Genomic DNA, 51,072 nt, shown 5'->3' with positions numbered 1-51,072 from the left:
CCGGTTGACGTGGGTCCTAGACAAGCCACACCTCAACCGGAGGTTCTCCCCACGTCAACCAGAACCTTCCGCTACCAACGTCCTGGCCAAATACAACTAGGTCCGTTCTCCCGTCCCGGAAGGTGAAGGCATGTGCCAGCTGTGTGGTTCCGAACCGCGGGAAAGCTCCGCGGTCTCGAGGCGGACGTTGTTCGCCGCGGCGGCCGGGCTGGCCGTGACGCCGATGATGCTCGGGACGCCCGCGGAAGCCGCGACCCACGCGGACGCCGAGGCCGACCTGATCCTCCACAATGGACACGTCGTGACCGCGGCGCTGCACGGGCGCACCACGCAGGCGATCGCGATCCGCGGGGGCCGGGTGCTCGCGGCCGGCCCGTCGGACCGGATCCGGCGCCTGGGCGGGCGGCACACGCGGACCGTGGACCTCAAAGGTCGCGCGGTGGTGCCGGGGCTGATCGACAGCCACCTGCACCAGTTCACCTCGGCGCTCGACCGGCCCAACGTGTCGCTGCTGGAAGCGCGCAGCATCGCCGACGTCGTCGCGGCCATCGGCACCCGGGTCGCCGCGAGCGCAGCCGGCGCGTGGGTGCAGGCGCGGTCGGGCTGGCACGAGAGCCTGCTCGCCGAAGGCCGGCTGCCCGCGCGGGCCGAGCTCGACCCGGTGTCGCCCGAGAACCCGGTGTTCATCCCGCGCGGCGGCCACGTCGCCACCGTGAACAGCAAAGCGCTGGAACTCGCCGGCATCACGCGTGACACCCCCGATCCGACGGGCGGCGTCATCGTCCGCGACGCGAACGGCGAGCCCACGGGCGTGCTGCTGGAACGCGCGCGTTCGCTCGTGACGCCCGTGTTGCCGGCCCCGCCGTCCGCCGACCAGCAGCGCCGGCAGTTGCGCGACCAGATGGCCGAGCACAACGCGCTGGGCATCACCGGCGTCACCGAGCCGGGGCTGGACCCTTCGCAGATCGAGATCTACACACGCCTGTGGCACGACGGCGAGATGACCACGCGCGCGCACCTGCTGTGGCGGATTGCCGCGCTCGCGGACGTCGACGCGGCCGTGGCGGCCTTCAAGCCGCGCACCGGCGACGACATGCTCCGCTTCGACGGCCTCAAGTACCTCTCCGACGGCGGCGTCGAAGGCGGCTTCCTGCGCGACCCGTACCAGCTGGTGCCCGGCGAGCAGACCAGCCCGGACTACCACGGCGTGCAGCTGCTTCCGCCCGGCGGCCGGGACGAGCTGACCGAGATGTACCGCCGCGCCGCGCGCCACGGCTTCCAGGTGCAGACCCATGTCGTCGGCGACGCGGCGATGGACTTCATCGTCGACGTCCTCGCCACCGTGCACCGCGACACGTCGCTCGCGCACCTGCGCTGGGTCCTGATGCACCTGTTCCTGCCCAGCGGCCCGAACCTCGCGCACATGCGGAAGATGGGCCTGCTCGCGAGCGTGCAGGACCACCCCGTGCTGCTCGGCGCCAACCAGGTCACGTGGTGGGGCGCCGAACGCGGCTCCCGCGCCGTGCCCATCCGCGACATCCTCGACGCGGGCCTGCTCGCCGGCGGCGGCACCGACGCCCCGGTGGTCCCGCCCAGCCCCCTGTGGTCACTCGGCTGGATGGTCACCCGCGAGACCCTCAAGGGCGACGTCCTCGGGCCCGAACAGGCCATCACCGCCCGCGAGGCCCTGCACCTCTACACCCTCGGCAGCGCGCAGACGCAGTTCGCCGAGCACACCCTCGGCACTCTCGACCCCGGCAAACTCGCCGACCTCGTCGTCCTCGACGCCGACCCCCTGACCACCGACCCCGGCGCGATCAAGGACCTGGGCGTGACCATGACCGTCGTCGGCGGGCGGGTGGTGCACGAAACCTGAGGACCACGTGACAGCGCGGGCCCGGCCGACCGGCCGAGCCCGCGCGGAGAACTCAGCGCCAGCCGAGCTCGGGAGCCACGTGCGTCAGGATGCTCTCCAGCACGTGGGCGTTGTACTCCACCCCGAGCTGGTTCGGGATCGTCAGCAGCAGGGTGTCGGCGGCCTCGACGGCCTCGTCCTCCTTGAGCTGCCGCACGAGCTCGTCGGGCTCGGCCGCGTAGGAGCGGCCGAAGATCGCGCGCGTGTTCTCGTCGATCATGCCGACCTGGTCGCGCGAGTTGCGGTCGCGGCCGAAGTAGGCGCGGTCGAGGTCGTTGGTGAGGGCGAAGATGCTGCGGCTGACCGACACGCGTGGTTCGCGCTCGTGGCCGGCCTCCTTCCACGCCTCGCGGTAGGCCTCGATCTGCTTGCGCTGCTGGACGTGCAGGGGCTCGCCCGTCTCGTCGTCCTTGAGGGTGGAGCTCTGCAGGTTCATGCCGAGCTTCGCGGCCCACACGCCGGTCGCGTTGGAGCCGGAGCCCCACCAGATGCGCTCGCGCAGGCCGGGCGAGTGCGGTTCGACGCGCAGCAGGCCGGGCGGGTTGGCGAACATCGGGCGCGGGTTCGGCTGGGCGAAGCCTTCGCCCTCGATGACCTTCAGGAAGACCTCGGCGTGCTGGCGGGCCATGTCCGCGTCGGTCTCGCCCTCGGCGGGGGCGAAGCCGAAGTAGCGCCAGCCGTCGATCACCTGCTCGGGGGATCCCCGGCTGATGCCGAGCTGAAGCCTGCCGCTGGAGATGAGGTCGGCCGCGCCGGCGTCCTCCGCCATGTACAGCGGGTTCTCGTAACGCATGTCGATCACGCCGGTGCCGATCTCGACCTTCGAGGTGCGGGCGCCGATGGCCGAGAGCAGCGGAAACGGGCTGCCGGCCTGCCGCGCGAAGTGGTGCACGCGGAAGTAGGCGCCGTCCACACCGAGCTCCTCGGCCGCCACCGCCAGGTCGATGGACTGGTGCAGGAAGTCCTTCGCCGACCGGGTCTCGGAGTGCGGGGTGTCCGACCAGTGGCCGAACGAGAGGAAACCAATCTTCTTCACGCCCGTGGAAGCGTACGCGGGCCTCGATTGATTCCCGCACGCGGTGCGGCTCACGTCCTCGCCGCGGGTCGCCCCGGCCGGTAACCTGAACCCGGAACGCACACTGGGGGTGTCCGTCGTAGATCCGCTCTCCTCCGCACTGGTGGCCACGCTGGGTGCCACCTTCTCCGCGCTCTACCAGTGGGCGGTCGAGCGCGGCGCCGACAAGCTCACGGCCGGCCGCCGGGCGCGCGCCCTCGGCGATCCCCACCGGCAGCTGGTCGCGGCCGAAGAGGACCTGGCCGAGCTGCGGCGGGTCGAGTTCCCGGCCGTGCCCGACGGCGACTGGCAGGCCGCGCTCGACGCGGTGGCGGTCGCCCTCGACGCCGCCGACGTGGGCGGGCTCGTGCGCACCAACCCCGCCGTGCTCGTCGACGAAGACCGCCTGCGGGCCCGCGTCCGCGCCGCCGGCGGCCCCGCGCTCGACGCCGCCGCCCTGGGCTCCGACGGCACCGCGGCGTTCCACCGCCTGATCGACGAGTGCTGCCGGCGCGTCGCCCGCCGCGCGCGGGCCGTCGACGAGGTGATGCGCGCCGTGCAGGCCGGGATGGCCGGCGACGTGCTGAAGATCCGCCGCGCCGTCGCCGACCTGCAGGGCCAGGAGGACCGGCGCACCCGCGACCGCGCCGAAGCCTTCGAGCAGCACTACCTGTCCTACCTCGCGACGGACTACGCCACGTTCGAGCTGTTCCAGGTCGGCCACGGGCGCGCCCCCGTGCGCCACTCGTTCTCGCAGTACTACGCGGCGCCGTCGGTCACCCGCCAGGGCGGGACGGCCGCGGGCTCGGCGCTGACCGGCGCGGGCACTAACACCGCCCACGCGCTGGCCGCCGAACGCCGGGTCCTGCTGGTCGGCGGCGCGGGGGCGGGGAAGACGACGCTGCTGCAGTGGCTGGCCTACACGGCGGCCACCGCCGAGTTCACCGGCGACGGCGAAAGCGAAGACCCCTGGCGCGGCGTCGTGCCGTTTTTCGTGCCGCTGCGCGAGTTCGCCGACCGCGGCCTACCGCAGCCCGAAGACCTCGTGCGCGTCACGGCCCCTGCGCTGGCCGGCGAGAAACCCGCCCGGTGGGTCAGCGAGCTGCTGCGGTCCGGCCGCGCGATGGTGCTCGTCGACGGCGTGGACGAGGTCCTGCAGCCGCGCCGGGAGGAGGTGCGCCGCTGGCTCGAAGGCCTGCTGCGCGGTTACCCCGAAGCGCGCTACGTCGTGAGTACCCGCCCCGCCGTCGTCGACCCGGGGTGGCCGATCGCCGGCGAGCCCTTCCCCGCGTATGAGCTGCTTCCGCTGAGCGGGCGGGGCATGCGGGAGCTCATCGGCAACTGGTTCAGCGCCGCCCGGGCGATGGAGCACGACGAGCTGCAGCGCTCCTGGCTCGCCGGCTGCGAGCAACGCCTCGGAGACGCGCTCGCGACCCGCCCGGACGTGCGCGGGCTGGTCTCGAGCCCGCTGCTGTGCTCCCTGCTGTGCGCGCTCTACCGGCGGGAGAACATGTACCTCCCGCAGAGCCGCAAGGACCTGCTCGACAAGGCGCTGAAGCTGCTGCTCGGCGAGTGGGACACCCGGCGCGGGGTGCAGGTCGAGGACGAGCTGAAGATGTCGGACAAGGAGAAGATCATCCTCCGGAGCGGTTCGCCGCGCCGATGGTCCGCAACGCCGAGCTGCTCGTACACCCCGAAGACGCGCGCAAGCGCTTCGGCCGCGCCATGTCCGGGCTGCGCTCGCAGGGCATCGAGCCCGACCTGGTGCTGCGGCACCTGCTGGAGCGCAGCGGCGTGCTGCGGCAGAACCACGTCGACGGGCGGATCGCGTTCGTGCACCGCACGTTCCGCGACTTCCTCGCGGCGGGCGAGTTCGTGAAGTCCGGCGAGCTCGGCTACCTCGTGGAGCACGCGCACGACGACGCGCTCAACGAGGTCGTGTTCATGGTCGCCGCCCAGGCCCGCGCCCGGGAGGCCGGCGACCTGCTGGCCCGGCTGTTGGAACGGGCGCGCAAGCGAGGCAACCGCGAAGTGGCCGACCGGCTGTCGCTGCTGGCCGCGGCGGCGATGAGCTAGGTCGACGTGATCGAGCCCGAGCAGGTGCGCACCGACGTGCTGGCCGCCGTGCGCGGGCTCATCCCGCCGGCCGGGTTCGACCAGGCGGAGCTACTGGCCAAGGCCGGCTCGTTCGTGATCGACCTGCTCCCCGGGCCGGCCGAGATCACCCGGCACGCGAGCACCGACGCGGATCTGGTGGCCGCGCGGGTGATCCGCACGCTCGCGCTGATCGGCGGCGAGGAGTCGTTCGAGAAGATCCAGGCGTTCAGCCGCACGCACCGGGGCTCGGTGATCGACGAGCTGCTGCGGGCATGGCGCCACAACGAGTACTCCGAGGAGTACGCCGCCACCTTGCTGTCCACTGTGGACTTCGGCGACTTCGTGCTGGAGGTGCACCGCTGGGACGTGCTGCGCCGGCTGCGCCACCTGCACACGCTCACGGCCATCCAGCTCGTCGGCGACGTGACGCTCGACGACCCGGCCCTCGGGCTGCACCCGCTCACCCGGCTGCCCGCCCTGCGCCACCTCGAGATCAAGTCCAACGACGTCGTGCACGACCTCGAAGGGCTCGTCGCGTGCCGCGCGCTGCGTTCGCTGTGGATCACCGGGTTCGGCAGCGCGCTGACCGACCTGTCGGCGCTGTCGCGCATGCACCTCACCGACCTGCGGCTGCACGCCGGCACCCTCGACGCGATCAAGGCGCTGGCGTCGGTCGAGGGCACTTACCTGCCGCGGTTGTCGGTGCGCCACCGCAAGCTCGTCGACGGCCTGGACGTGCTGCCCGAGGGCCTGCGCGTCGGCGAGCTCGTGGTCGACATGGGCGCGGACCAACGTGACCTGACCGGCATCACCCGCCTCGCCGGCGTGCACACCGTCGCCGCGGCCGGCATTCCCTCCGTCGCGGAGGTCGACGAGCTGGCCGCGCTGCCGGAGCTGCGCGCCCTCGTCCTCACCGCCGCGACCCCGGCGCGGGACCTCGTGCGCCTTCGCCGGCTCGGCGCGCTGCGCATCGAGCTGTCGGGCCTCGCCCCGGCCGACGAGCGGGCGGCGCACGAAGCGCTGCCGGAAGCCGACCTCGTGCTGCACCTCGACCGGGCGGCGAGCATCACCGAACGCTGAAGGTCGCGCTGTGTCACCATCGAACGGTGGAAGCACCCTCGTCCTGGTCCACAGAGGACGTCGCCGCGCCCGATGCGTTCGGGTACTGGTCCGACGTCATCTGCGACACCCTCGTGCAGGTCGCGGCCCGCGCGACCGGCGAGGCGCCGTTCACGGGCCGGCTCTCGCACGCCACCGTCGACGGCGTCGGGCTGTCGACGGTCGCGTCCGGCCCGCAGGAAGTGGCGCGCACGAAGCGGCTGATCGCCCGCGACCCGGACGAGTACCTGCTGGTCAACGTGCAAACGGGCGGGCGCTCCCTGGCGCAGCAGGACGGCCGGACGGCCACGCTGGAGCCGGGCACGATGACGGTGCTGGACAGCACGCGGCCCTACCGGCTGGAGTTCGCCGGCGCGTTCTCCCAGGTCATCCTGCGGGTGCCGCGGACGCTGCTGCCCGCCCGGGTCGCGGCGGGCGGCACGGCCGTCGAGCTGGACGGGCGCGGGCCCGGCGGGCTCGTCGCCGAGTTCCTGGCCGGCCTGGCCCGGCAGCAGCGCGAAGAACCGGAGGTGGCCGCCGCCTTGCTGCCGCACGCGATCGGCCTGCTGGAAACGGCCCTCGGCTGGGCCGCCCGCGGCACCACCCCGACGTCGGCTTCGCTGTCGCGGCAACGGATCCACCGGTTCGTCCGGCAGCACCTGGCCGACCCGGCGCTCGACGCCGGCGCAGTGGCCGCGGGGTGCGGACTCTCGCGCCGGTCGGTGTTCCGGGCGCTGGCCGACGACGGCGAGCCGCTCACCGCGTTGATCCGCCGCCTGCGCGTGGCCCGCGCCCGGCGGCTGCTGCGGGACCGGCCGGACCTGCCGCTGGCCGCGATCGCCGCGCAGTCCGGCTTCGGCGGCGCGGCCCAGCTGCACCGGGCGTTCCGCGCCGTCGAGGGCACGACACCGGGGACCTACCGGGCGAACCGGCCCTGAGGCTCAGCCCATCAGCTCGCGCACGATCTCCAGGAACCGGGGCGGCGGCGGGGGCTGCGGGCTCTCGACGAACGCGCCGGCCGCCACGTCGTAGCGCGGGCCGGATGCCGGGTCGTACACGTGGTAGCCGTCTTCGCGCAGCTGGGCGACGTTGCGCTGCACCGCGGCCTTCGCCCACATCTCCCCCGTCATCACCGGGAAGAACGCGACGGGGTGCGTGGTCGCCAGCACGGTCGTGGCCAGCATGTTCGGCGCGGCACCGGCGGCGACCGTCGAGAGCGTGTGCGCGCTGGCCGGGAGGATCACCGTGAGGTCGTGCCCGGCCGCGAGCGTCGCGTGGTTCTCGGCCGGCCACGTCGCCGCGTCCTCGCCGGTCACCACGCGGTCGGCGAACAGGCCGACGGTGTGCGCGGGCAGGAAAGTCGCGGCGGTGTGCGTCATGAGCACGGTGATCGGGCCGCGCAGGACCGTCCGCAGCGCGCCGAGGTACATCGGCAGCGTCGCGACCGCGGCCGAACCGGTCGCCCCGACGAGCAGGCGGCCTTCGAAAGTGTTGTCCATGCGACCACCATGGCCCATCGGCGCGGTTCGGGCGTGACCGAGTGTGCCCGGACGAGTGACGCCTCGCGCCAGTCAGCCCTCCCGTGCCGGCGATCCCGGCAGGGGCTTGCGCGCCGACTCCCGCATGAAGAACACGCAGATGCCGCCGATCACGCCGGCGATCATCAGGTAGTACGCCGGCCAGTTGAGGTCTCCCGTGCCCGAGACGAGCGCGCTCATCACCGTCGCCGTGGTGCCGCCGAACAGGGACACCGAAAGGTTGAACGCGATCGACAGCCCGCCGGCGCGGACGTTCGTCGGGAACAGCGCCGGCAGCGTCGACGGCAGGATCGCCGAGAACAGCACCAGCACGAGTCCCATCACCAGCAGGCCGAAGAACGTCGAGGTGCTGCCGCCCGCGCGGACCAGCAGCACGGCGGGCAGCGACAGCACCACGAGCCCGAGGCAGCCGGCCAGGATCACCGGCCGCCGGCCCACCTTGTCCGAGAGCCGCCCGACGAACGTGATCACCACCATCAGCAGCACGAGCACCACGATCTGCAGGATCTCCGACGCCGTCTTGCCGACGCCGGTGTGCTGCTCGGGCAGCGTTTCCGTCAGGTAGGTCGGCATGTAGCTGGTGAGCATGTAGTTCGCGACGTTCCACGTCAGCACGAGCCCGGCGCACAGCAGCATCGCGGGCCAGTACTTCGTGAACACCGCGCGCAGCTCGCCACCCAGCGACTGCACGCGCTCGTTCTGCTTCTCGTTCTCCTGCAGCTGCGCGAACGCGGGCGACTCCTCCAGCCGTTGCCGCAGGTACAGCCCGACGGCGCCGAGCGGCAGCGCGAGCAGGAACGGGATGCGCCACCCCCACGTGAGCAACGCCTGGTCGGACAGGACCGCGCTGAGCACGGTCGCGATCGTGGCGCCGAACGCGTAACCGGTCAGCGTGCCGAACTCCAGCCAGCTGCCGAAGAACCCGCGCCGGCGGTCCGGCGCGTACTCGGCGATGAACGTCATGGCGTTGCCGTACTCGCCACCGGTCGAGATGCCCTGCACCAGCCGGGCGAGCAGAACGAGCAGGGGCGCGGCGAGGCCGATGGCGCCGTAGCTCGGGATCACGCCGAGGGCGAACGTGCCCAGCGCCATGAGGATGACCGTGAGCGAGAGGACCTTCTTCCGCCCGATCCGGTCCCCCAGCGGCCCGAAGATCAGCCCGCCGAACGGGCGGATCAGGAACGAGACCGCGAACACCCCGAACGTCGCGATCTGCCCGGCCGAAGCCGGCAGGTCCGTGAAGAACACCTTCTGGATGGTCGTCGCCAGGTACCCGTAGACGCCGAAGTCGTACCACTCGGTGATGTTGCCGATCGCGGCCGCGCCGACCGCCCGGTTGATCACCGCGGGCTCGACGACCTGGACGTCGCCGGCCTTGCCCTCCACCATGGATCCACCTTCCGGCCGCCCTCCGTTCAGCGGCCGCGTACGAGTGTCTCCCGGATCGGCGAGGTCTGCCGGTTCACGGCGCATTGCCCTGGTGGGACACGGGTTTCCCACGGTTTCGGCCCGCCGGCACGAGGCGAGAAACGGCACGACGACGACCAGGGCGTGTCCGACAACATCGTGGTCCAGACCATCGGGCGCTACGGCTCAGTCGGCGATGTGGCCGACGACCTGGGGGATTTCGAACAGGTTGCCGGTGTCCCCGGTGTGCAGGAACGCCACGTTGCTGCCGGCGGGGATCCGCCCGCCGCGGGCGTGGTCGAGCAATCCCGCGAGCCCCTTGCCGGTGTAGACGGGGCCGACGAAGACGCCCTCCGCTCGGGCCAGCTCGCGGATGGCCGCGGTGCTTTCGGGGGACGCGACGGCGTACTCCTCGCCGATGAAGCGCTGGTCGATGTCGATCTCGGCGCGGATCGTCGCGTCGTCGGGAACGGGCGCGCCCAAGGTGGCCAGAACCGCCTTGGTCCGTTCGACGATCACGCCGGGGTTCACCCGGTCTTCGTCGTTGACCCTCTGGATGGAGATCGACCGGAACTTCACCGGGTGGCCGAGGCTCAGCTTGGCGGCCAGCATCCCCGGCAACGCGGTCCCGGTACCGATCGTGTGGTAGACGAAGTCGAGCTCGACCCCCGCGGCGCCGGACTGTTCGAGCATCTCCCGGAAGGTCAAGGCGTGCGCGATGAAGCCGTCGGGGTGTGCCCCGCCGGTTCCGACGACGAGAACCTTGTGCCCCTGCGCCTCGAGTTCGGCCTTGCGCACCGCGATGGCGTCGGTGATCCGCGCGGCCTCCTTCGGCGAGTGCCATTCGTTGCCGGTGACGTTGATGACGTGGGTTTCAACTCCCATCGTCTTGTTGAGCAGGTAGTTGCCGCGGAACTCGCGCAGTTCACCCTGCCGGGACACGTTCCGCGTCAGGACCAGGATCGGCGTGATTTTTGCGCTCAGGCAGGCGGCGGCGAACTGAAGCCCCGAGTTGGTCAGGTACGCGCCCTGGGTGATCACGTGCGTCACCCCGTCTTCGAGGGCGCGCCCGAGAATGAACTCGGCCAGGCGCAGCTTGCTTCCGCTGATCGCGCTGGGGCCGGCCAGGTCCTCGCGTTTCAGGAAGAAGTTGATGCCGTACGCCGCGGACAGGTTGGGCAAGGCGTGGAACGGAGTGGGGTAGAACCCGACGCGGCGTCGGGGGAGCTTGTCGATGGTGGTGTCGAAGTGCGTGAAATCCATGCGTCCAGCGTCAACCACGACTGGGGATTAGCACAAACGATGATATCTGTTCGGCCGATAAGCTACTCTTATTTTCATGTCTTGGCTGTTCGATCCGCGGCATCTGGTGACCCTGGCGACCGTCGTGCGGCTCGGCTCGTTCGCGGCGGCCGCCGACGAGCTGGGCTACACCCAGTCCGCGGTCTCGCAGCAGGTCGCGGAACTGGAACGACGGATCGGTGCGCGAGTCGTGGTCCGGCGTCCCGTCCGGGCGACCGAGGCCGGGAAAGTCCTGCTCGATACCGAGGCCGCCATCAGCGCGTCGATGAGCCACGCTGCCACCGAACTCGCGGCGCTGGCGGAGGGAACGGTCGGCGAGGTGCGGCTCGGCGCGTTCATCTCCGCGGCCGCCTCGATCGTCCCTCCCGCGCTCGCCCGCCTGCGTGCGAGCCGTCCGGCGGTGCACATCACGCTCCGCGAACTCGAGCAGCGCGAAACGCACGCGCTGCTGTTCCGGGGTGAGATCGACCTGGCCATCACCTTCGACTACGAGCACGCGCCCGAGCCGGCGCCGGCCGGGCTCAGGCAGGAGCACCTCGTGGACGATCCGATCATGGTCGTCCTTCCCGCCGGTCATCCCCTGGCCGGAGCCGACCGGGTCACCCCGGCCGACCTGCCGTCGGACGCGTGGATCAACACCGCGGTCGACTTCCGCGACCTGGCAACGTCACCCGTCGCCGGCGCCCGGGGAAGCGGACACCGGCTGGACTTCGACGGCATGGACTTCCGGACCGCGCTCAATCTCGTGGCGGCAGGCCTCGGCGTCGCGCTGCTGCCGCGGTTGTTGCTGCTGGACGCTCCCCCTAGCGTGGTGGCACTCCCGATGCGGCAGCCCACCCTCGTCCGTCGCCTCTACACCTGCCGGCTCGACACCCGGGGAGTGACCGCGCCGATCAGACGGCTCGAGGCGTACTTGCGGGAAGCCGCAACCGAACTCTGAACAGGTGGCCGTCGTCCACGGCGGTCGTCCTGCACGCCCGGCCAGCGGTCAGCGCACGCGTGCCGGACGCAGCCACTCCACGTCCAGGATCCACCGCTTCCCGCACTGGCGCAGCCGGCCGGAGGCGATCACCGGGCGCAGGATGCTGGCCCGGGTCAGCGCGGTGTGGTCCGTGGGGAACTCGAGCGCGACGCAGTCCCCCGAGCCGTCGAGGACGACGGCCAGGTCGAGCCGCCCGTCTTGCGCCGCGCGGACCTCGAGCACCCCCGTGACCACCACCCGCAGGCCGGCCCGTGAGCCGATCGTGCCGGTCACCCCTTCACTCCTCCCCGACTGCTCCCTGGTCCGCCAGGGTGCCCCGGCACGGGCCGCGGTCGCATCGGTAGGAGCCCGGGCGTGCGACCCCGGTCGTACCCGGGCCGGTGGGACGACGCGGGAGTTCCCCGACGCGAACCGCAGCCCGGGCGGGAAACGCTCCACGGCACGAAACCCGGAGCAGCCGGGCACGGGAGGTGCACCTGATGGCGTTCACCCGCAACTTCCACCGCACACGCCACACGGAAGTCGACCCGGCGCGGGTGCCGCCGGGCCAGTACGTGACGCCGGGGTTCCCGGTGCTGTCCGCCGGGCCGACGCCGAAGGTGGTCTCGGGCGAGTGGACGTTCACCGTGCGCGGCGCGGCGAAGCGCCCCGTCACCTGGACGTGGGACGCGATGCGCGCGCTGCCGGCCGAGTCGATCACCGTGGACATCCACTGCGTCACGAAGTGGACGAAGCTGGACACCTCGTGGGCCGGCGTCTCTCTCGACACTCTGCTCGACGGCGTGGAAACCCAGGCGGGATACGCGGTCGCGTTCAGCGAAGGCGGTTACACCACGAACTTGCCACTGGCCGACCTGACCGGCGGCAAGGCCTGGCTGGTCTACGAGTTCGGCGGCGCCCCGCTGGAGCCCGAACACGGTGGCCCGGTGCGGTTGCTCGTGCCCCACCTCTACTTCTGGAAGAGCGCCAAGTGGGTGCGGGGCCTCGATCTGCGCGAGCGGAACGAACCCGGCTTCTGGGAGCGCTACGGCTACCACGACTACGGAGACCCATGGCGGGAACAGCGGTACGCGGGCGACTGACCTGGCAGCAGGCCACGGTGACCGGCCTCGTCGCGGAGACCTCGAACACCCGCAGCATCGCGTTCGACCTGCCGGACTGGCCGGGCCACCGCGCGGGCCAGCACGTCGATGTCCGCCTCACCGCCGAAGACGGTTACCAGGCCGAGCGCAGCTACTCGATCGCCTCGGCGCCCGAGGATCCCACCGTGGTGCTCACGGTCGAGCGGCTCGACGACGGCGAGGTCTCGCCCTACCTCGTCGACGAGCTGCGGATCGGCGACGAGGTGGAGCTGCGCGGCCCCGTCGGCGGGCACTTCGTGTGGGAGTCCACGTGCGACAGTCCGGTGCTGCTCGTCGCGGGCGGCTCCGGTGTGGTGCCGTTCCGCTCGATGCTGCGCCACCACGCCGCGGCGGGCGCCACGGTGCCGATGCGGCTGCTGTATTCGGCGCGGTCGCGGGAAACCCTGATCTACGCCGACGAGTTCACCCGGCTCGGGGGAAGCGGCGGGATCGACATCCGCGTCACACTCACTCGCGAAAACCCGGGCGCCTGGCCGGGCGAGCGCGGGCGGATCGACCGGGACTTCCTCACGCGGACCGGCCTGCCGCCCGCCCGGGAACCGCTGGTCTACGTGTGCGGGCCGACCGGGTTCGTCGAGACCGTGGCGAACACGCTCGTCGACCTCGGCCACCGGCCCGAGCGGATCCGGACCGAACGCTTCGGCGGAACGGGGACACCATGACGACCTTCGACGGCAACGCCATCGCCGGCACCCTCAACGCGGTGTTCGGCGGCGAGATGACCACGGCCAGCGGAACCTGCGCGTCCTGCGGCGCGACCGAAGTCCTGGCGCAGTTGCGGGTCTACCGCGACGCGCCGGGCGTGGTGGCCCGCTGCGGGCACTGCGACGCGGTCCTGATGGTCATCGTGGAGAAACGCGGCATCTCCTGCGTGGACGTGTCGGGCTTCGCGGCGCTGGAGGAGCCCGCTCAGGTCTGAAGCCCGCGCCGGGACGTGACGTTGAGCTTGTCGTAGATCCGGCCCAGGTGCCATTCCACCGTGCGCGGGCTGAGGAACAGCCGCGCGCCGATCTCCGCGTTGGACAGCCCCTCGCGCACCATCCGCACGATCTGGGCCTCCTGCGGGGTGAGCTCCGTGCCGGTCTCGACGGAACGCTTGCGCGCGGTGCCGCCGGTAGCGCGCAGCTCGCGGCCCGCGCGTTCGGCGAACGCCTCCATGCCCATCTCGGTGAACATGTCATGGGCGGTGCGCAGTGGTTCCCGCGCGTCGGCCCGACGGCGCCGGCGGCGCAGCCATTCGCCGTACAGCAGGCGCGCCCGCGCGCACTCGCCCCGGATGCGGGTGCGGGAAAGGCGTTCCACGGCCTCGCGGTAAGCGCTCTCGGCGTCTTCGCCGGTGGCCAGCAACGCGCGTGAGCGGGCCTCGACGCCCAGCGCCCAATCGGTGCCGCTGGCGCGGGTGGTCACCACGAGCTTGGCGAACGCGTCCTCTGCGGCCGCGGTTTCGCCGAGCCGGGTGGCGGCTTCGATCAGCTCCACCAGCGCGAGCCACGGTTCCACGCCCATCACCGGCGGCCGCTGCCGCGCGTCTTCGCTCGAAGCCAGCGCTTCCGCGTAGAAGCCGAGGCTGTTGCACAGCACCGCCCGGGCCGAGCCGACGATCAGCAGCCCGAACCCTTCGCCGCGCCGCACCGCCTCGGCTTCGGTGCGGGCGATCACGTCGCGGGCCTCGTCCTCGCGGCCGCGCCACGCGGCCAGCAGCAGCGTCCCGTACGTCGCCGCCGGGATGCCGGTCGCGCGCGACACCTCGGCGAGCTCGTCGCGCAGGTGCGCCGCGGTGACCAGGTCGCCCGCATAGACGTGGGCGCCGATGTGCGACGCGAGCGCGAGCGGCAACGTGTTGAGCGCGCCCTTGTCGCGCGCGAGCTGCAGGTGCCGCGCGGTGTCGAGGGTCTGCTCGTCCCACATGTTCCCGGCCATGATGTGGGCCAGCCACAGCCAGTGCAGTTCTTTCAGCGAAAGCTCGGGCGTGCGGAACGCGCTCAACGCCCGCCGCAGCATCGGCAGCGAGGGCGCGAAGCCGTCGGTGAACCGGATCGCCAGACCGTCGAGGAGCAGATCCGCGGGGCCGGGCGGCTGCGGCGACCGCGGTGCGGCGCGGGCGGCTTCGGCCACCTCACGCAGGTCGGCGTCGGTCACGCCGGCGAACATCCCGGCCAGCAGCGCGTCGAGGTAGGTCTCGCGGGCCAGCCGCACGTCCAGCTCCTCGAGCTGGCGGGCCGCGGCGAACAGCAGCGGCGGCGCCTCGCGGCCGCGGTTGACGGTCATCGAGATCCGGCCGCGCAACAGGTTCGCCTGCGCCTTCTCGAGCCGGTCGAGGGGGCCCGCCTCGGCGATCGACAGCAGCCGCAGCGCTTCCTCGGGCGAGCCGGCGACGTGCGTGATGTGGGCTGCCTCGAGCGTGCGCTTGGCCCGGGTCCGGGGCTCTGCCGTCAGCTCGGCCGCGCGTTCCAGCATCGCCGCGGCGGCCGCCATGCCGCCGCGGGACTGTGCCCGGCACGCCGACCGGCCGAGCTCCTCGGCCGCTTCCTCCGCCGGCGCTTCTGCGGCCTGGGCCGCGTGCCAGGCACGGCGGTCCTGGTCGGTCTCGGGGTCGGTGACCTGCGCGAGCGCCCAGTGCGCCCGGCGCCGTTCGCCCGGCGCCGCGGCCTGGTAGATCGCCGAGCGCACGAGCGGGTGGTGGAAGCGCACGTGGGTGCCGATCTCGATCAGCCCGGCGGCCAGCGCGGGTTCCGCGGCCGCGGCGCCGATGTCGAGAAGCCCGGCCGCGCGCCACAGCGTCACGGGGTCGCCCTGCGGTTCGAGAGCGGCGATCAGCAGCAGGCGCGTGGTGTCGGCGTCGAGCTGGGCCAGCCGCGCCTGGTAGCGCTGCTCGATGCGGCGCGGGATCGTGGTCGCCCCGGCCAGGGAGAACCCCTCGGCCAGCTCCTTCGGGCTCAGCCCGCGCGAAAGCTCCACCAGTGCCAGCGGGTTGCCGCGGGTCTCCGCGACGATCCGGTCGCGCACGCGGTTGTCGGCCGGCAGGCGCAGCACGGAGTCGAGCAGGTCGCGTGCCGCCGCGTCGGGTAGCCCCTCGACCACGAGCTGCGCGACGCCCGTCAGCTCCGTGGCCCCGGCGGGTTCCCGCACGGCGAACACGAGCGCGACCGACTCGGCGACCAGCCGGCGGGCGACGAAGGCGAGAGCTTGCGCCGAAGCGCTGTCCAGCCACTGGGCGTCGTCGATCACGCACAGCAACGGCCGGTCCCGCGCCGCCTCGGCCAGCAGCCCCAGCACGGCCAGGCCGACGAGGAACCGGTCGGGCGCGGGGCCGGGACTCAGGCCGAACGCGGTGCGCAGCGCCACCCGCTGCGGGTCCGGGAGGGCTTCGGCGCCGTCGAGCATCGGCGCGCACAGCTGGTGCAGGCCGGCGAACGCGAGCTCCATTTCGGACTGGACGCCCCCGGCCCGCGCGACGCGGATCCCGGCGGCCTGGCCGACGAGGTGGTCCAGCAGCACGGTCTTCCCCACGCCCGCCTCGCCGCGCAGCACGAGCACCTGGCTCTTGCCGGCGCGGACCGAGTCCAGCAGCCGGTCGAGGGTCTCGCGTTCCGCGCGCCGGTCCAGCACTTACCCACCTGCCCGTGTGCTCGCTCTTCCCTTCCGGTCACGGCGACCAGCGGGCGTTCGCAGGATAACCCGATCACCGGCCGGCGCCGGGTACACAGCGTTCACCGGTGCCGCCCGGTTCGCCCGGGTTCGCCCGGGTCCCGGGGTCGGGCCCGGGGCAGCCCGGGTTCGAAGCGGCCGGGGACCCGCGAGCGTCGACGCCGTGCCCGACCCGAACCCGGCCAGTGCCGTAACTCTGCACGGCCGTGCCGCCGAAGTCCACCGGCTCGTGCGAGACGGCTGCGGTGCGCTCGTGCTGCGCGGCGCCCCGGGTGCGGGGAAGACGGCGCTGCTGCGGCACGCCGTCGCGCGAGCGCGCGGGTGCCGGGTGGTCCACGTGCGCTCGTCCGACTCGCGGCCGTACGCGGGGCTGCGGCAGTTGTGTGCCGCGCTCGACGGGGTCTTCGGGCAGCTGCTGCCGCACCACGCGCGGGTGCTGCGTGCGGTCGCGGAGGACTCCGATCCGTTCCTGGTCGGGGTGGCCACGACGTTCCTGGTGTCGGCGGCGGCGCCGCTGCTGTGCGTGGTCGACGACGCCCAGTGGCTGGACGAGCCTTCGGCGCGTGCGCTGGCTTTCGCGGCCCGGCGGGTGGAAGGGAAACGCGCGGTGCTGCTGTTCGCGGAGCGCGGCCGAGCCGGGGTGCTGGAAGGTTTGCCGGAGCTGGTGGTGTCCGAGTTGTGCCGGGCCGGCGCTCGCGCGTTGGTCGAGTCGCTGGTGCTGGGGCCGGTGGACGAGGACGTGGTCGAGCGGTTCGTCGCGGAGACACGGGGAAATCCGCGGGCGATCTGTGCGGGCGCGCGTGGTCTTGCTCAGGCCGGCGGGTTCGGGCTGTCCGATGGGAATCCGGACGCCGATACCCGGGAACGCATGCTGCGCCTGGACCCCGACGCCCGCACCCTCTTGCTGGCGGCTGCGGCGGATCCGACGGGTGACGTGGCTGTGCTGTGGCGAGCCGCCGCGCGACTGGGGATTCCGGTGGTCGCGCCGGACGGTGTCCTCGCGTTCGGCGAGTGGGTCACCTTTTCCGACCCGGCTGTACGCGGCTGGGTTTATCACCGGGCCACGCCTTCGGCGCGCCGCGCGGTCCACCGGGCTCTGGCCGAGGCGGCCACGTCAGCCGAACGCCAGGCTTGGCATCACGCCCACTCCGTGACCGGCCCGGATCCGGCAGCAGCCGACGGCCTGGTCGCGCAGGTGGCCTCGGCTCGCCGCCGGGGCGGGCCCGGTGCGGCGGCGGCGTTCCTGCGCTGTGCCGCCACGCTCACCTTGGACCCGGTTCTGCGCGCCGAACGCACCCTGGCCGCGGCGGCAGCCGAACTCGACGCCGGACAGCCCGGCAACGCGCTGCGGTTGCTGGACTCGATGGTCGGCCCAGCGCACAGAACCGAAGCTGCTCGGCTGCGCGCCTGGCTCACGTTCACCTCGACCCGCACGCCCGCCGCGGCCGAAGCCCTGCTTCGTGCCACCGGCCCGGGCGCGACAAGCCGGGCGTGCCTCGCCGCGGTCGGCGCCGCCGTCCTCACCGGCGTCGATTTCGCGTCGGTGCCAACAAGTCCGCGGGACGAGCTTGCGGCCGGGCTGCTTCTGCGTCGCACCGGAGGTTTCGACGCCGCGATCGGGCCGCTGGCGGCGGCTCTCGAAACCGCTCAGCCATCGTGGCTCGCGGGGCTCGTCGCCGCTGAGTTGTGGGACGACCAGGCGTGGCAACGGATGGTGAGCGGTGCGGCCGATCCCGGTGCGCTGCCGGACGTCTTGACCGGACGGGCACTGTTTTCGGTCCACACCGCCAATTTCACCGGGGCGGCCGCACTCGACGACGAGGCTCGCACGATGAGCACGAAGCTGGGCCAGGCACCCCTGACGCACGCCACCCCGCTGATCGCGGCCTGGCGCGGTCAGCGGGGTGGCTTCACCGGCCACGGACTCGTCCTCGCCTGCGCCGACCTGGCCACCGCGGTGGCGGGCAACGCCGCCGGCGACCACCCGCGGGCCCTCGCCGCCGCACAGCGCGTCGTCGACCGCGACCACCTGGCGACGGCAGGCTGGGCGCTGGTCGAACTGGTCGAAGCCGCCGCCGGCGCGGGCCGGCAAGACGTCGCGCACACCGCGCTCCGGATCCTCGTCGACCGCACCGACCGCTGCGGAACGGACTGGGCGCTCGGTGCCCAGGCCCGTTCACGTGCGCTGCTGGCCGAGGGCCCCGAGGCCGAAGGCCAGTACCTGGAAGCGCTCGACCGGCTGGCCCGCACGAAGATCCGCACACTCCTGGCCCGCACCCGGCTCGGCTACGGCGAATGGCTGCGCCGCCAAGGTCGCCACGACGAAGCCGGTCGCCCGCTGCGCGCCGCGTACAACGAGTTCCTCCGCAGCGGAGCCACCGCCTTCGCCGACCGCGCGCTGCTCGCGATCGACGCCCCCTCGGCCACCCCCTCGGCGCTGACCCCGCAGGAAACCCGCATCGCCGCTCTCGCCCGCGCCGGCCTCACCAACTCGCAGATCGGCGCCGCACTGTCCATCAGCCCCCGCACGGTCGAATACCACCTGCGCAAGGTCTTCACAAAGCTGCGCATCACGTCGCGCACCGAACTGCACCTGGCCTTCACCGAGCACCGGCAGGGAATCGAGGCCGCCCCGCGATGACCACAACCCTCCTCATCGGACGCAACCCCGAACGCACCCTGCATCGCGAACTACTGACCGACGGCGGCGCGATCGCGCTGCGCGGCACCGCCGAGCACCAGCACGGAATCGAGGTCGCGCCCCGATGACCACAACCCTCCCCCTCGCCGGACGCGCCCGACTGCGCGCGCTGCCCACCAGCGGCGGCGCAATCGCGCAACGCGGCACCGCCGGGCTCGGGAAAACGACCCTGCTCACCGAACTCACCAACACCGTCGCCGAGCACCAGCACGAAACCGAGGCGGCCCCGCGATGAACACAACCCTCCCCCTCACCGGACGCGCCCGACTGCGCGAACTGCCCACCGCGAGCGGCGCAATCGAGGTCCGCAGCAGCGCCGGGCTCAGCAAAACGACCCTGTTCACCGACGCCGCCGGCCTGCACCAGCACGAAACCGAGGCCACGTCACGATGAACACAACCCTCCCCCTCACCGGACGCGACGCCGAACGCACCCAGCTACGCGAACTACTCACCACCGGCGGCACAATCGTGGTCCGCGGCGCCGCCGGGCTCGGCAAAACGGCCCTGCTCACCGACCTCACCAACGCCGCCACCGAGCATCGGGTGCTGACCGTGCGCGGGATCGCCGCCGAGGCGGGCCTGCCGTATGCGGCGTTGCACCTGCTGTGTTCGGCGCTGCCCGCGGAGCTGGTCCGGCTGCACGAGCACCGGCGCGAGGTGCTGGAACGAGCCGTCGGGCTCCGCGCGGGTGTCGCGCCCGGGCCGCTCCCCGTGTGTGTCGCCGTGGTGGAGTTGCTGGTGCTGGCGGCCGAGGAGCGGCCGGTGCTGTGTGTGGTCGACGACGCGCAGTGGCTGGACGAATCGTCGGCCTTCGTGCTCGCGGCCGCCGCGCGGCGGCTCGGGCGAGCGCGCGTCGCGGTGGTGTTCGCGGAGCGCGGTGAGCGGTTCGGCGACCTGCCGGGGTTGAGCCTCGCGCCGCTGTGTCACGCCGAGTCGCGCGCGCTTCTCGAGTCCGCGCTCGGCGCGCCGCTCGACGAGGCCGTGCGCGATCGCGTCGTGGCCGAAGCCGGGGGGAACCCGCGGCTGCTGCTCGACGCTGTCCGCCCGGCGGGCGGCCTCGCCGGCGGATACGGCGTGGTTCCCTTGTTCTGCCCGGAAACCGCCGCCGTGGCGACAACGTTGACACCTGAGGCCAGGCTCCTGCTCGTCCTCGCCTCCGCCGAACCGCTCGGCGAGCCGGTCCGGCTGTGGGCGGCGGCCGCCCGGCTCGCGATCGGGCCGGACGCGGCCGGACCGCTCGAAGCGGCCGGCCTCGTCTCGTTCGGCGCGTGGGTCGCCTTCCGTGAACCCCGCCTGCGCCAGTGCGTTTACGGCCTCGCGTCCGGTGCGGAGCGTCGCCTGGTGCACGGCGCCCTGGCCCTGGCGACCGATCCGCGGCTCGAACCCGACCGGCGCGCGTGGCACCTCGCGCACGCCACGGTCGAGCCGGCCGAGGCCCTCGCCGAGTCGCTGGCCCGCCTCGCCGACGAGGCCGGACGCCGGGGCGGGCTCCCCGCCGCGGCCGCCTTCCTGGAGCACGCGGCGCTGCACACCGCCGACCCGCGGCTGCGCGCCGAGCGGGCCGTCGCGGCGGCCGACGCGCACCACGCGGCCGGCGCGGTCGACGCGGCGGTCCGGCTGCTCGCCGTCGCGGAGCTGGGTTCCCCCGGCACCGCCGCGCGGGGGCGGGCGAACCGGGTGCGCGCCCGCATGGCGTTCGACTCCGGCCGCGGCGGGCCGGCGGTCGGCCGGCTGCTGACGTCGGCCCAGGACCTGGAGCTGTGCGAACCCCGCCTCGCGCGGCCCGCGTACCTCGAAGCGCTGGGCGCGGCGATCTTCACCGGCCACATCGACGTCGTCCACGCCGTGCTCGCGCGCCTGGCCACGCACCGGCCGACGGGCTCCGACCGGCTGCTCGAAGGCGTCGCGCAACGCTGCACCGCCGGCTACGCGGCCGCGGTCGAGCCGCTCAAGCTCGCGTTGAAGACCCTCGACAACGACCACGAGAACGACGCCCGCTCCCGGCTGCTGGCCTGCCTCGTCGCGCCGGACCTGTGGGACGACGACACCTGGCACGACCTCACCCGGGCCGAGCTCGCCAGCGCCCGCGAAACCGGCGCGCGCACGATCCTGCCGTACGTCCTCACCCACCGCGCCCTCGCCGAAGTCCACTTCGGACAGTTCGCTGCCGCGGAAGCGCTGGTGGCCGAGGCGGAAGCCCTCACGCGGCTCACCGGCACCCCGGCATTCCCGCACGCCGCCTGCGTGCTGGCCGCGTGGCGCGGGCACGAGCTGCCGGCGTTCGCCGAGTCCTGCTTCGAAAACGGCGGCATGGCGCTGACGACGGCCCGCTACGCCACCGCCGTGCTCCGCAACGGCCTGACCGCGTACGGCGAGGCCGCCGACGCGACCCGCGACGTCCTCGACCGCGACGGCATCGAGCTCCAAGGCTGGTCCCTCGCCGAACTCGTCGAAGGCGCCGTGCGCTCCGGCGACCTGACCACGGCGACGGCGGCGGCCGACCGTCTCTCCGAACGCGCCTGCCTCAGCGGCACCGAATGGGCGCTCGGCGTCGACGCCCGTTCGCGCGCGCTGCTGCGCGAAGGCCAAGCGGCGGAAGACCTGTACACGGAAGCCATCGACCGCTTGGGCCGCTCGCGCATCACCCCGCACCTGGCCCGCGCCCGCCTGCTCTACGGCGAGTGGCTCCGCCGCCGCGGCCGGCGCGTCGACGCGCGCGGCCCCCTGCGCGCCGCCCACGAGGCGTTCGTCGCCATGCGCGCCGAGGCATTCGCGGCCCGCGCGATGCGTGAGCTCCTCGCGACCGGCGAACGTGCGCGCCGCCGGGTACCGGAAACCAGCTCTCACCTGACGCCGCAGGAGCGCCGCATCGCCTCGCTCGCCCGCGACGGCCGCTCCAACCCCGAGATCGCGACCGCCCTGTCCATCAGCCCGCGCACGGTCGAGTACCACCTGCACAAGGTGTTCACCAAGCTGTCGATCACCACGCGCACCGAGCTGCACCTGGTCCTGGCCGCCCGCGCCGCCGAGTGAGCTCAGCCCTTGCGCAGGTCGGGGGCGGGCGCACCGAGCACGCCGAGGCGGGCGCGGTCCCAGGCTGCGTGCAGCGCGGCCTGGACGGACCGGGAGGTGTGACCCAGCAGCCGCACGCCGGCGCCGCAGGCGGCGGGCAGCTCGGAGACCCCGGCGAGGACGTCCGGCACCTCGGCCAGGGCCTCGCGCAGCGCGGCCACGAGCTCGGCCGGCGGCATCCGGTCCGATACCACGTACAGGCTCGCCACGACCTGGTACCCGCCCAGCGTCGCGGGTGAGCCCGGGTCGCCGGCACCGCCCGGGCGCAGGCGCAGGGTGTCGGCGAACAGCAGCGTGCCGTCGGGAGCACGGGCTTCCAGCTCGGCCCAGTACAGGTCGTAGACGTGGGCCTCGCCCCGCGCCACCCGGCCCGGGAGAAGCACCTCGCCGAGGATCACCGTCGCGCCGGGCGCGATCGTCACGGCCGTGCGCTGGAACAGGCGCGAACCGCGGAACGGGACGACCGGGTCGGGCAGGTACTCCAGGACCGCACCGGCGCCGACGGTCAGGTTCACCAGCTGCGTCGCGTAGTTGTCGCGCGCGCCGAAGACCTTGGTGGACGCCTGCGTCGTGAGGTGGACGGCCGAACCGGGAGCGCAGTCGACGTCGATGCGGTAGCGGTCGCCCTGCACGAAGCCGTCGCCCTGCTGCTGCAGGAACACGAACGCCATGTCCGGCCGGCGCGGGTCGAGGTGGATCGGGCGGTAGATGTGCAGCGGTGCGCGCTGGTACTGCCGGACGACCCGGGTGGTGCCGCCGCGCGGGGCGAGCGCGAGGTCGAGCACGCCCAGCTTGCCGGGCGCCCCGACGCCGAGGCCGTCGCGGATCGACCCGTCGAAGCCGAGCAGCTCCTCGGGCAGGCGCGCCGGCGTGCACCAGGCCGGGTCGTCGCGCCGGGTCATCCCGCTTCGGCGGCGGGCACGAACCGACCGATCACCTCGCGGACGCGACCGGTGACCTCGTCGAGTCCTTCGCCGGTGAAGCAGTTGGTGAACACGAACGGACGGCCTTCGCGCACCGCACCCGCGTCGCGGTCCATCACCGACAGGTCGGACCGGACGAGGTCCGCCAGGTCGACCTTGTTGATCACCAGCAGGTCGGAGTGGGTCACGCCGGGGCCGCGCTTGCGCGGGATCTTGTCGCCCTGCGCCACGTCGATCACGAAGACGAAGTAGTCGGCCAGCGCGGCGCTGAACGTCAGCGTCAGGTTGTCGCCGCCCGACTCGACGAGGACCACGTCCGCGTCGGGGTAGCGGTCGGTGAGCTCGGCGACGGCGTCGAGGTTCATGGTCGGGTCGTCGCGCACCGCGGTGTGCGGGCACGAACCCGTCTCCACGCCGACGACCCGCTCCGGCGCGAGCACGCCGGCCAGGGTGCGCCGCACGTGCAGGGCGTCTTCGCTGGTGAAGATGTCGTTGGTGACGACCAGCGGACGGTGGCCGGCCGCGATCAGCATCGGCACCAACGCTTCGATCAGCGCCGTCTTGCCCGACCCGACCGGGCCGCCGATGCCGATGCGGGCGACGCCGGGGGTGCGCCCGGCGGAGAACTCCGCGTGGGAGTGCGGGTGGTCATGCGTATGCGTGTGGGCCTGCATGGTTTCCTTCCTCAGCTGGCGAACAGCCGCAATTGCGTTTCCTCGTGCCGCATCGCCGCCACGTCGAGCAGCGGCGTGCAGCTCGTGATGGCGTCGGGGTCCTTGTCCACGGCGCACATCGCCGCTTCGGCCGTGATGGCCCGCACGTCGTGCAGCACGGCCTGGGCGGTGCTGTGGTCGGTGACGGCCAGGCGAACGCCGGCCGCCACCCAGGCCGCGGAGAACGCGAACAGCTCCCCCGTCACCGCCTCCAGCCGGGGCACGCCCACCGACGCGCTGAGGATTCCCAGCACCACCGCGTGGTTGCCGGGCGACCGTCCTTTCGCGACACAGCCGGCGTAGTGCAGCAAAGCTTTCGTCGGGAAGACCGACTTCGCGATCCGCAGCAACGCCCGCCCCGTGCGCGTGGACGTCTCCCGCGCCTCCCGTGGCAGCTTCACCGCGGTCAGCCGTTCGTCGGCTTCGGTCACGCACTCGAGGTCGAGCGAGTCCTCCGACGCCGTGGCGCGGTGCGCGCACGCCAGGGCCACCCCGTCCGACGGCGCCACCCCGAGCAGCAGCTGGTCCCGCAGCAGCGCCGAGAGCACCCGCGGGTCGCTCGGCGTGGCCAGGAAACCCGACTGCACGAGGGTTTCCAGGCCGTAGGACAGCGTGTAGCGGCCACTCGGGAACGCCGAATCGCTCAGCTGCAGCACGGACAGGAAGCCCGTGAGCCGGTCGGCTCCCCCGAGGTACGGCGGCATCAGCGGATCCCGCACTTCACACGATGTAGTACAGCTGCGCCATGGCGACCTCGTCGACCGCGGGCACCACGGCCGGCTCACCGTCCACAGTGACCTGGTAGGTCTCGGGGTCCACCGCGATGTCGGGCGTCAGCTCGTTGCGCACCATCTGGGCCTTGCCCACCGTCCGGCAGCCGCGCACGGCCTCGGTCCGCCGGTCGATCCCGAGGCGCTCGAACAGCCCGCTCTCGTGCGCCGCCTGCGACACGAACGTGATCGACGTCCGCCCCACCGCCTTGCCTAGCCCGGCGAACATCGGCTGCAGCAGCACCGGTTCCGGCGTCGGGATGGATGCGTTGGCGTCACCCATCACCGACCAGGCGACGAACCCGCCCTTGAGCACGTACTTGGGTTTGACGCCGAAGGTGTTGGTCGGCCACAGCACTATGTCGGCCAGCTTGCCCGGCTCCAGCGAGCCCACGACGTGGCCGATGCCGTGCGTGAGCGCCGGGTTGATCGTGAGCTTCGCCAGGTACCGCAGGATCCGCTGGTTGTCGTCGCCCGCAGTCTCCCCGGGCAGGCTGCCGGTGAGCTTCTTCATCTTGTCCGCGGTGCGCCAGCACGTCGTGACGGTGTCCCCGATGCGCCCCATGGCCTGCGCGTCCGAGGAGTACATGCTGAGCACGCCGCGGTCGTGCAGCACGTCCTCGGCCGCCTCGGTCTCGGCGCGGATCCGCGACTGCGCGAACGCGACGTCCTCGGGGTTGTCGGGGTTGAGGTGGTGCGTCACGATCGTCATGTAGAACAGGTTGTCCGTCGTGTCCGTGGTGTACGGCCGCGTCGGGTTGGTCGAGGACGGCAGCACGTTGGGCAGCGAGGCGATCGCCATCATGTCCGGCGCGTGCCCGCCGCCGGCCCCCTCGGTGTGGTAACTGTGGATCGTCCGGCCGTCGATGGCGTCGAGCGTGTCGGCCAGGTAGCCGGATTCGTTGAGGGTGTCGGCGTGCAGCGCCACCTGCACGTCGTACTCGTCGGCGACCGACAGCGCGCAGTCGAGCGCCGCCGGGGTGGCACCCCAGTCTTCGTGGACCTTCAGTCCGCAGGCGCCGGCCTCCACTTGCTCGCGCAGGCCTTCCGGACGGCTACTGTTGCCCTTGCCCATCAGGCCGACGTTGACCGGCAGCGCGGCCGTCGCCTCGAACATCCGGGCCAGGTTCCAGGGCCCCGGCGTGCAGGTCGTGCCCTTGGACCCGTCGGCGGGCCCGGTCCCGCCGCCCAGCAGCGTGGTGACACCGCTGGAGAGCGCGTGCGGGATCTGGGCCGGCGTCAGGAAGTGCACGTGGGTGTCGATGGCCCCGGCGGTGGCGACGAGGCCCTCGCCGGAGATCACCTCCGTGCCCGGGCCGATGACCAGCCCGGGCGAGACCCCGTCCTGCACAGACGGGTTGCCCGCCTGGCCGATGCCGGCGATCAGCCCGTCCTTGACCCCGATGTCCGCCTTCAGGATGCCGAGCACGGCGTCCATCACGATCACCGAGGTGATCACAAGATCCAGGGCGCCGTCGGCGTTGCGCACGCCGGGAGCCTGCGCCATGCCGTCGCGAATGGACTTCCCGCCGCCGTAGATCGCCTCCTCGCCCGGGAGGATGAGGCTGCGCTCCACACGGGCGAGCAGGTCGGTGTCGGCCAGCCGGAAGCGGTCGCCCGCCGTCGGACCGTAGAGCGACGCGTAGTGCCGCCGCGAAACCGTGGTCACGCCTGTTCCCCCGTTCCCGTGAACCCGCGCTCGGCGGCCCGCGCCTGGGCCCGGGCCGCCGCACCGCGAAGGGCGAAACCGCCGTCGAGCAGGCCGCTGAACCCGACCACCCGCCCGGCGCCGCCGAATTCCACGAGCTCGACGTCGCGTTCGTCGCCGGGCTCGAAGCGGAGCGACTGCCCCGACGGCACGTTGAGCCGCATGCCCAGCGTCGCCGGGCGGTCGAAGTCCAGCACCCGGTTCACCTCGAAGAAGTGGAAGTGCGACCCGACCTGGATCGGCCGGTCACCGGTGTTGCGCACCGGCAGGCGCGCGGTGCGCCGGCCGGCGTTGAGCTCGATCGGCTCGTCGGCCAGCAGCCACTCGCCTGGGATCATCGTGTGCTCCTACGGAATCGGGTCGGCCACGGCCACGAGCTGCGTGCCCGTGCGGAACGTGGCCTCGACCTGCACCACGTTCACCATCTCCGGCACGCCGGGCAGCACGTCCTCACGCGTGAGCACCTGCTTGCCCAGCTCGGTCACCTCCGCCACCGACCGGCCGTCCCGGGCCGCCTCCAGCAGCGCCTCGGTGATCAGCGCGATCGACTCCGGGAAGTTCAGCCTCAGACCGCGGTCCTTGCGCCGCCGAGCCAGCTCGGCCACCTGGTAGATCACCAGCTTCTCGATTTCCCGGGGGCTGAGCATCAGCGACGACAGCGTCGCCTCGATGCGCGCCTGACCGGCCTCGCCCGCCGTCACGGCTCAGAACCCGGCCAGGCCCTGCGGGCTGTTGTACGGGATCTCCGCGGCGGTGACCTCGGCGAGCGAGCCGTCGGACTGCACCGCGTAGCCCACGAGCTTCGAGGCGTTGGCGTAGATCTGGTACAGGTGCGTGCCGTCCGGGGAGAGCCAGTTGTCGCTCGGGCCGCTGCTGACGGTGCCGTTGAGCGCGCGGAAGGTGCCGTCACCGGGGACCTTCGGGCACGCGTTGTCGTGCACCAGTGAGACGACGTCGCCGTCGATGCGGAAGCTGGAGATGTTGCTGTAGCCGAAGTTCGTGGCGAACACCCACTTGTCATCGGGCGAGACCGCGAGCCAGCACAGCTCCGAGGGCAGGCCGGCGCTGGTGTCGATCTTCACGACCGGGCCGGTGCCGATCTGGCCGCGGTCGTCGAGCTTGGCCAGCGCGATGCCGTCGGCCACGGCGTAGCCGATCACGAAGTGGTCCGGGCGGTGGTGCAGGAACGCGGGGTAGAACGGCGAACCGCCGCCGCCGTCCTGGAACATGCCCTCGCCCAGCGAACCGTCGTGCTGCAGCGGGAAGACGATGATGCCGTCGGGGTCGGGCGCGTTGGACGCGACGGACTTCTTCGAGCCGTCGGGCTGGTCGGCCCACAGGATCGGCGAACCGTCCGGGTTGGCCGCCGCCGGCTGGTCGAACGTGGTGCCGACGACGAGGAAGCGCTCGTCCGGCGAGAGCACGACCATCGTGGACACGCGCAGCGGCTTGTCCGGCGTGTTCACGGTGTAGCCCTCGGGCCGCGAGGTGAGCTTGCCCTCGGGGTCCACGGTCATCAGGCGCACGTGGTCCGGGCCGAAGGAGTGCAGCACGTACAGCGTGCTGGTGGCCGGTGAAAACGCCAGCGACTTCGCGGTGCCGCTGCGGCCGGCCACGATGTTGCCGGTGCGCTTCACGTCGAGCAGCGTCAGCTTGCCGTCGCCGCCGACGGAGAAGCTGGACACGGAGTTGTCGCCGCCGTTGGTGGCGAAGAGGAACTGCTTGTCCGCCGTGAGGATCACGCTGCCGGCCGCCTCGAAGGCGTTCGGCGCGCTCTCCTGGCCGCTGATCGGTTTGTACACACCGGACCCGCCGCCTCCGGTGGGCACGCGCTCCACCTCGGTGAGGGCGCCGTCGGCCCCTCGGGAGTAGTGGATGATCGCGTTCTTGACCTCGTTGGTCTGGAGGTAGAGGTGGCCGGCGGCCAGCGTAGGTGGCATGTGGGTTCTCCGTTTCCGGTCGTCGACTCAGAGCCTGCCCGCGCGGCGCCCGCGTCGCGTCCGGGTGCACCCCGGCCCGGACCCCCAGTTCGCTGGGGTGGCAGGAAAACAAAAGCCCCACACCATCCTTTGTGGACGGTATGGGGCTTTTCGCCTTGGGACGGCTACTGCTCGTCGCTGCGGACCACGGTGGCGATCACGTCGTTGAACGCCTCCGTCGACGACGGGTGCGTGTAGATCGCCTCACCCAGCTGCGCGGCCTTGATGCCGTAGCGCATCGCCATCGCCACGGTGTTGATCAGCTCCTGCGCGTCGACGCTCAGCAGCGAGGCGCCGAGGATCTCGTCGGTGTCGAGGTCGATCACGAACTTCATCACGCCGCGCGTCTCGTCCACGACGTAGGCGCGCGGCATCGCGATGATCTCCGCGACCGGCTGACTCGATACCTTGATCCGGTGGCCCGCCTCCCGCGCCTCGCGCTCGGTGAGGCCGACCATCGCCAGCGGCGGCGTCATGAACAGCGTCCGCGGTACGGCGACGCGGTCGGTCGTGGTGCGCTTGCCCTCGCCGCGCAGCTGGTCCAGCACGATGCGGCTGTCGTCGAGGGAGACGTAGGTGAACTGCGGCCCGCCGTTGACGTCGCCGAGGGCGAAGATGTGCGGCCGGCTCGTGCGCAGGTACTCGTCGACCTCCACCGCGCCCCGCGCGGTCACGCGGACGCCCGCCGCGGCCAGACCGAGGCCCTCGGTCGCCGGCTTGCGGCCGGCGGCGGCCAGCACCGCGTCCACGGCCAGGGTGCGCTCGCGGCCGTCGTGCATGTACGACACGATCGCCTCTCCGTCGGCGTCCTCGACGCCCGTGACGTTGGCGCCGGTGACGATCTCGATGCCCTCGTCGACGAGGATCTTCTCGGCCACGGCCTGCACGTCGTCGTCGAGGTGGTCGAGGATGCGCGCCGTCGACTCGAAGAGCGTGACCTCGGAGCCGAACCGGCGGTAGATGGCGGCGAACTCGATACCGAGGTAGCCGCCGCCGACGATCGCCAGCCGCTTCGGCAGCTCCGTGCGGTGGATGAGGTCGGTGCTGGTGACCAGGTACTTGCTGTCCCGCAGGCCCGGCAGGTCGGGGATCACCGGCGTCGAGCCGGTGTTGATGAGGATGTGCTCGGCCCGGACGGTGACGGGGCCGTCGGCGGTCTCGACGAGGACGGTGTCCGGGCCGGTGAACTCCGCGTGCCCGGTGAGGACGGACGCGGTTTCGAGGCCGTCCATCCCGTCGAAGTTGCCCTTGCGGAACAGCGACGTGATCGCGTGCACCTCTCCCACGGCCCGCTCGTACCACTCCTGCGGCGGATCGGACGGGCGGCGGTTGCGGGACCGGTGCACCAGCGCCTTGGTGGGCACGCAGCCCACGTTCGGGCAGGTGCCGCCGTACATCTCGGGCGACTGCTCGACGACGATGACCCGCTTCCCGAGCCGGGCCATGGTACCGGCGGCGATCTTGCCGCCCTTGCCGAAGCCGACCACGAGGAGGTCGGCCTGGAGCGAATTCTCGACGGTTTCCATGTTTGAAGGCCCTTTGCGCACGAGTGTGGACAACGCGGTACGGCCCGACCCTGCCCCGGGCCGCCGCGTGGTCGCATCGAGGAACACCCGAGCCGGCGACCCCGGTGGGCCGCGGGGTTTTCACGGTTCTGACGCGGGTTGTGGTCCGGGTCACGGAATGCCGGACGATCTTCGGCGCTACAGAAGGGAGAAACCTGTTCCGACCCGAGGGAGAGACATGACTGCTTCCACCGCGTCCGAGACGGCCGAGGCCCTGCCCGTGCCCGTGCTCGACGACTTCGACTTCGAGCTCACCGACGGCGCCTCGTGCCGCATCGACGACCCGGACTGCGAAGCCTGCCAGTGACGCACGGCCGGTGATCCGCGTGGGCTCGCGGGTCACCGGCCCGGATCGCGTCGCGTCGGTGACAATGATTGCCGTCGTGTCCACCCTCCAGCCGCGGAGTCGCCCGTGCCCGAACTGCCCGAGGTCGAGTCGGCCCGATCGGTGATCGACCGGGCCGCGCTCGGCCGGTTGATCGTCGACGTCGACGACACCGATTCCTACGTGTGCCGGCCCCACGCGCCCGGAGAGATCCGCGAGGCGCTGCTGGGGCGCCGGCTGGTGGCCGCGCACCGGCGGGGCAAGTCGCTGTGGTGCGACACGGGCGACGACGGGCCCGCGCTCGGCGTGCACCTCGGAATGTCCGGCAAGATCGTGATCGCCGACGCCGACGGCACCGAGATCGACGGCGGCGACTACTGGGAAGGCCGCCGCGTGCAGGGTGACTACCGGTGGTCGCGCTTCGCCCTCACCTTCGACGACGGCGGGCTGATGATGCTCGTCGACCCGCGCCGCCTCGGCCGCATCACGCTCGATCCGCACATCGAGCTGCTCGGCCCGGACGCCGCCGCGGTGACGCCCGCAGAGTTCCGCACCGCCGTCACCAAGGGCACCGCCCCCATCAAGGCGCGGCTGCTCGACCAGCACGCGCTGGCCGGCATCGGCAACCTTCTCGCCGACGAGATCCTCTGGCGCGCCCGCGTGCACCCGGCCCACCGCGTCGACGAGCTCGACCGTCCGGCCGTCGACCGCCTTCTGCGCGCCACCCGCAGCTCCGTCACCGCCGCCCTCGACCACGGCGGCGTCCACACCCTCACGGTGATCCCCTACCGCAAACCCGGCGCACAGTGCCCGCGCGACCACGCGCCCATGGCCCGCGGCAAGGTCGGCGGGCGCACGAGCTGGTGGTGCAGCGCGGAGCAGCAGCTCCCCCGCTGACCCCACCGACGCCACTGATCCCACTGAGTCCACGTCGGCTCGGGCACCGCGAACCGTGGACTCGCGGGAAATCGGCAGAATGGACCCGTGGGTGTCCTTCTGGGGTTGCTGTCCGCGCTCAGCTACGGCGCTTCCGACTTCGTCGCCGGCGTGGGCGGGCGGCGCAGCGACCCGAACGCCGTCACGGTCCTGGCGCAGCCGTGGAGCCTGCTCGCGGCCCTGCTCGCCGTGCTCGTGATGGGTCCGCGTGCCCCGTACCCCGAGGAGCTCGCGTGGGGCGCGGTGAGCGGGCTGGGCACGGCCGTGGGCACGTTCGCGCTCTACCGGGGCCTCTCCACGGCGCGCATGAGCGTGGTCGCGCCCGTCTCCGCGGTGCTCGCGGCGGCGCTGCCCGCGCTCGTCGGGTTCGCGACGGGCGACCGGCTGGCGTGGCTGTCGTGGGTGGGGATCGCGCTGGTGCTGCCGGCCATCGCGCTCGTCTCGCAGCACCAGGGCGACGACGCCGAACGCAAGCGCTCCGGCCTGGTCGAGGGTGTGATCGCCGGCGCGGGGTTCGGAGTCCTGTTCATCGGCCTCGACCGTGCGGGCACCGGAGCGGGCAGCTGGCCGCTCGTCGCCGGCCAGTCCGTCGGCGTGCTCCTGCTGGTGCTCGCCGCGATCTGGCTGAAGCCCACGTCGTGGTCGCGCGCCTGGTGGCCGGCCACCGCCGCCGGCATCCTCGGCGGCGCGGCCAACCTGCTGTTCGTCGCCGCCACCGGGGCGGGCCAGCTCGCCGTGGTCGCGGTCATCACGTCGCTCTACCCCGCCATCACGATCGTCCTCGCGCGCGGCCTGCTGCACGAACGCTGGAGCCGCCCCCAGATCACCGGCCTCGTCATCGCGGCGGCCGGGGTCGCGGCCATCACGCTCGGCCAGCCGTGACCCGTCCTCGCCGAGATCGTGAACCCCGCCGCCCGGTTTTACGCGACGACCTGCGGGCCCCTACGCTCGGTGCCGGACCCGCCACGCAAACCCGAGGAGGCACCCGGATGTCGCAGCACGCGGACCGATCGGCACTCGACAGCCCGCCGGGCGTCGACCCGAATCGCGCCAGCGTCGCGCGCGTCTACGACTACCTGCTGGGCGGCAACACGCACTACGAAGTGGACCGCAAGGTCGCCCGCGAGCTGGCCGAGAAGATGCCGGACGTGCGTGACCTTGCCGTCGAGAACCGGGCGTTCCTCATCCGCGCCTGCACCTTCCTCGCTCGCAACGCCGGGATCGACCAGTACCTCGACTGCGGCTCGGGCCTGCCGACGGCCGAGAACGTGCACCAGGTCGTGCAGCGCGTGAACCCCGAGGCGAAAGTCGTGTACACCGACTTCGACCCGGTCGTCACCGCGCACGGGCGGGCGCTGCTGGAGGAGAACGAGCGCACCCGCTACGTCGAGGGCGACATCTACCGGCCCGCCAGCATCCTCGACGACGAGGTGGTGCGCGGACACCTGGACTGGACCAGGCCGATCGCGCTGCTGTTCGTCGCGACGCTGCACCACTGGAAGGGCGACCGCGGCCGCCCGGCCGAGGTCACGCAGGAGTTCATCGACCGCCTGCCGCCGGGTTCGTTCGTGGTGATCTCCCACATCCTCGACCCGCACGACGGCTCCGACGACGCGCAGGCCATGGAGGAGCTCATCGAGACCGTCCGCAGCGGCGCGCTCGGCGGCGCCACCATGCGCACGCGCGCGGAGATCCGGGAGCTGTTCCACGGTCTCGCGCTCGTGCCGCAGGGCCCGGGCGCCGAGCCGGAGATCGTGCCGCTGGCGGCCTGGTGGCCGGCCGGTCCCCAGCTGTCGGGGATGAACGTGGCCCAGCGCCTGATCGTCGGCGGCGTCGCGCGCAAACCGTGATCCTCGTGACCGGCGCGAGCGGCAACGTCGGCTCTGCGCTGGTCGCCCTGCTCGGCGCGGACGCCGTGGCCGCCTACCGCGACCCGGCGAAGACCGCCCGCGCGCTCGAGTCCGGACAGCCGGCGGTGACGCTCGATCTCGCCAAACCCGAGACCCTGCCGCCCGCGCTGGCCGGCGTCGACGCGGTGTTCCTGCTCGGCGCGATGAGCCCGGCGCAGACCGGCCAGGAGCTCGCGATGCTCGACGCCGCGCGGACCGCCGGCGCGCGTGTGGTCAAGCTGTCCGTGTGGCGGGCCGGCGAGGAGCTCTCGCCCATCGCCCGCCTGCACCGGCCCGTCGAAGAAGCCCTGCGCGCGTCCGGCCTCGCGTGGACGATCCTGCGGCCGAACTTCTACCAGCAGAACTTCCTGGCCCAGCGCTCGATCCGCACGGCGGGCGAGTTCGGCTTCCCCGCGATCACCGCGCCGATCAGCTTCCTCGACGCGGCCGACGTCGCGCGCGTGGCCGCCGTGGTGCTCACCACCGCAGGCCACGACGGCCGCGGCTACGACCTCACCGGCCCGGCCGCCCTCACCTACGCCGAAGCAGCGGACGTCTTCTCCGCCGTCCTCGGCCGGCCCGTGCGCTACCGCGGGCTGTCCGACGAACAGGCGCGCGCGGCGCTGCTCGGCCGGGGTGTGCCGGAGTTCCACGCCGACGCCCTCGTCGAGGTCGCCCGCGCCTATCGCGACGGCGGCGCCGACTCGGTGACCACGACCGTCGCCGACCTCACGGGCCGGCCGGCGACGGAGCTCGCCGAGTTCGTCCGCCGCCACCGCACGGTGTTCGGCTGAGCGTCACGACGGCTGCCGGGTCGGGACGAGGATGCCCTGGCGCAGGTTCACGTGCGCGGGCCGCGTCACGAGGTAGGCGATGAGGTCGGCGACGTCTTCGGGCTCCAGGCTGGGGAACGCGTCGAAGGTCTGCGCGAGCTGCGACGCGTGGGCGGCGTTGTCGATGTGCGCGCCGAGCTCCGTGCGGGTGAGGCCGGGTTCGAGGTTCGTCACGCGCACCGCGCCGAACTCCTGTCGCAGCGAGGCGCTCAGGTGCGTCACCGCGGCTTTGGTGGCGTTGTAGACGGCGTACTCCGGCATCGCGAGGTGCGCCGCGACCGACGAGATGTTCACCAGGTCCGCCGGCCGGCCCTCGGCCGCGGCGGCGCGCAGGTCGTCGCCGAACCCGTGGATGACGCGCAGCGGGCCGGCGAGGTTGGTGTCGATCATGCGCTGCCACTCGTCTTCGCGGCCCTCGGTCATCGGGTTGGGCAGCATCACGCCGGCGGCGTTGACGACGAGATCGACCGGTCCGAACCGCTCGTGGACGGTGTCGACGGCCGCTTCGACGGACCCGGTGTCGGTGAGATCCGCGGGCACGGCGAGCGTGGTGGCACCGAGCTCGGCGACCAGGTCGTCGAGGACCGCGCGCCGGCGGGCGAGCAGGGCGACGCGGGCGCCGGACCCGGCCAGCAGGCGCGCGGTGGCCGCGCCCATGCCGCTGGCGGCTCCGGTGACGACGGCGGTGCGGGTGGCGAGTTCTCCGTAAGTGGTCATGGAGCCAGCGTCACGGCACGCGAAGGTGTGCGGGGAGGCGCTGGTGTTCCTGTGTTTGCCAGAACCACCCAACTTTCGCGGGGCCGGGTGAGAATGGGGGGCATGTCGGAGATCGGTGAGTTCCTCCAGGCCCGCCGGGCGCGCGTGAGCCCCGAGAGCAAAGGCCTGCCCGGAGCCGGGCGGCGCAAGGTGCCGGGGCTGCGGCGCGAGGAGCTGGCGCTGCTGTCCGGCGTGAGCGTGGACTACTACACGCGCCTGGAGCAGGGCGCGCCGACGCCGTGTCCGACAGCGTCCTCGACTCGATCGCCCGCACCCTCGGGCTGGACGCGACGGAGCGCGGCCACCTGCGGCTTCTCGCCCGGCCGCCGCGCGACCCGGAAGCTCCGCCGGCGCAGTCCGTGCGGCCGGGGGTGCGCGACCTCGTCGACGGCATGGGCGTGCCGGCGTTCGTGGCCGGGCGGTGGCAGGAGATCCTCGTGGCGAACCCGCTCGGCGAAGCGGTCCTGCCGCCGGCGATGGGCCCGGGGACCAACGCGGCGCGGCACGTTTTCCTGAACCCGGAGGCGCTCGAGTACTACGTGGACTGGCCGGACGTCGCCGCGGAGACCGTCGCGAACCTGCGCCACGAGAGCGCCCGCCACCCGGGCGACCCGGTGCTGGCGAAGCTCGTCGGCGAGCTGACCATCGCCAGCCCGGCGTTCACCGACCTGTGGTCCCGCCACGACGTGCAGGCGAAGTCCCACGGCCTCAAGCGCCTGCGGCATCCCCGCGCGGGACTTCTGGTGCTGGGCTACGAATCCCTGCACCTGCCGGACACCGACGACCAGCTGATCGTCACCTACACCGCGCGCGACCGCTCCACGGCCGACGCGTTGGCGTTGCTGGCTTCGGAGTTCGCTTCGGTCCAGACCACTGCCGAGTAGGATCGCGGGGGTGTTCTCCCTGAGCGAGCCCCCGCTGTTCACCCGGCTGCGTGCCGCGTCTTCCGTGCTCGTCGCGGGTGCCGGCGGCGGGTTCGACGTGTACGCGGGGCTGCCGCTGGCGTTCGCGTTGCGGGAGCAGGGCAAACGGGTGCACCTGGCGAACCTGGCGTTCAGCGACCTGAGCGCCCTGGATCTCGGCGACTGGCTCGCGCCGGATGTCGCCGCCGTCGGTCCCCGCAGTACCGGCAGCGACGACTACTTCCCCGAACGCACCCTCGCGCGCTGGCTGGCGGGGCGTGGCCTGCCGTCCACTGTGCACGCGTTCAACCGCACGGGCGCGAAGCCGTTGCAGGCCGCGTATCGGGCGCTCGTGGAGCACCTGGGCGTGGACGCGATCGTGCTCGTGGACGGCGGCACGGACATCCTGCTGCGCGGCGACGAAGCCGGCCTCGGCACACCGGAGGAGGACATGACGAGCCTCGCCGCCGTCGCCGGCCTCGACGGGCCCGACCGGCTCGTGGTCTCGCTCGGCTTCGGGATCGACGCCTACCACGGCGTCTCCCACGCCCACGTGCTCGAGAACCTCGCCGCGCTCGACCGCGCGGGCGCCTACCTCGGCGCGCTGTCGATCCCGTCGGCCTCGGCCGAGGCACAGGCGTACCTCGACGCGGTGGCGCACGCCCAGGTCAGCACCCCGCTTCGGCCGAGCATCGTGAACGGCCAGATCGCCGCGGCTCTGCGCGGCGAGTTCGGCAACGTCTCGTTCACCGCGCGCACCACCGGCAGCGAGCTGTTCGTGAACCCGCTGATGGGCGTGTACTTCACCGTCGATCTCCCCGCGCTCGCCGCGACCGTCGGTTATCTGCCGGGCCTCGCGGGCACGGTGTCGATGACCGACGTCGCGCTCGTCATCGAAGAACACCGCGACACCGTCGAGCGCCGTCCCCGCCGTCCGATCCCGCACTGACCACTGTGGACGGTCAGGGGGCGAGCAGCGTGCAGATGCTGATCTGCTCGGGCATGCCGAGGAACTCGCACGCCGCCCAGCTGCCGTAGGCGCCGCCGTTGGTGTTCGTGTCGCCGCCGGTGGCCCGGCTGTTCTGCGCGATGCGGTGCGTGTAGCCGTCATACAGCTCGATCCCGCCGCGGGCCGGGCCGATCAGCTCGCCGTGCAGCTCGCGGGTCTGGTCGTCGCGCCAGAGCTTCACGTCGTTGCCGTCGCTCGCGTGGGTCATCCACACGAGCGAAAACGTGTCCGCCGGCGCCGCCGCGGCCACCCCGGGCACCAGCACCGCACCGGCGATCACCGCGGCCGCGATCATGGGTACGCGCATGTTCGTCCGTCCCTTCACTCCGTCAATGCCGGATGACGGTGGCAGCGGTGTCCGGGAGTGTGCAACGGTTTCGACCTGGGTCGAAAGGCTTGTCGCCCCCTTCGCTGCCACCACACGCTTGAGAACGCCCGGGGATCCCCGGGCTTCAAGGTGTTCGACACGAGACGCATGCGACACACCCTTCTGCGCGCGATGACAGGACTCACGCTGGCGGCCGCGATCGCGGTGCCGGCCGCGGCACCGGCCTCGGCGGTCACCCCGACCCGGTTCGGCGCGACCGTCGAGCAGCAACGGCTCGTCGACGGCATCCTCGCCGCGAACCCCGGCGCGCACCAGATCAGCGCGACCACGGCCGAATTGCAGCCCGGCGTCAGGGAATCCATCCCGGCGGCCGCCGCGTCGCCCCGGACGCCGGCCCGCTACCTCTGCTCCGGCGGGTACCTCTGCCTCTACGAGAACGCCGACTACCAGGGCTACCAGCTCGCTTTGTACAAGTGCGGCTTCGTCGACCTCGGCACCCAGTTCATGCCCACGAGCCCGAAGACCCCGTGGTACGACGCGGTCTCGTCGGTGGAGAACTTCCAGACCAACGGGACGAAATCCCAGTTCTACAACTGGAACGGCCACTGGGACCTGCTCTACACCTCGACCGCCCCGGACGGCGACAGCTGGGTCGACGAGTGGAACGACCAAGCCGACGGCGTGAACGTCTGCTGACCGCACCCTGGCTGCCCGCGCGCACGTTCGCGGACGGCCCGGGGCGTACCCTTTCGCCGCTCACCGGAACCGGCCGCGCTCGGCTGCGTCGAACACCGGGGGCCTGAGGAAAGGGACAGCGGTGCGAAGAAGATCCTGGTTCGCGGCAACCGTCACACTCGCGGCGGCGATGACGTTGACGGCCTGCACGCAGATCACCACCGGCCAGGCACAGCCCAGCCCCGCGGGTGGCGTCGGGCAGCTCGGCGGCTCGCCCGGCACCGGCTCGCCGGCCCCCTCCACGCAGCCGTCCTACCCCTCCACCGACGGCGTCACCGCGACCATCGCCACCATGACCGTCACCCTGCCGGCGGGCATGCAGTACGCCGTCGAGTCGCGCGACCCCGGCTACGAGGGCTGCCTGCAGTCCGCCACCTTCGCCTGCGCCGGCAAGATCCTGGACCTGCGCCAGGCCGCCGCCGAGGGCATGATCAACCTCCCCAGCTCGACCCGCGCCTTCGGCTGGTACCCCGGCACGGACGTCCCCACGTGCATCGGCCCGTCCGCCGACCCCGGCGCCGCCTCCGAAGCCACCGGCGGCATGGTCCTGGACCACGGCTTCGCCCCGGTGGGCCCGAAGAAGGCCGAATACGGGCGCTTCCAGGAGACCTGCAAGGACCCGGCGCAGAACAACCAGATCCGCATGTGGTGGCTGCCCACCAGCAAACTCCTCATCGTCGAACACGCCAGCACCCCGGCCCAGGACGCGGCGTTCGACGGGATGGTGGCCTCGGCCAAGTTCAGTTGACCCCTACGCCGCGACCCGCGCCGCGAGGTACGCGAGATGATGCGAAGTGGCGACGGCGACCGGCCTTGGTCTTCGTACCGGCGCCGTCACCTCTGCCCTCGCCGAGCTGTTCACACAACCTGCCGAGCACGGCGGTTTGGCGTTCGTCCGCGCCGGCTCGCGCGACTGGGATGAAGGGGATCTGTGCCTGGCCATCGAGCAGGTCGCGGGACACGCGAGCCGATCGGCCGGTTCCCCGGGCGCACCGGCTGGGCTACGGCCGAACCCGGCGTTGCCGGCCGCCTCCGAAGCACCGATCATCACCAAGCGGCTGAGGGTGTGCAGCAGCCGGATGACCGCCTCGACTCGATCGAGCTGGTGCGCCGGCGACGTTTTCGACACTTCGAACTGAAGGAGCGGCTGCACGTGGCGCAGGTGTGCGGCCTAGATCAGCGACACGCGCGCCCACATCCACCACAAGCCTGAGTCCAGAACGGCTACCGCGCCGCCAACGTCGTGTCGAGGAACGCCTGCGTAGCGGCCGTGATCGGGCCCGATCGGTGGACCAGCCACTGGGGCAGCCGTTCCGGCGGGGAGAAGTGCACCACGTCCGCGCCGGCGCGGCGGGCCAGGTCGGCCCAGCCGTCGGGCATCAGGCCAGCGCCGATGCCGCGCAGGACCATGGGGAGGACGACGCTGCGGTCGCCCACTTCGGCGGCGATGGAGACGTCCGGGACGGTCGCGGCGATGCGGTCGAACAGGGCGCGCACGGCCGTGGCCGGCTTCGTCACGACGAAGCGCATGCCGCGCAGGTCGGACCACTCGACCGGGTCCGCGACGCCCGAGCCCGGGGGCGCGACCAGCAGGAACTCCTCGTCACGCAGGTGGTGGGCCACCAAGCCTGGGCCAGCGGGGCGCTCCGCGCTGCCGCAGACGCCGGCCTCGCAGCGGCCTTGCAGGACCATCGCCACGACCTCCGCCGCGGACAGGGCCGACGAGGTGCTCACCAGCACGCCCGGGTGGCGTTCGCGCAGGTCGGCGATGATGCTGATCACCGGTTCGAGCGCCGAGGACGACGTGGCGGCCACGTCGACGCGGCCGGCGAGACCGTCGCCGACGGCGCGGGCCGCGGCGCGCAGCGCGTCGAGGTCGCGCAGGACCAGGCGGGCGCGGTCGGCCATGAACTCGCCCGCGCTGGAGAGCACGGCGGTGCGGCCCACGCGGTGGAACAGCGCCACGCCCAGCTCGTGCTCCAGCTTGGCGATCGCGCGCGACAGCGACGGCTGGGCCACCCGCAGCGCCCGCGCCGCGTGGGTGAAGCCGCCGTGCTCGACGATCGCGACGAAGTACTCGAGCTGCCGACGTTCCATAGCGCCAGGCTATCGGAACGGTGTCATACATGTCTTTGACGTCCGCCGACGGACGCGCGACGATGCAGGGATGTTCCAGACCCGTCCCACGTTGCAGGGCACCTTCGGAATGGTGTCGTCCACCCACTGGCTCGCCTCGGCCGCCGCGATGGCCGTGCTCGAAGACGACGGCAACGCCTACGACGCCGCCGTCGCGGCCGCGTTCGTGCTCCACGTCGTCGAACCGCACCTCAACGGCCCCGGCGGCGAGGTGCCGATGATCGTCGCCCCGGCGGACGGCACGCCGAAGGTCCTCTGTGGACAGGGTGGTGCGCCGGCCGGCGCCACCATCGAGCACTACACCTCGCTCGGCCTCGACCTCGTGCCCGGCACCGGCCCGCTCGCCGCCGCGGTGCCCGGCGCGGTCGACGCGTGGCTGCTGCTCCTGCACGACCACGGCACCAAGCCGCTGCGCGAGGTCCTCAAGTACGCGATCTCCTACGCCGAGAACGGCCACCCGGCCGTCGACCGCGTCGGCGCCACCGTGGAGACCGTGCGCGAGCTGTTCGAGACGGAGTGGACCACCTCAGCCGAGCTCTACCTGCCCGGCGGCCGTTCGCCGAAGCCCGGCGCGCTGTTCAAGAACCCTGCCCTCGCGAACACCTGGCGCCGCCTCATCGCCGAGGCCGAAGCCGCCGGCGCGAGCCGCGAGACGCAGATCGAGGCCGCCCGCAAGGTCTGGCGCGAGGGGTTCATCGCCGAGGCCATCGCCGAGTTCGCCGCGAAGCCCACCATGGACACCTCCGGCGAACGCCATGCCGGCACCCTGACCGGCGACGACCTCGCCGCCTTCCGCGCGACCTACGAGGACCCGGTCACGTTCACCTGGAACGGCTGGACCATCGCCAAAGCCGGCCTGTGGAGCCAGGGCCCGACGCTGCTGCAGCAGCTCGCGCTCCTGCCGGACGCCGACGGCCTCGACTACGCCACGCCGGACTACTACCACACCCTCATCGAGGGCACGAAGCTCGCGATGGCCGACCGGGAAGCCTGGTACGGCGACAGCGCCGACGTCGACCTCGCCACGCTGCTTTCCCCCGCCTACAACGAAACCCGCCGCAAGCTCATCGGCGATCGCGCGTCGCACGAGCTGCGCCCGGGCCGCCCCGACGGGCGGGAACCGCGCCTGAGCAAGCACGCCCAGTACGTGGCGGGCGGCGGCGCGGTCGCCACGGCGGCCGGCGCGGGTGAGCCGACCGTCGCCAAGGACGGCGCGACGCGCGGCGACACCTGCCACCTCGACGTGGTCGACCGGTGGGGCAACATGATCGCCGCGACGCCGAGCGGGGGCTGGCTGCAGTCCAACCCGGTCATCCCGCAGCTCGGGTTCCCGCTCGGCACCCGGCTGCAGATGGCGTGGCTCGACCCGGGCCTGCCCAACTCGCTGGCGCCGGGCAAGCGCCCGCGCACCACGCTCACGCCGTCGCTGGCCTCGCGCGACGGTGTGCCCGTGATGGCCTTCGGCACGCCCGGCGGCGACCAGCAGGACCAGTGGAGCGCGCATTTCTTCCTCGCCGTCGCGCTGCGCGAAAAAGTGCGCAGCGGGCTCGACTTGCAGGGCGCCATCGACGCACCCAACTGGCACACCGACAGTTTCCCCGGTTCGTTCTACCCGCGCGCGATGGTGGCCGGCAGCGTCACCGTGGAATCGCGGATCGGCGACGACGTCATCGCCGAACTGGAGCGCCGGGGCCACCTCGTGACCGTCGGAGAACCCTGGTCCGAAGGGAGGTTGTGCGCCGTCGCCCGCGACCCGGAGACCGGTGTTCTCTCCGCCGCGGCGAACCCCCGGGGAAATCAGGGGTACGCCGCCGGGCGATAATCACCGCACATCCCGCCGAAAAGCGGACCCGATTCCCGGGCCCGCTTTTCGGCATGCCCATTTTCGGCGAATAACGATTTAACACGCATTAACCGGCCAGAAATCGAGTAAGGGAAAAACCGACGTACGTTGTTCGCCATGTCTCCTCGGTCCCTGCTCCCCCTCCTGGCCGGGCTGGCGGTGCTGACCCTCACGGCGTGCGTACCCGTGCAACACGCGAGCGCCCGCGGCGAGCACCGCGACGACTTCGGCACCCCCGTCGGCAACCAATCCGTACAACGCGGCGGCGACCTCGTGATGGGCCTGTCCAACGAACCCGACAAGCTCGACCCCACCACGTCCAGCTCGCTCTACACGCGCTACGTGATGACCACGATCTGCGAAAAGCTCTACGACATCGACGACACCAGCACCGTCGTCCCCCAGCTGGCCACCGCGCTGCCGGCGGTCTCCCCGGACGGTCTCACCGTCACCATCCCCGTGCGCACCGGCATCGTATTCGCCGACGGCACCCCGTTCGACGCGCCGGCCGTCGCGACCAGCCTGCGCCGGCACTTCGAGCTCAAAACCTCCCAGCGCAAAAGCGAAATGGGCCCGATCAGCCGCATCGACGCGCCCGACAAGAGCCACGTCGTGCTGCACTACAAGAAGCCCTTCGCCCCGATCACCGCGGCGCTGGCCGACCGGGCGGGCATGATCATGTCGCCCGCCGCGATCGCCAAGGAGGGCGACGACTTCGGTGACCACCCCGTGTGCGTCGGCCCGTTCAAGTTCGTGAAACGCGTGCCGCAGACCGAGATCGACGTCGAGCGCGACCCGCTTTATTATGCTGCCGCGGACGTCCACTTGGACACGATCACCTACCGGATCATGACCGACGCCAACATCCGCGCCGCGAACCTGCGCTCCGGCGACATCCAGGTCGCCGACACGATCTCGCCCCAGGACGTGGACGCGCTCGCCCAGGACCCGGACCTCAAGGTGCTGCAAGCGCCTTCACTGGGCTACCAGAGCGTCACCTTCAACACCGGAAACGTCGACGGTGTCGGCAAACCCACGAAACACATCGACGGACCCCTCGCCAACGACCCCCGCATCCGCCTCGCGTTCTCCCTGGCCCTGGACCGGCAGACGCTCGTCGACACCGTGTTCAACAACTGGTTCGACCCGGCCTGCTCCCCCATCGCGCCGAAGACGCCGTATTCCAGCCCGGCCGGCGACGCCTGCCCGCCGTTCGACCCGGCGAAGTCGCGGCAGCTGCTGAAAGAGGCCGGGGTGCCCATCCCGTTCCCGATCTCCTTGCAGGTGACCAACACCCAGGACCAGCTGCGCTACGCCCAGGCCCTGCAGGCCAGCGTCGCCGAGGGCGGGTTCGCCGTGCAGATCGTGCCGGTCGAGTACTCGACCTTGCTGGACGTGCAGAAACGCGGCACGTTCGAAGCGCTGATGCTCGGCTGGTCCGGCCGCATCGACCCCGACGCCAACACCGCGCGCTTCCTGTCCACCGGCTCGGGCGGCAACTACGGCGGCTTCAACTCGTCCACATTGGACAACCTGCTCACCGCGGCCACGCGCACCATCGACACGAAGCAGCGCGCCGCGTTGTACGGGCAGGCCGTGCAGCTGATCCAGCAGCAGAACCCGATCGTCTACACCTACCGGGTCCGCAACCTCACCGTGCACTCCACCCGCGTCACCGGCATCCAGGTGTACGCCGACGGGGTGGTCCGGCTCGGCAAGGCCGCGTTCGTCGGCAGTCAGGAGGGCTGAGCCGTGGGACGTTACCTCCTCCACCGCCTGTGGCAGTCCGCGCTGACCCTGGTGCTCGCGTCGATCGTGGTGTTCATCGGCGTGCGCGCGCTGCCCGGTGACCCCGCCACGGCGATGGCGGGCGAAGAAGCCGACCCCGCCGCCATCGCGGCCGTCCGCGCGCAGCTCGGGCTCGACGACCCGTTGCCCGTGCAGTACTTCAAGTTCGTCGGCCACGCGCTCACCGGCGACTTCGGCAAGTCCGTGCGCACCGGCACCCCGGTGCGCGAGATGATCGGCGCGACCCTGCCGGTGACGGTGCAGCTCGCGGTGTTCGCGATGCTCGTCGCCGTCCTCATCGGCGTGCTCGCCGGCGTCGTCGCGGCGGTGTTCCGCGGCCGCTGGCCCGAGTGGGGCGCCAACGGCTTCTCGCTGTTCGCGCTGTCGGTGCCGACGTTCTGGCTCGGCATCCTCGCCGTGCTGTACCTGTCCGTGCAGCTGCGGTGGTTCCCCGCGTCCGGCTACGTCTCGCCGTTCGAGCAGCCGTTGCGCGGGATCTACTACCTCACCCTGCCCGCGGTCATCCTCGGCCTCACGCACGCGGCCGTGGTGCAACGGCAGACGCGGTCGTCGATGGTCGAGACGCTCACCGCCGACTTCGTGCGCACCGCGCGGGCGAAGGGACTCGGGCGCGCCGCCGTGATCTTCCGCTACGGCCTGCGCAACAGCCTCATCGTGGTCACCACCATCGTCGGGCTCCAGCTCGGCGGGCTCATCGCGGGCGCCGTGGTCACCGAGCGCATCTTCAGCCTGCCGGGCATCGGCAAGCTGACGCTGGACTCGGTGTTCACCCGCGACTACCCGGTGATCCAGGCCGTGGTCCTGGTGATCACGGCGGCCTACATCGTGATCAACCTGCTCGTCGACTTCCTCTACACGGTCATCGACCCACGCCTGCGAGTCTCCGGGAGGACCCGATGACGATCGCCGCCGAAACCCCCGCGCCCCTGGCCCGCGTCCACGGCCGCGTCACCCGACGGCTCCTGCACAACCCGCTGGGCGTGATCGGCGGCGTGCTGCTGCTGATCGTCGTGATCGCCGGGGTCTTCGCGCCGCTGCTGGCACCGTACGCACCGACGGAGGTCCACTTCGAGACGCCGTTCCAGCAGCCGGGCACGGTCGGGTTCGCCCTCGGGACCGACGACCTCGGCCGCGACATCCTCTCCCGCGTCCTCTACGGCACCCGCGCGTCGCTGGAGGTCGGGGCGCTGTCGGTGCTGTTCGCCGTGGTCGTCGGCGTGCCGCTCGGGCTGCTGTCCGGCTACTGGCGGTGGCTCGACGCGCTGATCTCCCGGCTCGCGGACCTCCTGCTGGCGTTCCCGTTCCTCATCCTCGCCGTCGGCCTTGCCGCCATCAACGGCGGCGGCCTGACCAACGCGGCGATCGCGCTCGGCATCGCGCAGATCCCGACGATGACGCGCGTGGTGCGCGCGGACACGTTGCGGCTCAAGGAAACCGACTTCGTGCTCGCCGCGAACACGATGCACGCCGGCCCGTGGCGGATCCTCGGGCAGCACGTGCTGCCCAACGCGGCCTCGGCGATCATCGTGCAGGCCACCGTCATCATGCCGGTCGCGGTGATCGGCGAGGCGGTGCTGTCGTTCCTGGGCCTCGGCATCCAGCCGCCCGCGCCGAGCCTCGGGATCATGCTCTCGGACGCGCAGCAGTACCTGTTCCGCACGCCCTGGCCGGGCATCTTCCCCGGGATCGCGCTCGCGGTGATCTGCCTGGGATTCAACCTGTTCGGCGACGCCCTGCGCGACGCGCTGGACCCGAAGAGCACGCGGTGAAGGGGACCACGATGACCGGACCGCTCCTGGAAATCAGCGACCTCGAGGTGTCCTTCGGCCGGACCCCGGCCGTGCGGGGCGTGAGCCTCGAGGTCGCGCCGGGTGAACGCGTGGCCGTCGTCGGGCAGTCCGGCTCCGGCAAGTCCACCACCGCCCACGCGGTCATCGGCCTGCTGCCCGGCGCCGGGCGCGTCACCGGCGGCGCGATCCGGTGGCGCGGCGAGGACCTCACGCACGCCGGGGAGAAACGGCTGCGCCGCCTGCGCGGACGCGAGGTCGGCCTGGTGCCGCAGGACCCGATGTCCAACCTCAACCCCGTGGCTCGCGTCGGCCGGCAGGTCGCCGAAACCCTGGTGGCACACCGGGTGTGCTCGCGCCGCGAGGCCTGGACCCGGGCGGTGGAACTGCTCGGCGAGGCCGGGATCCCGGAACCGGCGCGGCGGGCGCGGCAGTACCCGCACGAGTTCTCGGGCGGGATGCGCCAGCGCGTGCTGATCGCGATCGGCCTCGCGTGCCGGCCCGACCTGCTCATCGCCGACGAGCCCACCTCGGCCCTCGACGTCACTGTGCAGCGGCAGATCCTCGACCACCTGGAGAAGCTCACCCACGAGCTGGGCACGGCGTTGCTGCTGGTCACGCACGACCTGGGGCTGGCGGCGGACCGGGCCGACCGGGTCGTGGTGATGTCCGAGGGCGAGATCGTCGAGACCGGACCGGCACGCCGCGTGCTGACCGAGCCGCGGGAGGGCTACACGCAACGGCTGGTGGCCGCGGCTCCTTCGCTGCACGGTCCGATGCCGGAGGCCACGGCGGCGCCCGAGGTGGTGCTCGAGGTGTCGCACGTGTCGAAGGAGTACCGCGTGCGCGGCGGCGGTGGTGCGCTGCGGGCCGTGGACGACGTGTCGTTCACCGTCGGGCACGGACGGACCACGGCGATCGTCGGCGAGTCCGGTTCGGGCAAGACGACCACCGCGCACATGGTGCTCGGCCTCGTGCCCGCGACGTCGGGCACGATCCGCCTCGACGGCGCCGAGGTCGTCGGCCTGCGCGGCGCCCGGCTGCGGGCCGCCCGGCGCGCGATGCAGCCGGTGTTCCAGGACCCGTACGCGTCGCTCGATCCGATGTGGACGGTCGAGCGGCTGATCACCGAGCCGTTGCGGACGTTCGGCGTCGGCGACCGCGCGGCGCGGCGCAGGCAGGTGGCGGAGCTGCTCGACCAGGTGGCGCTGCCCGCCGCGCTGGCCCAGCGTTATCCCAACGAGCTGTCCGGCGGCCAGCGCCAGCGCGTCGCCATCGCCCGGGCGCTGGCGGTGCGTCCGCGGCTGGTCGTGTGCGACGAACCGGTGTCGGCGCTGGACGTGCTGGTGCAGGACCAGATCCTCGGCCTGCTGCGGACCCTGCAGGAGGAGCTGGGGCTCAGTTACCTGTTCATCTCCCACGACCTCGCCGTGGTCCGGTCGCTGGCCCACGACGTGCTCGTGATGCAGGCGGGCCGCGTCGTCGAGCACGGACCGGTCGGCGAGGTCCTGTCCGCACCGGCCGACCCGTACACGCGGCAGCTGCTCGACGCCGTGCCCGGGACCGGCACGTTCACCTCGTGACGGACGGGGGTCCTCCAGCCGCGTGCGGCCGGAGGACCCCCTGGTTTCAGCCGCAGCGTTCGATCAGCCGCAGTGTTCCAGCGGGCTGTCGTACTTGTCCGCGCCGATCGCGCCTCCCCACTGCACGCACTTGCCCGCCGCGGCCGCCGAAACCGGGCCGGCGTAGTAGGAGAACGCACCCGAGTCCGTCTTGCGCGTCGCGCCCTCCACCTGCAGGTAGGCCGAGGTCTGCGACGGCGTGCCCGCGCCGGTCTTCTTCATGGTGCTCACGCAGTTCTGGCCGTTGGCCGCGTTGTACGACAGGTACGCGGTGCCCGCCGTGCCGAGCGGGGCCGAGTCGATCACGCCGTAGCCGGTGCCGCAGGCCGGGGCGCCGAGCTGCGCCTCGGTGACCGTGGACCAGCGGATGCTCGCGTCGGCCTGGAACTCGGGACCGGCCTCGTACAGCAGGCCGACCGAGGTCGCGCTGAGCGAGATCAGGTCGGTGTAGGACGCGTCCTGGCCCCACACCAGCAGGCTGTTCGCGTCGCTGGTCCACGTGCCGCCCTCGTCGAACGACGAGCGCACGCGCAGCTCCTTGCGCCGGTCGCAAGTGGACGGTCCGGCGAACAGCAGCCGGTCGTACGCGCCGCCGGCGGTCGTGGCGCTCATCTCCAGCACCGAACCCTGTACCCGCGGAGTCGTCAGATCCGGCTCCACGACGAACTTCTGCGAGAACGTGGCTCCGCCGTCGGAGCTGATCGCGAAGGCGCGGTTGTGGATGGCGCACGCGTCGGCAGGCGTCGAGCGGTGGTCGTTGCGCGCGGCCGCGTAGACGCGCCCGTCGGCGAGCTCGGTGACGCTGATCTCCTGCGGGTTCAGCGTGTCCGGGTCACTCGCCTGGTCTGTCGCGCCCAGGTGCCAGGTGACGCCTTGGTCGTCGCTGTAGATGAGCGCGCCGACGTTGGGGCTCGAGGTGGTCGCCTGGTAGCTCATGCCGACCACCAGCCGGCCGGCGTGCGCACCGCGCTGCAGCACGATGCCGTGGCCGGGGCCGGTCGCGAGCCACCCGGGCGCGGTGGTGAAGCCGAGCTGCGCGGTGAGCGCTTTCGGCGCCGTCCAGGTCGTGCCGTTGTCGTCGCTGTAGCTCACCCGCGGCACCCGCCCGCACGCCGCCGACTTCACGCACTGCATCTCGGTCAGCAGCACGATCCGCCCGGTCGGCAGCACGATCGGCACCGCGTTGTCCTTGGTGTCACCGAAACCCTGCACCGCGATGGTCGAAGCGCTCCAGGTCTTGCCGTTGTCCTTCGACCGCTTGAGCACCACGTCCACGTCACCGATGTCGGCGCAGTCGGCGCCGGTGTGCCGCCCCTCGGCGAAGGCGAGCAGGTCGCCGTTGTGCGCCTTCACCACCGCGGGGATGCGGAAGCAGTCGTACCCTTCGGTGTTCGCCTGGAACACCACCGTGCTCGCCACGTCGGCCGACGCGGGCGCGGCGGGCAGCGCGCCCAGCCCCGCCACCGCGGCGGCGGCCGCCAGCGCCCCCGTCGCGAAACGTCTCAATCCCATGATCCCGGCTCCGTCCTGGTTCCTCTGAAGTGCGGCCAGGATCGCGGCGGACCGTACAAGCGCCGTACAACGGCGATTGTTCTCAGTCGTGCCGGGAGTGCTGAAGTTTCCGGGTTCGCCGGTGTGGACACGTTCGCCCCGATAGGATGCCCCGCTGTGACCGCGCCGCCACAGTCCCTCGCCGATGCCCTGCCGGAGCCCGTGAGGGAAGCCGAACCGGTCCGCGACGAGCTCGTCGACGAGCTGCGCGAGCTGATCAAGCCCACGGCCGAGGCCGTGCTCGGTCTCTTCGCCGAATCCCCGGACCTGACCGTGGCTCACCGGGTCCGGGACGAAGGCGTGCGGACGGAGGTCGTGCAGCGGGTCACCGCGGACTCGGACACGCTGCTCAGCAAGACCAACGAGCAGATCTCCGCGCTGCGCCACGCCCGCCAGGCCCTCGAAGCGCACGAAACCCCGCCCCAGCACGCGGCCGGGCAGCCCGACCCGCGCGACAAGGGCGCGCACGCGCTGCTGGGCGCCGCCCTGTGGCTCGGGGTCCTGGTGCCGGTCGTCGTCTGGCAGCTGCTGCAGACCCCGCTGAGCCCGGCCGCGCACTTCTGGGTGTCGGCCGCCGTGGTGGTCGCGGGATTCGCCTTGCTGCGGCCGGTGTACCTCGCCGTCGCCCGGGCGGGCCGGCGGCTGAACGGCGAACCCGCGCTCGGCGGTGCGGGCTGGCCGTTCCTGACCGGCTTCACCACGACCTACCTCGTGCTGATCGTGCGGTTGTGGCCGTCCTCGCGCGAGACCATGGGCTCGGTCTGGGCGGTGGTGGTCTGGGTCGCTCTCGGCCTCGTCACCGCGTTCTTGCTGTTCCTGGTGGTGGCGATCGGGTTCCTGAAGCTCAAGGACGAGCCGCCGGGCCGGCGGGTCCCGGCTCCGGTCGTCTGGCGGGAACTGCTCGTCACGGTAGCGGCGGCCGCGATCCTCAGCCCGGTGTTCACCGCGGCGGGCGCGAACTGGACCGCGTGGCTGGTGGCCGACGTGCTGTGTTCGCTCATCGCGGTCGTCGGCGGTCCTTTTCTGCTCGTCTCCGTGCCCGCGCGGCTCTCGCGGGACCCCGCCCGATTCGGCAGTCCCGCGTGGACCCGCCGCCGCAACCAGCTGGAGCTGGCGCGCGACACCGCGAGCAAGGAGTGGACGAAAGCCGTCGCGACGCAGGTCGAGCAGAGCGTGCGGCTGCACCTCGCCGCGGTGCTCGACCCGCCGTTCAGCACGGTGCTGCCGGAGCTCGATCGCGGGGCGCTCGGCCAGATGCGCCCCGGCGAGCAGGTTTTCCTGGACACCGACGCGGCCCGGCGGCTGCGGTCCTTGCTCTCGGGCATCCGCGGCGGTGCGGTCGGAATGGCCGGCCCGCGCGGCGTGGGCAAATCGACGCTGCTGGAGGCGTACCAGGCCGGCCGGTTCCTGGACCCCAACCGTGTGCACATCGCGTTGCTGGAGAGCGTCCCCGTGCGCTACGACGCGCGCGAGTTCGTGCTGCACCTCTACGCCCGGATGTGCGAGGAGGTGATCAGGTTCTGCGAGTCCGAGGGCGCCGAGCCCGCGGACCGGCCGAGCCGGTGGTCGGCGGTGTGGCCCGTGCTGCGCCGGGCGTGGCCGTTCGCCGCGGTGGTGGTCGCATGGGTCGTCGCCGGTGTCCTCGGGTCGCTGACGTTGCGCAGCCCGCAGGCCGATCTGCGCACGTGGCTCACGGCGAACTGGTGGACGCTCGTGACGCTGCTGGGCGTGGCCGGAGTCGCGGCTCTCGCGCGGCGCCTCCGGCGCGTCCCGTCACCGGAGCCGGCGGAGGTTCGCGAGCAGCCTCGCCTCGAACCCGGTGACGTGCGGGCGCTGAAGGCCGTCGCGGAGGGCAACCTCGGCCGGATCCGCTTCCAGCAGAAACACACGTCGGGCTGGTCGGGCAAAGTCGGCCTGCCGGTCGGCGCCGAGGCCGGTGTGAGCGGCTCTCGCGAGACGACCCGGCAGCCGCTGACGTACCCGCAGATCGTGCACGAGTTCAGCGCGTTCCTCGGCCTGACCGTCGACTGCGTCCGCGGGTTGCCGCAGATGGCGACGCCGTCCGTGGTCGTCATCCTCGACGAGCTGGACAAGATCGTCTCGGCGGAGGCGGCCCAGGATTTCGTCAACGAGATCAAGGCGGTGCTGACCTTCGACGTGCCGGGTTTCCTGCTGCTGGTCTCGGTGTCGGAGGACGCACTGGCGTCGTTCGAACGGCGCGGGCTTCCGGTGCGCGACGCCTTCGACAGCACGTTCGACAGCATCTTCCGGCTGGAGTACCTGCGGCTCGGCGACGCGCGGCAGCTGCTCAACCGGCGCGTGCTGGGGCTGCCGGAACCGTTCGTGTGCTTGGCGCACTGCCTGTCCGGCGGGCTGCCGCGCGAGCTGATCCGCGTGACGCGGCAGGTGCTCGGCTCGGCCGGGCCGCTGGCCGACGTGGCACACCGGCTCGCCGGGGAGGAGCTGCGGGACAAGCGGGCGGCGCTGCGCACGGTCGTCGGGCGCGACAGCTTCGACGACGTCGCCGTGAGCGAGCTGGTCCGGCACGTCGACGCCCACGCGCTCGCCGACAGCGCCTCACTGCTGACGGCCGCGGCTCAGCCGCCGATCACTTCCGCCACGAGCACTGAAACCGTTGCACTGCACCGGCTTCAGCTCGAATCGCTGGGGCACCTGTACTACCTGGGCACCGTCCTGGAGGTGTTCGGCCCGGCGTTCAGCCCCGCGGACCTCGAACGCGGACGCGGCGAGGGAGACGCGTCGTTCGACACCCTCACCTCGGTCCGGCAGCTCTTCCCGGTCAACGCCCGGCTCGCGTGGCTCACCATCAGCGCGTTCCGCCGGGCCTGGGACCTGCCGGTCGTCGACCCGCCGGACGCCGCCCGGGGCGACGACGGCGCCTAGGTGTATTCGGCCGTCAGGTTGGTGGCAGTCGACTGGTGGGTGGATGCCCGCCGAGTGCGCTGTGGCGGCGTTGAGTGTTGTAGTGCTGGAG

The 51,072-nt window shown here is 72.3% G+C and carries 48 protein-coding genes; 30 read left to right on the top strand and 18 right to left on the bottom strand.

Annotated elements, in window-relative coordinates:
* Positions 1-130: 130 nt before the first annotated feature.
* A complete protein-coding gene (locus tag AB0878_RS46905) occupies positions 131-1,876 on the top strand; it encodes an amidohydrolase (RefSeq protein ID WP_366589542.1) in 1,746 nt (581 codons plus the stop codon).
* Positions 1,877-1,928: 52 nt separating this feature from the next.
* Here AB0878_RS46905 and AB0878_RS46900 read toward each other — a convergent pair whose 3' ends face one another.
* Positions 1,929-2,951, bottom strand: a complete 1,023-nt coding sequence (locus tag AB0878_RS46900) for an LLM class flavin-dependent oxidoreductase (protein WP_366589539.1) — start codon at positions 2,949-2,951, stop codon at positions 1,929-1,931.
* Between the two features lie 109 nt (positions 2,952-3,060).
* Here AB0878_RS46900 and AB0878_RS46895 point away from each other — a divergent pair, with 109 nt between their 5' ends.
* Genes AB0878_RS46895 through AB0878_RS46880 form a run of 4 tightly spaced genes read left to right on the top strand, consistent with a single transcriptional unit; the run spans position 3,061 to position 7,102 of the window.
* The gene (locus AB0878_RS46895) at positions 3,061-4,848 is read left to right on the top strand and encodes an NACHT domain-containing protein (protein ID WP_366589537.1); all 1,788 of its coding nucleotides are present in this window, start codon (positions 3,061-3,063) and stop codon (positions 4,846-4,848) included.
* Positions 4,803-5,045: a hypothetical protein gene (locus AB0878_RS46890; RefSeq protein WP_366589535.1), complete on the top strand. Its 243-nt coding sequence runs from the start codon at positions 4,803-4,805 to the stop codon at positions 5,043-5,045. The genes AB0878_RS46895 and AB0878_RS46890 overlap by 46 nt, the downstream gene beginning before the upstream one ends.
* Positions 5,046-5,051: 6 nt before the next feature.
* Entirely contained in the window at positions 5,052-6,146 is a 1,095-nt protein-coding gene (locus AB0878_RS46885) for a hypothetical protein (protein ID WP_366589533.1), read from the top strand.
* A gap of 26 nt (positions 6,147-6,172) precedes the next feature.
* Complete coding sequence (locus AB0878_RS46880; RefSeq protein WP_366589531.1) at positions 6,173-7,102, top strand: helix-turn-helix domain-containing protein; 930 nt, start codon at positions 6,173-6,175, stop codon at positions 7,100-7,102.
* 3 nt (positions 7,103-7,105) lie between these two features.
* On the opposite strand, the gene AB0878_RS46875 is transcribed toward AB0878_RS46880, so the two are convergent.
* From AB0878_RS46875 to AB0878_RS46865, 3 genes are all read right to left on the bottom strand, one after another.
* Positions 7,106-7,663, bottom strand: coding sequence for a flavoprotein (locus AB0878_RS46875; protein ID WP_366589529.1), 558 nt, complete (start codon positions 7,661-7,663; stop codon positions 7,106-7,108).
* 72 nt (positions 7,664-7,735) lie between these two features.
* Entirely contained in the window at positions 7,736-9,091 is a 1,356-nt protein-coding gene (locus AB0878_RS46870; protein WP_366589527.1) for an MFS transporter, read from the bottom strand.
* Positions 9,092-9,295: 204 nt separating this feature from the next.
* Positions 9,296-10,372, bottom strand: a complete 1,077-nt coding sequence (locus AB0878_RS46865) for a pyridoxal-phosphate dependent enzyme (protein WP_366589525.1) — start codon at positions 10,370-10,372, stop codon at positions 9,296-9,298.
* A 76-nt stretch (positions 10,373-10,448) separates the two neighbouring features.
* Here AB0878_RS46865 and AB0878_RS46860 point away from each other — a divergent pair, with 76 nt between their 5' ends.
* The gene (locus tag AB0878_RS46860; RefSeq protein WP_366589522.1) at positions 10,449-11,351 is read left to right on the top strand and encodes a LysR family transcriptional regulator; all 903 of its coding nucleotides are present in this window, start codon (positions 10,449-10,451) and stop codon (positions 11,349-11,351) included.
* Positions 11,352-11,399: 48 nt separating this feature from the next.
* Here the strand turns inward: AB0878_RS46860 and AB0878_RS46855 are convergent, their stop codons facing one another.
* Positions 11,400-11,666 (bottom strand): hypothetical protein, encoded by a 267-nt coding sequence (locus tag AB0878_RS46855; RefSeq protein ID WP_366589520.1) that lies wholly within the window; start codon positions 11,664-11,666, stop codon positions 11,400-11,402.
* A gap of 206 nt (positions 11,667-11,872) precedes the next feature.
* On the opposite strand from AB0878_RS46855, the gene AB0878_RS46850 reads away from it, so the two are divergent.
* The 3 genes from AB0878_RS46850 to AB0878_RS46840 are packed head-to-tail and all read left to right on the top strand — an operon-like array spanning position 11,873 to position 13,454.
* Positions 11,873-12,475 (top strand): sulfite oxidase-like oxidoreductase, encoded by a 603-nt coding sequence (locus AB0878_RS46850; protein WP_366589517.1) that lies wholly within the window; start codon positions 11,873-11,875, stop codon positions 12,473-12,475.
* Complete coding sequence (locus AB0878_RS46845; protein WP_366589515.1) at positions 12,445-13,197, top strand: ferredoxin reductase; 753 nt, start codon at positions 12,445-12,447, stop codon at positions 13,195-13,197. Before AB0878_RS46850 ends, AB0878_RS46845 begins: the two co-directional genes overlap by 31 nt.
* A complete protein-coding gene (locus AB0878_RS46840) occupies positions 13,194-13,454 on the top strand; it encodes a DUF6510 family protein (protein ID WP_366589512.1) in 261 nt (86 codons plus the stop codon). Before AB0878_RS46845 ends, AB0878_RS46840 begins: the two co-directional genes overlap by 4 nt.
* On the opposite strand, the gene AB0878_RS46835 is transcribed toward AB0878_RS46840, so the two are convergent.
* Entirely contained in the window at positions 13,445-16,144 is a 2,700-nt protein-coding gene (locus AB0878_RS46835) for an AAA family ATPase (RefSeq protein ID WP_366589510.1), read from the bottom strand. The genes AB0878_RS46840 and AB0878_RS46835 overlap by 10 nt on opposite strands.
* Before the next feature lie 202 nt (positions 16,145-16,346).
* On the opposite strand from AB0878_RS46835, the gene AB0878_RS46830 reads away from it, so the two are divergent.
* From AB0878_RS46830 to AB0878_RS46810, 5 genes are read left to right on the top strand one after another with little or no spacing between them, the layout of a single operon-like run.
* Positions 16,347-18,824 carry a LuxR C-terminal-related transcriptional regulator gene (locus AB0878_RS46830; protein WP_366589508.1) on the top strand — a complete coding sequence of 826 codons (2,478 nt, stop codon included), beginning with the start codon at positions 16,347-16,349 and terminating at the stop codon, positions 18,822-18,824.
* Positions 18,821-18,952 (top strand): hypothetical protein, encoded by a 132-nt coding sequence (locus tag AB0878_RS46825; protein ID WP_366589505.1) that lies wholly within the window; start codon positions 18,821-18,823, stop codon positions 18,950-18,952. The genes AB0878_RS46830 and AB0878_RS46825 overlap by 4 nt, the downstream gene beginning before the upstream one ends.
* A complete protein-coding gene (locus AB0878_RS46820; RefSeq protein ID WP_366589503.1) occupies positions 18,949-19,119 on the top strand; it encodes a hypothetical protein in 171 nt (56 codons plus the stop codon). Before AB0878_RS46825 ends, AB0878_RS46820 begins: the two co-directional genes overlap by 4 nt.
* Positions 19,116-19,277 carry a hypothetical protein gene (locus AB0878_RS46815; protein WP_366589500.1) on the top strand — a complete coding sequence of 54 codons (162 nt, stop codon included), beginning with the start codon at positions 19,116-19,118 and terminating at the stop codon, positions 19,275-19,277. Before AB0878_RS46820 ends, AB0878_RS46815 begins: the two co-directional genes overlap by 4 nt.
* Positions 19,274-21,919: an AAA family ATPase gene (locus AB0878_RS46810; RefSeq protein WP_366589498.1), complete on the top strand. Its 2,646-nt coding sequence runs from the start codon at positions 19,274-19,276 to the stop codon at positions 21,917-21,919. The genes AB0878_RS46815 and AB0878_RS46810 overlap by 4 nt, the downstream gene beginning before the upstream one ends.
* A gap of 2 nt (positions 21,920-21,921) precedes the next feature.
* Here the strand turns inward: AB0878_RS46810 and AB0878_RS46805 are convergent, their stop codons facing one another.
* The 8 genes from AB0878_RS46805 to AB0878_RS46770 all read right to left on the bottom strand — a co-directional run bounded on the left by AB0878_RS46805 (position 21,922) and on the right by AB0878_RS46770 (position 29,577).
* The gene (locus AB0878_RS46805) at positions 21,922-22,860 is read right to left on the bottom strand and encodes an urease accessory protein UreD (protein ID WP_366589496.1); all 939 of its coding nucleotides are present in this window, start codon (positions 22,858-22,860) and stop codon (positions 21,922-21,924) included.
* Entirely contained in the window at positions 22,857-23,555 is a 699-nt protein-coding gene (gene ureG, locus AB0878_RS46800; RefSeq protein ID WP_366589493.1) for an urease accessory protein UreG, read from the bottom strand. The genes AB0878_RS46805 and ureG overlap by 4 nt, the downstream gene beginning before the upstream one ends.
* Positions 23,556-23,566: 11 nt before the next feature.
* A complete protein-coding gene (locus tag AB0878_RS46795) occupies positions 23,567-24,313 on the bottom strand; it encodes an urease accessory UreF family protein (RefSeq protein ID WP_366589491.1) in 747 nt (248 codons plus the stop codon).
* A 1-nt stretch (position 24,314) separates the two neighbouring features.
* Positions 24,315-26,033 (bottom strand): urease subunit alpha, encoded by a 1,719-nt coding sequence (gene ureC / locus AB0878_RS46790; protein WP_366589489.1) that lies wholly within the window; start codon positions 26,031-26,033, stop codon positions 24,315-24,317.
* Positions 26,030-26,410 carry an urease subunit beta gene (locus AB0878_RS46785; protein WP_366589487.1) on the bottom strand — a complete coding sequence of 127 codons (381 nt, stop codon included), beginning with the start codon at positions 26,408-26,410 and terminating at the stop codon, positions 26,030-26,032. Before AB0878_RS46785 ends, ureC begins: the two co-directional genes overlap by 4 nt.
* Positions 26,411-26,419: 9 nt before the next feature.
* Positions 26,420-26,722 carry an urease subunit gamma gene (locus tag AB0878_RS46780; protein WP_366589545.1) on the bottom strand — a complete coding sequence of 101 codons (303 nt, stop codon included), beginning with the start codon at positions 26,720-26,722 and terminating at the stop codon, positions 26,420-26,422.
* 54 nt (positions 26,723-26,776) lie between these two features.
* Positions 26,777-28,012: a beta-propeller fold lactonase family protein gene (locus AB0878_RS46775; protein ID WP_366589485.1), complete on the bottom strand. Its 1,236-nt coding sequence runs from the start codon at positions 28,010-28,012 to the stop codon at positions 26,777-26,779.
* Between the two features lie 164 nt (positions 28,013-28,176).
* On the bottom strand, positions 28,177-29,577 hold the full coding sequence (locus tag AB0878_RS46770; protein WP_366589482.1) for an FAD-dependent oxidoreductase: 1,401 nt from the start codon (positions 29,575-29,577) through the stop codon (positions 28,177-28,179).
* A gap of 217 nt (positions 29,578-29,794) precedes the next feature.
* Here AB0878_RS46770 and AB0878_RS46765 point away from each other — a divergent pair, with 217 nt between their 5' ends.
* From AB0878_RS46765 to AB0878_RS46745, 5 genes are all read left to right on the top strand, one after another.
* The gene (locus tag AB0878_RS46765; protein ID WP_354870323.1) at positions 29,795-29,923 is read left to right on the top strand and encodes a hypothetical protein; all 129 of its coding nucleotides are present in this window, start codon (positions 29,795-29,797) and stop codon (positions 29,921-29,923) included.
* Between the two features lie 105 nt (positions 29,924-30,028).
* Positions 30,029-30,838 carry a DNA-formamidopyrimidine glycosylase family protein gene (locus AB0878_RS46760; protein ID WP_366589479.1) on the top strand — a complete coding sequence of 270 codons (810 nt, stop codon included), beginning with the start codon at positions 30,029-30,031 and terminating at the stop codon, positions 30,836-30,838.
* 87 nt (positions 30,839-30,925) lie between these two features.
* Positions 30,926-31,759, top strand: coding sequence for an EamA family transporter (locus AB0878_RS46755; RefSeq protein WP_366589477.1), 834 nt, complete (start codon positions 30,926-30,928; stop codon positions 31,757-31,759).
* Positions 31,760-31,866: 107 nt separating this feature from the next.
* On the top strand, positions 31,867-32,727 hold the full coding sequence (locus tag AB0878_RS46750; protein WP_366589475.1) for an SAM-dependent methyltransferase: 861 nt from the start codon (positions 31,867-31,869) through the stop codon (positions 32,725-32,727).
* Positions 32,728-32,732: 5 nt separating this feature from the next.
* A complete protein-coding gene (locus AB0878_RS46745; protein WP_366589472.1) occupies positions 32,733-33,560 on the top strand; it encodes an NAD(P)H-binding protein in 828 nt (275 codons plus the stop codon).
* 3 nt (positions 33,561-33,563) lie between these two features.
* Here AB0878_RS46745 and AB0878_RS46740 read toward each other — a convergent pair whose 3' ends face one another.
* Positions 33,564-34,316 carry an SDR family oxidoreductase gene (locus AB0878_RS46740; protein WP_366589470.1) on the bottom strand — a complete coding sequence of 251 codons (753 nt, stop codon included), beginning with the start codon at positions 34,314-34,316 and terminating at the stop codon, positions 33,564-33,566.
* A gap of 278 nt (positions 34,317-34,594) precedes the next feature.
* Here AB0878_RS46740 and AB0878_RS46735 point away from each other — a divergent pair, with 278 nt between their 5' ends.
* Complete coding sequence (locus AB0878_RS46735; RefSeq protein ID WP_366589468.1) at positions 34,595-35,239, top strand: transcriptional regulator; 645 nt, start codon at positions 34,595-34,597, stop codon at positions 35,237-35,239.
* Between the two features lie 10 nt (positions 35,240-35,249).
* A complete protein-coding gene (locus tag AB0878_RS46730) occupies positions 35,250-36,206 on the top strand; it encodes a DUF1152 domain-containing protein (protein ID WP_366589466.1) in 957 nt (318 codons plus the stop codon).
* A 13-nt stretch (positions 36,207-36,219) separates the two neighbouring features.
* Here the strand turns inward: AB0878_RS46730 and AB0878_RS46725 are convergent, their stop codons facing one another.
* The gene (locus AB0878_RS46725; RefSeq protein ID WP_366589464.1) at positions 36,220-36,573 is read right to left on the bottom strand and encodes a hypothetical protein; all 354 of its coding nucleotides are present in this window, start codon (positions 36,571-36,573) and stop codon (positions 36,220-36,222) included.
* A gap of 168 nt (positions 36,574-36,741) precedes the next feature.
* On the opposite strand from AB0878_RS46725, the gene AB0878_RS46720 reads away from it, so the two are divergent.
* From AB0878_RS46720 to AB0878_RS46710, 3 genes are all read left to right on the top strand, one after another.
* The gene (locus tag AB0878_RS46720; RefSeq protein ID WP_366589461.1) at positions 36,742-37,290 is read left to right on the top strand and encodes a hypothetical protein; all 549 of its coding nucleotides are present in this window, start codon (positions 36,742-36,744) and stop codon (positions 37,288-37,290) included.
* A gap of 121 nt (positions 37,291-37,411) precedes the next feature.
* Positions 37,412-38,077: a hypothetical protein gene (locus AB0878_RS46715; protein WP_366589459.1), complete on the top strand. Its 666-nt coding sequence runs from the start codon at positions 37,412-37,414 to the stop codon at positions 38,075-38,077.
* 46 nt (positions 38,078-38,123) lie between these two features.
* A complete protein-coding gene (locus AB0878_RS46710; RefSeq protein WP_366589457.1) occupies positions 38,124-38,468 on the top strand; it encodes a hypothetical protein in 345 nt (114 codons plus the stop codon).
* Positions 38,469-38,553: 85 nt separating this feature from the next.
* Here AB0878_RS46710 and AB0878_RS46705 read toward each other — a convergent pair whose 3' ends face one another.
* Complete coding sequence (locus AB0878_RS46705; protein WP_366589455.1) at positions 38,554-39,426, bottom strand: LysR family transcriptional regulator; 873 nt, start codon at positions 39,424-39,426, stop codon at positions 38,554-38,556.
* A gap of 70 nt (positions 39,427-39,496) precedes the next feature.
* Here AB0878_RS46705 and AB0878_RS46700 point away from each other — a divergent pair, with 70 nt between their 5' ends.
* From AB0878_RS46700 to AB0878_RS46680, 5 genes are all read left to right on the top strand, one after another.
* On the top strand, positions 39,497-41,287 hold the full coding sequence (locus AB0878_RS46700) for a gamma-glutamyltransferase (protein WP_366589453.1): 1,791 nt from the start codon (positions 39,497-39,499) through the stop codon (positions 41,285-41,287).
* Between the two features lie 138 nt (positions 41,288-41,425).
* Complete coding sequence (locus tag AB0878_RS46695) at positions 41,426-43,057, top strand: ABC transporter substrate-binding protein (protein WP_366589450.1); 1,632 nt, start codon at positions 41,426-41,428, stop codon at positions 43,055-43,057.
* Positions 43,058-43,060: 3 nt separating this feature from the next.
* The gene (locus AB0878_RS46690; protein ID WP_366589447.1) at positions 43,061-44,017 is read left to right on the top strand and encodes an ABC transporter permease; all 957 of its coding nucleotides are present in this window, start codon (positions 43,061-43,063) and stop codon (positions 44,015-44,017) included.
* Positions 44,014-44,886 carry an ABC transporter permease gene (locus AB0878_RS46685; protein WP_366589444.1) on the top strand — a complete coding sequence of 291 codons (873 nt, stop codon included), beginning with the start codon at positions 44,014-44,016 and terminating at the stop codon, positions 44,884-44,886. The genes AB0878_RS46690 and AB0878_RS46685 overlap by 4 nt, the downstream gene beginning before the upstream one ends.
* Before the next feature lie 11 nt (positions 44,887-44,897).
* The gene (locus AB0878_RS46680) at positions 44,898-46,487 is read left to right on the top strand and encodes an ABC transporter ATP-binding protein (RefSeq protein ID WP_366589441.1); all 1,590 of its coding nucleotides are present in this window, start codon (positions 44,898-44,900) and stop codon (positions 46,485-46,487) included.
* 63 nt (positions 46,488-46,550) lie between these two features.
* Here the strand turns inward: AB0878_RS46680 and AB0878_RS46675 are convergent, their stop codons facing one another.
* Positions 46,551-48,038, bottom strand: coding sequence for a sialidase family protein (locus AB0878_RS46675; protein ID WP_366589438.1), 1,488 nt, complete (start codon positions 48,036-48,038; stop codon positions 46,551-46,553).
* Between the two features lie 156 nt (positions 48,039-48,194).
* Between AB0878_RS46675 and AB0878_RS46670 the strand changes: the two genes are divergently transcribed.
* Positions 48,195-50,981 (top strand): transcriptional regulator, encoded by a 2,787-nt coding sequence (locus tag AB0878_RS46670; protein WP_366589435.1) that lies wholly within the window; start codon positions 48,195-48,197, stop codon positions 50,979-50,981.
* Positions 50,982-51,072: the final 91 nt, after the last annotated feature.

The sequence above is a fragment of the Amycolatopsis sp. NPDC047767 genome (genome assembly GCF_040704195.1).
In the GTDB taxonomy this organism is placed as follows: Bacteria; Actinomycetota; Actinomycetes; order Mycobacteriales; family Pseudonocardiaceae; genus Amycolatopsis.
This window is presented reverse-complemented; position numbering and strand designations above follow the sequence as displayed.

Bases quoted from the DNA above. Each gene is read 5' to 3' on its own strand.
- AB0878_RS46805 (WP_366589496.1), bottom strand. From the start codon at position 22,860: ATGACCCGGCGCGACGACCCGGCCTGGTGCACGCCGGCGCGCCTGCCC.
- AB0878_RS46860 (WP_366589522.1), top strand. From the start codon at position 10,449: ATGTCTTGGCTGTTCGATCCGCGGCATCTGGTGACCCTGGCGACCGTC.
- AB0878_RS46720 (WP_366589461.1), top strand. From the start codon at position 36,742: ATGCGACACACCCTTCTGCGCGCGATGACAGGACTCACGCTGGCGGCC.
- AB0878_RS46850 (WP_366589517.1), top strand. From the start codon at position 11,873: ATGGCGTTCACCCGCAACTTCCACCGCACACGCCACACGGAAGTCGAC.
- AB0878_RS46785 (WP_366589487.1), bottom strand. From the start codon at position 26,410: ATGATCCCAGGCGAGTGGCTGCTGGCCGACGAGCCGATCGAGCTCAAC.
- AB0878_RS46815 (WP_366589500.1), top strand. From the start codon at position 19,116: ATGAACACAACCCTCCCCCTCACCGGACGCGCCCGACTGCGCGAACTG.
- AB0878_RS46845 (WP_366589515.1), top strand. From the start codon at position 12,445: ATGGCGGGAACAGCGGTACGCGGGCGACTGACCTGGCAGCAGGCCACG.
- AB0878_RS46675 (WP_366589438.1), bottom strand. From the start codon at position 48,038: ATGGGATTGAGACGTTTCGCGACGGGGGCGCTGGCGGCCGCCGCCGCG.
- AB0878_RS46770 (WP_366589482.1), bottom strand. From the start codon at position 29,577: ATGGAAACCGTCGAGAATTCGCTCCAGGCCGACCTCCTCGTGGTCGGC.
- AB0878_RS46870 (WP_366589527.1), bottom strand. From the start codon at position 9,091: ATGGTGGAGGGCAAGGCCGGCGACGTCCAGGTCGTCGAGCCCGCGGTG.
- AB0878_RS46810 (WP_366589498.1), top strand. From the start codon at position 19,274: ATGAACACAACCCTCCCCCTCACCGGACGCGACGCCGAACGCACCCAG.
- AB0878_RS46905 (WP_366589542.1), top strand. From the start codon at position 131: ATGTGCCAGCTGTGTGGTTCCGAACCGCGGGAAAGCTCCGCGGTCTCG.
- AB0878_RS46725 (WP_366589464.1), bottom strand. From the start codon at position 36,573: ATGCGCGTACCCATGATCGCGGCCGCGGTGATCGCCGGTGCGGTGCTG.
- AB0878_RS46700 (WP_366589453.1), top strand. From the start codon at position 39,497: ATGTTCCAGACCCGTCCCACGTTGCAGGGCACCTTCGGAATGGTGTCG.
- AB0878_RS46685 (WP_366589444.1), top strand. From the start codon at position 44,014: ATGACGATCGCCGCCGAAACCCCCGCGCCCCTGGCCCGCGTCCACGGC.
- AB0878_RS46775 (WP_366589485.1), bottom strand. From the start codon at position 28,012: ATGCCACCTACGCTGGCCGCCGGCCACCTCTACCTCCAGACCAACGAG.
- AB0878_RS46680 (WP_366589441.1), top strand. From the start codon at position 44,898: ATGACCGGACCGCTCCTGGAAATCAGCGACCTCGAGGTGTCCTTCGGC.
- AB0878_RS46820 (WP_366589503.1), top strand. From the start codon at position 18,949: ATGACCACAACCCTCCCCCTCGCCGGACGCGCCCGACTGCGCGCGCTG.
- AB0878_RS46695 (WP_366589450.1), top strand. From the start codon at position 41,426: ATGTCTCCTCGGTCCCTGCTCCCCCTCCTGGCCGGGCTGGCGGTGCTG.
- AB0878_RS46875 (WP_366589529.1), bottom strand. From the start codon at position 7,663: ATGGACAACACTTTCGAAGGCCGCCTGCTCGTCGGGGCGACCGGTTCG.
- AB0878_RS46865 (WP_366589525.1), bottom strand. From the start codon at position 10,372: ATGGATTTCACGCACTTCGACACCACCATCGACAAGCTCCCCCGACGC.
- AB0878_RS46705 (WP_366589455.1), bottom strand. From the start codon at position 39,426: ATGGAACGTCGGCAGCTCGAGTACTTCGTCGCGATCGTCGAGCACGGC.
- AB0878_RS46765 (WP_354870323.1), top strand. From the start codon at position 29,795: ATGACTGCTTCCACCGCGTCCGAGACGGCCGAGGCCCTGCCCGTGCCC.
- AB0878_RS46825 (WP_366589505.1), top strand. From the start codon at position 18,821: ATGACCACAACCCTCCTCATCGGACGCAACCCCGAACGCACCCTGCAT.
- AB0878_RS46750 (WP_366589475.1), top strand. From the start codon at position 31,867: ATGTCGCAGCACGCGGACCGATCGGCACTCGACAGCCCGCCGGGCGTC.
- ureG (WP_366589493.1), bottom strand. From the start codon at position 23,555: ATGCAGGCCCACACGCATACGCATGACCACCCGCACTCCCACGCGGAG.
- AB0878_RS46740 (WP_366589470.1), bottom strand. From the start codon at position 34,316: ATGACCACTTACGGAGAACTCGCCACCCGCACCGCCGTCGTCACCGGA.
- AB0878_RS46840 (WP_366589512.1), top strand. From the start codon at position 13,194: ATGACGACCTTCGACGGCAACGCCATCGCCGGCACCCTCAACGCGGTG.